The organism is Streptomyces sp. NBC_00988 (assembly GCF_045162645.1).
Taxonomy (GTDB): domain Bacteria; phylum Actinomycetota; class Actinomycetes; order Streptomycetales; family Streptomycetaceae; genus Streptomyces.
Window position 1 is genome coordinate 690,219 of sequence record NZ_CP108730.1, and the last position, 54,733, is coordinate 744,951.

General features: G+C 69.9%; 56 protein-coding genes and 6 pseudogenes (1 of these 62 running past the window's edge). 30 read left to right on the plus strand and 32 right to left on the minus strand.

Annotated elements, in window-relative coordinates; all coding sequences use genetic code 11:
* Together OG496_RS03155 and OG496_RS03160 are read right to left on the minus strand one after the other, a co-directional pair.
* Positions 1 to 907: the 5' portion of a 4-hydroxybenzoate 3-monooxygenase gene (locus OG496_RS03155; RefSeq protein ID WP_405969457.1), read on the minus strand. It extends 329 nt beyond the left edge of the window; the window shows 907 of its 1,236 coding nt (coding positions 1-907); it begins with the start codon at positions 905 to 907; the stop codon falls past the left edge of the window.
* A 57-nt stretch (positions 908 to 964) separates the two neighbouring features.
* On the minus strand, positions 965 to 1,387 hold the full coding sequence (locus tag OG496_RS03160; protein WP_405969458.1) for a hypothetical protein: 423 nt from the start codon (positions 1,385 to 1,387) through the stop codon (positions 965 to 967).
* 283 nt (positions 1,388 to 1,670) lie between these two features.
* Here OG496_RS03160 and OG496_RS03165 point away from each other — a divergent pair, with 283 nt between their 5' ends.
* Together OG496_RS03165 and OG496_RS03170 are read left to right on the plus strand one after the other, a co-directional pair.
* Positions 1,671 to 3,866, plus strand: a complete 2,196-nt coding sequence (locus tag OG496_RS03165; protein ID WP_405969459.1) for an MMPL family transporter — start codon at positions 1,671 to 1,673, stop codon at positions 3,864 to 3,866.
* A gap of 159 nt (positions 3,867 to 4,025) precedes the next feature.
* Complete coding sequence (locus OG496_RS03170) at positions 4,026 to 4,406, plus strand: SsgA family sporulation/cell division regulator (protein WP_405969460.1); 381 nt, start codon at positions 4,026 to 4,028, stop codon at positions 4,404 to 4,406.
* Positions 4,407 to 4,429: 23 nt separating this feature from the next.
* Here OG496_RS03170 and OG496_RS03175 read toward each other — a convergent pair whose 3' ends face one another.
* Complete coding sequence (locus tag OG496_RS03175) at positions 4,430 to 5,206, minus strand: maleylpyruvate isomerase N-terminal domain-containing protein (protein ID WP_405969461.1); 777 nt, start codon at positions 5,204 to 5,206, stop codon at positions 4,430 to 4,432.
* A gap of 75 nt (positions 5,207 to 5,281) precedes the next feature.
* Positions 5,282 to 5,644, minus strand: a complete 363-nt coding sequence (locus OG496_RS03180; protein ID WP_405969462.1) for an STAS domain-containing protein — start codon at positions 5,642 to 5,644, stop codon at positions 5,282 to 5,284.
* Positions 5,645 to 5,828: 184 nt separating this feature from the next.
* Here OG496_RS03180 and OG496_RS03185 point away from each other — a divergent pair, with 184 nt between their 5' ends.
* A complete protein-coding gene (locus OG496_RS03185) occupies positions 5,829 to 6,308 on the plus strand; it encodes an ATP-binding protein (protein WP_405969463.1) in 480 nt (159 codons plus the stop codon).
* A gap of 30 nt (positions 6,309 to 6,338) precedes the next feature.
* Here the strand turns inward: OG496_RS03185 and OG496_RS03190 are convergent, their stop codons facing one another.
* Complete coding sequence (locus tag OG496_RS03190; RefSeq protein WP_405969464.1) at positions 6,339 to 7,082, minus strand: class I SAM-dependent methyltransferase; 744 nt, start codon at positions 7,080 to 7,082, stop codon at positions 6,339 to 6,341.
* A gap of 326 nt (positions 7,083 to 7,408) precedes the next feature.
* On the opposite strand from OG496_RS03190, the gene OG496_RS03195 reads away from it, so the two are divergent.
* Complete coding sequence (locus OG496_RS03195) at positions 7,409 to 8,485, plus strand: hypothetical protein (protein ID WP_405969465.1); 1,077 nt, start codon at positions 7,409 to 7,411, stop codon at positions 8,483 to 8,485.
* Between the two features lie 15 nt (positions 8,486 to 8,500).
* Here OG496_RS03195 and OG496_RS03200 read toward each other — a convergent pair whose 3' ends face one another.
* On the minus strand, positions 8,501 to 9,397 hold the full coding sequence (locus tag OG496_RS03200) for an alpha/beta fold hydrolase (RefSeq protein WP_405969466.1): 897 nt from the start codon (positions 9,395 to 9,397) through the stop codon (positions 8,501 to 8,503).
* 242 nt (positions 9,398 to 9,639) lie between these two features.
* On the opposite strand from OG496_RS03200, the gene OG496_RS03205 reads away from it, so the two are divergent.
* The 4 genes from OG496_RS03205 (at position 9,640) to OG496_RS03220 (ending at position 13,396) form a co-directional block, all read left to right on the plus strand.
* Positions 9,640 to 10,467, plus strand: a complete 828-nt coding sequence (locus tag OG496_RS03205) for an alpha/beta fold hydrolase (protein ID WP_405969467.1) — start codon at positions 9,640 to 9,642, stop codon at positions 10,465 to 10,467.
* Between the two features lie 116 nt (positions 10,468 to 10,583).
* Complete coding sequence (locus OG496_RS03210) at positions 10,584 to 10,763, plus strand: hypothetical protein (RefSeq protein ID WP_366492775.1); 180 nt, start codon at positions 10,584 to 10,586, stop codon at positions 10,761 to 10,763.
* 160 nt (positions 10,764 to 10,923) lie between these two features.
* Positions 10,924 to 12,726 (plus strand): thiamine pyrophosphate-requiring protein, encoded by a 1,803-nt coding sequence (locus OG496_RS03215; protein ID WP_405969468.1) that lies wholly within the window; start codon positions 10,924 to 10,926, stop codon positions 12,724 to 12,726.
* 97 nt (positions 12,727 to 12,823) lie between these two features.
* Positions 12,824 to 13,396 (plus strand): Dps family protein, encoded by a 573-nt coding sequence (locus OG496_RS03220; RefSeq protein WP_405969469.1) that lies wholly within the window; start codon positions 12,824 to 12,826, stop codon positions 13,394 to 13,396.
* A gap of 138 nt (positions 13,397 to 13,534) precedes the next feature.
* Here OG496_RS03220 and OG496_RS03225 read toward each other — a convergent pair whose 3' ends face one another.
* Positions 13,535 to 14,020, minus strand: a complete 486-nt coding sequence (locus OG496_RS03225; protein ID WP_366492772.1) for a MarR family transcriptional regulator — start codon at positions 14,018 to 14,020, stop codon at positions 13,535 to 13,537.
* 159 nt (positions 14,021 to 14,179) lie between these two features.
* On the opposite strand from OG496_RS03225, the gene OG496_RS03230 reads away from it, so the two are divergent.
* On the plus strand, positions 14,180 to 15,331 hold the full coding sequence (locus OG496_RS03230; RefSeq protein WP_405976554.1) for a PP2C family protein-serine/threonine phosphatase: 1,152 nt from the start codon (positions 14,180 to 14,182) through the stop codon (positions 15,329 to 15,331).
* 58 nt (positions 15,332 to 15,389) lie between these two features.
* Positions 15,390 to 16,583 carry a PP2C family protein-serine/threonine phosphatase gene (locus OG496_RS03235; RefSeq protein WP_405969470.1) on the plus strand — a complete coding sequence of 398 codons (1,194 nt, stop codon included), beginning with the start codon at positions 15,390 to 15,392 and terminating at the stop codon, positions 16,581 to 16,583.
* On the opposite strand, the gene OG496_RS03240 is transcribed toward OG496_RS03235, so the two are convergent.
* The 7 genes from OG496_RS03240 to OG496_RS03270 form a co-directional block, all read right to left on the minus strand.
* On the minus strand, positions 16,584 to 17,072 hold the full coding sequence (locus tag OG496_RS03240) for a MarR family winged helix-turn-helix transcriptional regulator (protein WP_405969471.1): 489 nt from the start codon (positions 17,070 to 17,072) through the stop codon (positions 16,584 to 16,586). It lies immediately after the preceding gene.
* 112 nt (positions 17,073 to 17,184) lie between these two features.
* The gene (locus OG496_RS03245; RefSeq protein WP_405969472.1) at positions 17,185 to 17,811 is read right to left on the minus strand and encodes a PAS and ANTAR domain-containing protein; all 627 of its coding nucleotides are present in this window, start codon (positions 17,809 to 17,811) and stop codon (positions 17,185 to 17,187) included.
* Between the two features lie 55 nt (positions 17,812 to 17,866).
* Positions 17,867 to 18,316, minus strand: coding sequence for a response regulator (locus OG496_RS03250; RefSeq protein ID WP_328685793.1), 450 nt, complete (start codon positions 18,314 to 18,316; stop codon positions 17,867 to 17,869).
* Positions 18,313 to 19,935: an ATP-binding protein gene (locus OG496_RS03255; RefSeq protein WP_405969473.1), complete on the minus strand. Its 1,623-nt coding sequence runs from the start codon at positions 19,933 to 19,935 to the stop codon at positions 18,313 to 18,315. Before OG496_RS03255 ends, OG496_RS03250 begins: the two co-directional genes overlap by 4 nt.
* Before the next feature lie 70 nt (positions 19,936 to 20,005).
* Positions 20,006 to 21,232: a PP2C family protein-serine/threonine phosphatase gene (locus OG496_RS03260; protein WP_405969474.1), complete on the minus strand. Its 1,227-nt coding sequence runs from the start codon at positions 21,230 to 21,232 to the stop codon at positions 20,006 to 20,008.
* Between the two features lie 372 nt (positions 21,233 to 21,604).
* Positions 21,605 to 22,402, minus strand: coding sequence for a SigB/SigF/SigG family RNA polymerase sigma factor (locus OG496_RS03265; RefSeq protein ID WP_366492764.1), 798 nt, complete (start codon positions 22,400 to 22,402; stop codon positions 21,605 to 21,607).
* A 579-nt stretch (positions 22,403 to 22,981) separates the two neighbouring features.
* On the minus strand, positions 22,982 to 23,341 hold the full coding sequence (locus OG496_RS03270; RefSeq protein ID WP_366492763.1) for a winged helix-turn-helix domain-containing protein: 360 nt from the start codon (positions 23,339 to 23,341) through the stop codon (positions 22,982 to 22,984).
* Between the two features lie 200 nt (positions 23,342 to 23,541).
* On the opposite strand from OG496_RS03270, the gene OG496_RS03275 reads away from it, so the two are divergent.
* Entirely contained in the window at positions 23,542 to 24,264 is a 723-nt protein-coding gene (locus tag OG496_RS03275; RefSeq protein WP_405969475.1) for an ANTAR domain-containing protein, read from the plus strand.
* Positions 24,265 to 24,317: 53 nt separating this feature from the next.
* Here OG496_RS03275 and OG496_RS03280 read toward each other — a convergent pair whose 3' ends face one another.
* From OG496_RS03280 to OG496_RS03290, 3 genes and pseudogenes are all read right to left on the minus strand, one after another.
* The gene (locus OG496_RS03280; protein WP_366492762.1) at positions 24,318 to 25,346 is read right to left on the minus strand and encodes a Ppx/GppA family phosphatase; all 1,029 of its coding nucleotides are present in this window, start codon (positions 25,344 to 25,346) and stop codon (positions 24,318 to 24,320) included.
* Between the two features lie 146 nt (positions 25,347 to 25,492).
* Positions 25,493 to 25,681 (minus strand): annotated as a pseudogene (locus tag OG496_RS03285) (ATP-dependent DNA ligase); the annotation flags it as partial.
* Positions 25,681 to 26,028 carry a DUF6479 family protein gene (locus OG496_RS03290; protein WP_405969476.1) on the minus strand — a complete coding sequence of 116 codons (348 nt, stop codon included), beginning with the start codon at positions 26,026 to 26,028 and terminating at the stop codon, positions 25,681 to 25,683. The gene OG496_RS03290 and the pseudogene OG496_RS03285, both read right to left, overlap by 1 nt.
* Positions 26,029 to 26,172: 144 nt before the next feature.
* Between OG496_RS03290 and OG496_RS03295 the strand changes: the two genes are divergently transcribed.
* The 6 genes and pseudogenes from OG496_RS03295 to OG496_RS03320 all read left to right on the plus strand — a co-directional run bounded on the left by OG496_RS03295 (position 26,173) and on the right by OG496_RS03320 (position 30,544).
* Positions 26,173 to 26,757, plus strand: a complete 585-nt coding sequence (locus tag OG496_RS03295; protein WP_405969477.1) for a carboxymuconolactone decarboxylase family protein — start codon at positions 26,173 to 26,175, stop codon at positions 26,755 to 26,757.
* 11 nt (positions 26,758 to 26,768) lie between these two features.
* Positions 26,769 to 27,635: an RNA polymerase sigma-70 factor gene (locus OG496_RS03300; protein WP_405976555.1), complete on the plus strand. Its 867-nt coding sequence runs from the start codon at positions 26,769 to 26,771 to the stop codon at positions 27,633 to 27,635.
* Positions 27,636 to 28,017: 382 nt separating this feature from the next.
* Complete coding sequence (locus OG496_RS03305; protein ID WP_405969478.1) at positions 28,018 to 28,683, plus strand: hypothetical protein; 666 nt, start codon at positions 28,018 to 28,020, stop codon at positions 28,681 to 28,683.
* Positions 28,683 to 29,027 (plus strand): annotated as a pseudogene (locus tag OG496_RS03310) (serine/threonine protein kinase); the annotation flags it as partial. The gene OG496_RS03305 and the pseudogene OG496_RS03310, both read left to right, overlap by 1 nt.
* Positions 29,028 to 29,101: 74 nt before the next feature.
* Complete coding sequence (locus OG496_RS03315) at positions 29,102 to 29,908, plus strand: aminoglycoside phosphotransferase family protein (protein ID WP_405969479.1); 807 nt, start codon at positions 29,102 to 29,104, stop codon at positions 29,906 to 29,908.
* Between the two features lie 90 nt (positions 29,909 to 29,998).
* Positions 29,999 to 30,544 (plus strand): hypothetical protein, encoded by a 546-nt coding sequence (locus OG496_RS03320; RefSeq protein ID WP_405969480.1) that lies wholly within the window; start codon positions 29,999 to 30,001, stop codon positions 30,542 to 30,544.
* Between the two features lie 19 nt (positions 30,545 to 30,563).
* Here OG496_RS03320 and OG496_RS03325 read toward each other — a convergent pair whose 3' ends face one another.
* From OG496_RS03325 to OG496_RS03335, 3 genes are all read right to left on the minus strand, one after another.
* On the minus strand, positions 30,564 to 31,466 hold the full coding sequence (locus OG496_RS03325) for a helix-turn-helix transcriptional regulator (RefSeq protein ID WP_405969481.1): 903 nt from the start codon (positions 31,464 to 31,466) through the stop codon (positions 30,564 to 30,566).
* Between the two features lie 102 nt (positions 31,467 to 31,568).
* Positions 31,569 to 32,516, minus strand: a complete 948-nt coding sequence (locus OG496_RS03330) for an alpha/beta hydrolase (protein WP_405969482.1) — start codon at positions 32,514 to 32,516, stop codon at positions 31,569 to 31,571.
* A gap of 44 nt (positions 32,517 to 32,560) precedes the next feature.
* The gene (locus OG496_RS03335) at positions 32,561 to 33,028 is read right to left on the minus strand and encodes a cupin domain-containing protein (protein WP_366492747.1); all 468 of its coding nucleotides are present in this window, start codon (positions 33,026 to 33,028) and stop codon (positions 32,561 to 32,563) included.
* A 195-nt stretch (positions 33,029 to 33,223) separates the two neighbouring features.
* Between OG496_RS03335 and OG496_RS03340 the strand changes: the two genes are divergently transcribed.
* Positions 33,224 to 33,886 (plus strand): TMEM175 family protein, encoded by a 663-nt coding sequence (locus tag OG496_RS03340; RefSeq protein WP_405969483.1) that lies wholly within the window; start codon positions 33,224 to 33,226, stop codon positions 33,884 to 33,886.
* Positions 33,887 to 33,946: 60 nt separating this feature from the next.
* Here OG496_RS03340 and OG496_RS03345 read toward each other — a convergent pair whose 3' ends face one another.
* Together OG496_RS03345 and OG496_RS03350 are read right to left on the minus strand one after the other, a co-directional pair.
* Entirely contained in the window at positions 33,947 to 35,146 is a 1,200-nt protein-coding gene (locus OG496_RS03345) for an alpha/beta hydrolase (protein WP_405969484.1), read from the minus strand.
* A 63-nt stretch (positions 35,147 to 35,209) separates the two neighbouring features.
* Positions 35,210 to 37,900, minus strand: coding sequence for a LuxR C-terminal-related transcriptional regulator (locus tag OG496_RS03350; protein ID WP_405969485.1), 2,691 nt, complete (start codon positions 37,898 to 37,900; stop codon positions 35,210 to 35,212).
* A 165-nt stretch (positions 37,901 to 38,065) separates the two neighbouring features.
* On the opposite strand from OG496_RS03350, the gene OG496_RS03355 reads away from it, so the two are divergent.
* Positions 38,066 to 38,779, plus strand: a complete 714-nt coding sequence (locus OG496_RS03355) for a hypothetical protein (protein ID WP_405969486.1) — start codon at positions 38,066 to 38,068, stop codon at positions 38,777 to 38,779.
* Positions 38,780 to 38,822: 43 nt separating this feature from the next.
* Here OG496_RS03355 and OG496_RS03360 read toward each other — a convergent pair whose 3' ends face one another.
* From OG496_RS03360 to OG496_RS03375, 4 genes are all read right to left on the minus strand, one after another.
* Positions 38,823 to 39,584, minus strand: coding sequence for an SDR family NAD(P)-dependent oxidoreductase (locus tag OG496_RS03360; protein WP_405969487.1), 762 nt, complete (start codon positions 39,582 to 39,584; stop codon positions 38,823 to 38,825).
* 56 nt (positions 39,585 to 39,640) lie between these two features.
* A complete protein-coding gene (locus OG496_RS03365; RefSeq protein WP_405969488.1) occupies positions 39,641 to 40,696 on the minus strand; it encodes an MBL fold metallo-hydrolase in 1,056 nt (351 codons plus the stop codon).
* A gap of 90 nt (positions 40,697 to 40,786) precedes the next feature.
* The gene (locus OG496_RS03370; protein WP_405969489.1) at positions 40,787 to 41,467 is read right to left on the minus strand and encodes an SDR family NAD(P)-dependent oxidoreductase; all 681 of its coding nucleotides are present in this window, start codon (positions 41,465 to 41,467) and stop codon (positions 40,787 to 40,789) included.
* A gap of 312 nt (positions 41,468 to 41,779) precedes the next feature.
* Positions 41,780 to 42,442, minus strand: a complete 663-nt coding sequence (locus OG496_RS03375) for a ScbR family autoregulator-binding transcription factor (RefSeq protein ID WP_366492739.1) — start codon at positions 42,440 to 42,442, stop codon at positions 41,780 to 41,782.
* 109 nt (positions 42,443 to 42,551) lie between these two features.
* Here OG496_RS03375 and OG496_RS03380 point away from each other — a divergent pair, with 109 nt between their 5' ends.
* Positions 42,552 to 43,508 (plus strand): ScbA/BarX family gamma-butyrolactone biosynthesis protein, encoded by a 957-nt coding sequence (locus tag OG496_RS03380; protein ID WP_405969490.1) that lies wholly within the window; start codon positions 42,552 to 42,554, stop codon positions 43,506 to 43,508.
* A gap of 540 nt (positions 43,509 to 44,048) precedes the next feature.
* Here OG496_RS03380 and OG496_RS03385 read toward each other — a convergent pair.
* A pseudogene (locus tag OG496_RS03385) lies at positions 44,049 to 45,052 on the minus strand (IS5 family transposase).
* A gap of 418 nt (positions 45,053 to 45,470) precedes the next feature.
* Between OG496_RS03385 and OG496_RS03390 the strand changes: the two are divergent.
* The 3 genes from OG496_RS03390 (at position 45,471) to OG496_RS03400 (ending at position 46,254) form a co-directional block, all read left to right on the plus strand.
* Complete coding sequence (locus OG496_RS03390) at positions 45,471 to 45,635, plus strand: hypothetical protein (RefSeq protein ID WP_405969491.1); 165 nt, start codon at positions 45,471 to 45,473, stop codon at positions 45,633 to 45,635.
* 103 nt (positions 45,636 to 45,738) lie between these two features.
* The gene (locus OG496_RS03395; RefSeq protein WP_405969492.1) at positions 45,739 to 45,927 is read left to right on the plus strand and encodes a hypothetical protein; all 189 of its coding nucleotides are present in this window, start codon (positions 45,739 to 45,741) and stop codon (positions 45,925 to 45,927) included.
* Positions 45,928 to 46,176: 249 nt separating this feature from the next.
* Entirely contained in the window at positions 46,177 to 46,254 is a 78-nt protein-coding gene (locus OG496_RS03400) for a hypothetical protein (protein WP_405976556.1), read from the plus strand.
* Here the strand turns inward: OG496_RS03400 and OG496_RS03405 are convergent.
* Positions 46,223 to 46,621: a hypothetical protein gene (locus OG496_RS03405; RefSeq protein WP_405969493.1), complete on the minus strand. Its 399-nt coding sequence runs from the start codon at positions 46,619 to 46,621 to the stop codon at positions 46,223 to 46,225. The two genes, OG496_RS03400 and OG496_RS03405, sit on opposite strands and share 32 nt — an antisense overlap.
* A 361-nt stretch (positions 46,622 to 46,982) precedes the next feature.
* On the opposite strand from OG496_RS03405, the gene OG496_RS03410 reads away from it, so the two are divergent.
* The gene (locus OG496_RS03410) at positions 46,983 to 48,005 is read left to right on the plus strand and encodes a DNA-directed RNA polymerase subunit alpha (RefSeq protein WP_033280953.1); all 1,023 of its coding nucleotides are present in this window, start codon (positions 46,983 to 46,985) and stop codon (positions 48,003 to 48,005) included.
* 135 nt (positions 48,006 to 48,140) lie between these two features.
* On the opposite strand, the gene OG496_RS03415 is transcribed toward OG496_RS03410, so the two are convergent.
* Both OG496_RS03415 and OG496_RS03420 read right to left on the minus strand, forming a co-directional pair.
* The gene (locus OG496_RS03415; protein ID WP_405969494.1) at positions 48,141 to 48,725 is read right to left on the minus strand and encodes a hypothetical protein; all 585 of its coding nucleotides are present in this window, start codon (positions 48,723 to 48,725) and stop codon (positions 48,141 to 48,143) included.
* A 118-nt stretch (positions 48,726 to 48,843) separates the two neighbouring features.
* Positions 48,844 to 49,416 carry an RICIN domain-containing protein gene (locus tag OG496_RS03420; protein ID WP_405969495.1) on the minus strand — a complete coding sequence of 191 codons (573 nt, stop codon included), beginning with the start codon at positions 49,414 to 49,416 and terminating at the stop codon, positions 48,844 to 48,846.
* A 693-nt stretch (positions 49,417 to 50,109) separates the two neighbouring features.
* Here OG496_RS03420 and OG496_RS03425 point away from each other — a divergent pair.
* Positions 50,110 to 50,511 (plus strand): annotated as a pseudogene (locus tag OG496_RS03425) (carbohydrate binding domain-containing protein); the annotation flags it as partial.
* Here the strand turns inward: OG496_RS03425 and OG496_RS03430 are convergent.
* Entirely contained in the window at positions 50,486 to 50,905 is a 420-nt protein-coding gene (locus OG496_RS03430) for an amino acid permease (RefSeq protein ID WP_405969496.1), read from the minus strand. The pseudogene OG496_RS03425 and the gene OG496_RS03430 sit on opposite strands and share 26 nt — an antisense overlap.
* Positions 50,906 to 50,941: 36 nt before the next feature.
* Positions 50,942 to 51,172 (minus strand): hypothetical protein, encoded by a 231-nt coding sequence (locus OG496_RS03435; RefSeq protein WP_405969497.1) that lies wholly within the window; start codon positions 51,170 to 51,172, stop codon positions 50,942 to 50,944.
* 581 nt (positions 51,173 to 51,753) lie between these two features.
* On the opposite strand from OG496_RS03435, the gene OG496_RS03440 reads away from it, so the two are divergent.
* The 5 genes and pseudogenes from OG496_RS03440 to OG496_RS03460 all read left to right on the plus strand — a co-directional run.
* Positions 51,754 to 52,128, plus strand: coding sequence for a hypothetical protein (locus OG496_RS03440; RefSeq protein WP_366492730.1), 375 nt, complete (start codon positions 51,754 to 51,756; stop codon positions 52,126 to 52,128).
* 208 nt (positions 52,129 to 52,336) lie between these two features.
* Positions 52,337 to 52,696, plus strand: a complete 360-nt coding sequence (locus tag OG496_RS03445) for an ArsR/SmtB family transcription factor (protein WP_405969498.1) — start codon at positions 52,337 to 52,339, stop codon at positions 52,694 to 52,696.
* 179 nt (positions 52,697 to 52,875) lie between these two features.
* Complete coding sequence (locus OG496_RS03450; protein WP_405969499.1) at positions 52,876 to 53,604, plus strand: DUF4142 domain-containing protein; 729 nt, start codon at positions 52,876 to 52,878, stop codon at positions 53,602 to 53,604.
* Positions 53,605 to 53,909: 305 nt separating this feature from the next.
* Positions 53,910 to 54,572 (plus strand): annotated as a pseudogene (locus OG496_RS03455) (oleate hydratase); the annotation flags it as partial.
* Between the two features lie 58 nt (positions 54,573 to 54,630).
* Positions 54,631 to 54,732, plus strand: a pseudogene (locus OG496_RS03460) (FAD-binding protein); the annotation flags it as partial.
* Between the last annotated feature and the right edge of the window lies 1 nt (position 54,733).

Genomic DNA, 54,733 nt, shown 5'->3' on the forward strand with positions numbered 1-54,733 from the left:
TCGGCGAGACGATGTGCGCCGCGTCGCCGACGAGGAAGAGACGGCCGTACTGCATCGGGTCGTGGACCAGGCTGCGGAGCCGGAAGGTCTCGCGGTCGGTGATCGGGCCGGAGAGGAGGGCCGGGTCGCCGAGCCGGGTGCGCAGCGCGTCCCAGACGCGGGCGTCGGGCCACGCGTCGGGGTGGTCGTCCGGCGGGCACTGGAGGTAGTAGCGGCTGGCGTACGGGCCGCGCGGGAAGTGCGCGGCGAAGCCCTGCGGGCTGACGGCCAGGAGCGGGTGGGCGGGCGGCGGCGCGTCGGCCATGACCGTCAGCCATCCGATCCCGTGATCGAAGGCGTACGGCGTGAGGGCCCCGTCGGGGACGGCGCTGCGGCTGATGCCGTGGTCGCCGTCACAGCCCGCGACGTAGGAGCAGGTGATCGTACGGAGGCCACCGTCCTCGGTGCGGTAGCGGACGGTGGGGTGGTCGCCGGTCAGGTCGTCCAGGGAGACGTCCGCGGCCTCGAAACGCAGGTCGCCGCCGTCCTCCAAGTACGCGGCGGTGAGCTTCTGGACCAGCATCTGCTGGGGGCAGAGCCGAGCCGTAGGGCCCTCGGAGCCGTCGTAGTCGTTCACCAGATGCGTCTCGCCGTCGACCCGGAGCTCCAGGATGCCGTCGTGCGGGACGCCGCCCAGTACGCGGTCGGCCAGCCCCCAGGAGTCGAACATCCGGACGGCGCGGGTCTCAACGATGCCGGCGCGCTGGCGCTGTGCCACGTACTCGCGGGTCTGCCGTTCCAGGACGACACAGTCGATCCCGCTGCGCCGCAACAGGTTCGCGACGGTGAGCCCGGCCGGGCCCGCGCCGATCACCACCACGGTCGTGGATTCCGGAGACTCGCTCAACTCCCGTGTGCTGTCAGCCACTTGGCCACCTCCGGAATCACCCTACCGACCACCGGGGCCCGGCCGACCGGTGGATGGTCACTTCACCTCGATCGTCACCTTCCAGGTCTCGACGAGCAGGGGGCAGAGGTTGCCGGGGTCGGGGACGCAGTGGCGTTGCGCGGAGATGGTGGCGGCGCCGGCGGATGCGGAGTGGAAGACGGCCGTGGCGTCTCCGGACGGGTACGTGGCGTCGGAAGCGTGGGCGAGCACCGCGGAGTTACCGGATTCCGGAGCGGTCCAGGTGTAGGTGAGTCCGCGCTCGCGGGAGTGGGTGAGCCGGATCTCCACATCGCCACCCGAACTCGCGGGCACCGTCCGGCCGTTGTCCGTGTTCGTGAGGACGACGCGTCCCGCCAGGTGCGCGTGCGGCGTCCGACCCTGAGCGGTCGCCGATGCCGCGACGGCCACGAGGACCAGCCCCGCGGCTCCAAAAGCCGTGGACCACTTCGTTGCTCCCATGATTTCCTCTCCTCGCACCCGCCGGACCGGCGGTCTCCGAAAGCGGCGAGCGTGCCGCCCAGCGGCACAACGTGGTGGAGGAGGACGGGTCACAGACAACCACCCGTTCGTGCGGACCTGTGCCGAGACAATGCGTGTGCTATGAATCTTCACGCGTGACCGATATGACAAGACGATAGACAACCGTTCGACCGGCCCCACGGGTGAGGACCGGTCGGGGTCGCCGATGCCGGGGTCCGCTCCCCGGGCTGCGGTGATCTTCCTTCCCAGGAGGACCTCCCGCATGTTTCGACGTATAGGCACCGGGGTCGTCAGACATCCCGTCTGGACCATCGTGGCCTGGCTGATCGCTGCCGTGGCGATTGTCGCCACCGCGCCCGGCCTGCCCTCCAACAGTGACGAGAGCAGTTTCCTGCCCAAGAGTTACGAGTCCATCAAAGCCGCGGATCTGCAGGTGAAGGCGTTCCCCAGCGCCTTCACGCCGTCCGCGATCGCGCTGTACCAGCGCACCGACGGCGGCAAACTGACCGCCGCCGACAAGAAGGATGTCGCCCGGATCACGACCGAGCTGGGCAAGAAGCACATCGACCAGGTGCAGAAGGTGGTCCCCGGCCCGCCGTCCAAGGACGGCAGGTACACCATGACCCTGGTCCAGATGGACAGCAAGAACGCCGGTCAGCCGGTGCAGGCGGACGCCGCGAAGGTGTTGCGCGACGACGTCAAGCAGCTGGCCAAGGGCACGGACCTCGACGTGAAGCTCGGCGGTTCCGCCGCGCAGGCCCTCGACCAGCAGGATTCCTCGAAGCGCGGCGAGGCGCTGATCGGCATCGGGACCTTCCTCATCATCCTGGTGACCCTGCTGATCATCTTCCGGGCGCCGATCCTCGCCTTCCTTCCCCTGGTCCTGATCGGGGTGGTGGCGTCCATCGCCAACGGGCTGATCGCGTACGCCACGAAGCTGTTCGGTCTCCAGGCCAACAGTTCCGTCTCGTCGATCCTGATCGTCGTGCTGTTCGGCGTGGGCACGGACTACTTCCTGTTCCTGATGTTCCGGTACCGAGAACGGCTGCGGGCGGGTGACGAGCCGAAGCAGGCCATGGTGAACGCGGTCGCCCGGGTCGGCGAGGCCATCGCCTCGGCCGCCGGCGCGGTCATCATCGCGTTCCTCGCGCTGGTGCTGTCCACGCTGGGCTTCCTCAAGCAGATGGGTCCGGCGCTGGCCATCTCGGTCACCGTCACCCTGATCGCGGGCCTGACCCTGATCCCGGCCGTGGTGTCGCTGATCGGGCCGAAGGTCTTCTGGCCCTCCAAGTCCTGGCAACAGGAGCCGCAGAACGCCCGGTTCGCCGCCCTCGGCCGCGGTGTGCAGCGCCGGCCCGCGCTGACGGCCGCGCTCTCCGGGCTCGTCCTCGTCGCGCTGTCGCTGGGCACCCTCGGCTACAAGGCCACCTTCGACCTGGCCTCGGGTTCCATGCCCAAGACCAAGGAGTCGATGGTCGTCCAGGACGAGATGCAGAAGGCGTACTCGGCGGGCGCAGCCGCCCCCACCGACGTCTACCTCTCCAGCACCGACGGCAGGCCGCTCGACAAGTCCGCCTTCACCGCCTACGCCGAGAAGCTCGGGGCCGTCGACGGTGTGGCGAACGCCCGTATGAGCCAGGTCAACAAGGACGGCACCACGGCGGACTTCACCGTCACGCTGAAGTACGAGGCGTCCACGGAGAAGGCGATCGACGCCGTGGGCCGGGTGCGGGACGTCGCGCACTCCTCCGCGCCCGACGGCACCGAGGCCCTGGTCGGCGGCATGTCCTCGATCTACAAGGACATCAACAGCGCGGTCAACCACGACTACCGGACCGTGTTCCCCGTCGCCGCCCTGCTGATCATGCTGATCCTGGGACTGCTCCTGCGCAGTGTGGTCGCGCCGTGGTACCTCATCGCCTCGGTGGGTCTCGGCTTCGGCGCCACCCTCGGCGCGACCGTCTGGATCTTCCAGGACGCGCAGGGACACCCGGGGCTGATGTTCATGCTCCCGGTGATCATGTATCTCTTCGTGGTCGCCATCGGCACGGACTACAACATCCTCATGATCGCCCGGCTCCGCGAGGAGGCCCGCGAGGGCCGCGATCCGCGCGAGGCGGCGAGCATGGCGCTACGGCACGCGGGACCGACCGTGGCCGCGGCCGGTTTCATCCTCGCGGCGACCTTCGCCACGATGATGCTGGCCGGCAACGCGCTGCTCACGGAGATGGGGTTCGCGGTCTCCTTCGGCATCGCCGTCGCCGCCTTCGTGATGGCGATGTTCTTCACGCCGAGCCTCACCGCCCTGATCGGCCACGCCGCGTGGTGGCCGGGGCACGCCGACCGCGCCCAGGAAACCCCGGGCGGCACGGGCACCGGTTCCGACACCTCCGGTCCGGCCTCCGCCACAGGGGACCAGGACTCGGTCAGCCACGGTCCGGCGGGCCGTCGCAACTAGCAACTAGCAACTAGCAACTAGCAACAATGCGGGGCCTGTTCGCCGATCCGTACGACCGGCGAACAGGCCCCGCACCCACATCAGCGGTCGGCGGGCCTGGGTGAGCAGCAACCCACCCTGGACGGCGGCGAGCAACGCGAGGGCGAGGCGGGCGGGCTCGTGGTGCTGGCCGACGACGAAGGGACCATCGTCGCCGCGGAGTTGGTGTACCGACCGGACGACTGCCTGGCAGTGCGTCTGGTGTTGCTCGGGCCCGACGGCATGGAGGCCACCTGGACCTTCGCCTGGGAACTGCTCGCGCTGGGCCTGAGGTTCTCGGCAGGCGACGGGGACATCACCGTACGGCCCGCGCCGGGGCCGATCGCGGGCGTCGAGGTGGCCCTCGTGCCACCGTCCGTCGCACGCGTGTGGCTGCCCGCAGAGAAGGCCGCGGGCTTTGTGCGGAAGGTGCGGAAGGTGCGGAAAGGAGTCGGCCGCGACCTCAGCGGTATCACCCCGGCGCTCGACCTCGAACTGGCCGCGATCGCGAGCGGTGCGTAGGAGACAGCCCGCGTCGGCACGTCCTACGCGCTCGGGTCCCAGGCCAGGAGCAGGTCGAAGAGACGTGGGTCGCCGTCCACCTTCAGGGAGTTCACCGGGATGCGGGCGTACAGGGCCAGGACCAGCTCGCCGGCCGTGCCCCGGAGGGTGGCGCCGGCCGCGTCCTCACCGGTGCCGGTGGCGGGCGCCGGGAGTTCGGTGACCCGGGCGCCGTCGGCGGAGAGCGCGAGGTGCCAGGAACGGCCCTCCGTGGCGTGGTACTCGACGGCGGCGGGCTCGTGCGGCCAGGGGTCCGTCCCGGCGCAGCAGGTGGACAGGAACTCGTCGACGCCGTCGAGTGCCGCCTCGTCCGACAGCGGCTCCGGGGCACCGAAAGTGATCTGGGCGTCGTAGGCGTGCACCGTGGCCTCCTGGACCTGGTGCCGGGCCACGGCGCCGGAGGTCTGCGGAGACTGCGATCCGCCCCACCATGTCCAGCAGCCGCGATCCGGGCCGAACTCCCGCAGCGCGCCGAGCAGTTGCTCCGTGGACTCGGCCGACCAGGCCAGCAGCGCGGCGCGCTCCTGCGGCCCTTCCGGGACAGTCACGTCGCGGCGGGCGTCGGCGGGCCCCGCGGCGACGGTTCCGGCCCAGCGGCGCTGCACCCCGCCCAGGTGCTGCACGAGGTCCCGCAGCGTCCACTCCGGACAGGTCGGCACCTGTGCGTCGAGGCTCGGCGCGGAGGCGACCGCGGCCCGGAACGCGACCGACCGCTCGTCGATCAGCCGCAGCAGGACCGGGAACTCCAAGATCTCTGTCACGCGGACTGTCTATCACCGTGCCTCGACGACCCGACAGCGAATTTCACGGCCGCTCGACGACCGACTCTCCAACGGTCAGCTGTCGAGGGCCTGTTGGACCGTCGGATGGCACTCGATGAATCCGTCGATGCCGACGAGCTGGATGATGCGCAGCACGGGTGGGGCGGCCCCGGCCAGCCGCAGCCGGCCGCCCGCTTCGGCGAGAGCTGTCTGCACGGCGATGAGAATGTTGATGCCGCTGGAGTCCATGAAGGTGACGTGGCGCAGGTCGATGACAACGCGCGGTGCGGCGCCCTCCGGCAGCTCCAGCGCCTTCCTCAGTGAGCCGCCTGTCTCCTGGTCGATCTCTCCGGCGACAGTCACCACCAAGGTGCCGTCGACGACGTCGGTCCTGACCGACAACCGCCCCGGCCGGCCCGCGTGTTCGGTGTCCACCATCTGTCCTCATACACAAGTCGGTGAGCGCTACGGATCAGGACTTTCATCCGAAGTGCTGCCCCGCATCGTACGGTTGATGCTTGTGTCCGGTGGAGCTGTCCGACGGAGCCGGCGGAGATTGACGGAGTGCGCGTTGCTTCACGGGGTATGCGCCGGGCACGCGGAAGGCGGTGAGACGATCCGGATGGAACAGGATTCACCGGAGGACGACGACACAGCGCCGCAGGCCCGGGCCCTGCGGTCCACCGTGGCGCTGGACGGGGACGGCTCGTGCATCGCCGAGGCCCGCCGGCTGGCCGCGACGTTCCTCGCCCGGGCCCAGGCCGAATACGGACTGCCGGTGTCGGACCGTGCCATGGATCTCACGCAGCTGGTCGTCAGCGAGTTGGTCACCAACGCCCGTAAGTACGCGCCCGGCCCGGTGCTGATGGATCTACGGATCGTCGATGCCCTGGTCGAGGTGGAGGTGTGGGACTCCGACCCGGTGCTCCCGGTCGCCCGTGCCGCCGACGCCCAACGGGTGGGGCAGCACGGCCTGGAGATCGTACGGGCGGTGGCACGGGGCTTCGAGGCGCAGCGCGAACCCGTCGGCAAACGCATCACCGCCCGCATCCCTCTGACGGATGCCCCGGACGGCGAGGCGGGTGGGACACAGGTGCCGTAAGTGCCGTATCGCACCGCCGAGTTGAGGCGGTTATGGTGTCGGCGGCACGCGGTAGACGGAGACGTGATCGTGCGACTCGGCGGTGAACTCGGCGCCGGACCAGTCCCCGTGCCTGCTCTCCAGCTCGAACCCGGCCAGCTGGGCCATGAGGTCGAGTTCGGCCGGCCAGATGTAGCGGTGGGGGCTGCGGGACAGCCGCGCCTGCTCGGTCTCGTCGATTCGGAAGTGGTGCGATACGACGTGCTGGCGCAGGGTGTCGTACGTGTCCAGGCCGATGTAGTCGGAGTCGGTCCGCCAGACGGTCGCCGTCTGCCCCGGCGGAAGTCTGCGCAACTCCGGTACCCAGAGCTCGATCACGAACCGTCCACCAGGCGTGAGATGCCGGGCGGCGTTGCGGAAACACTCGACCTGCTCGGCCTGGGTGAGCAGGTTCGAGATCGTGTTGTAGACGAGATAGACCAGGCTGTACGTCCCGGGCGCGGCAGTGGTCGCCATGTCCCCGATGATCACCGGGATCGTCGCTTCGTCGGCCTTGGTGCGCAGTTGCTCCACCATCGGCTCCGACAACTCGACACCGGTGACAGGGACTCCGCGCTCGGCGAGCGGCACGGCGACCCGCCCGGTCCCGATGGCGAACTCCAACGCGGCGCCGTCCCCGGCGAGATGCGCGAGGCGGTCCACGGTCGGCACCAGAGTGCCGGGGTCGAACATGCCGGTGCCGGGGGTGTCGTACCGCTGGGCAACATCAGCGCCCCAAAGCGTCTCCTGTCGCATTCCGTCAACGCTGGCTGTTCGACGATGTGTTGTCCAACGGATTTCCCCGCCGCAGGCCAACTCCGGTGTCTGGGTGGCACATCACTCCTCCCCTCCGCTCTTTACCTGAGGGCGCCCCGAAGCCGGCACGACGACGTGATCGCCATCGGCAGAGGGTGTTCGAGGCGATCGGGGTCCTGGACGACCCGTGTGCCGTACGGCGTTGGACAACTCGTGCGACCGGGGCGCGTGTCACGGTCCATGTCCGTAACTACCTTGTCTGTCCAGCCAGTTGAAGGGCGGCCCGGTCGGCGACCGCGGTGATGCCGCATTGCATACTGACGCCCATGCGAACGACGGAGCACACACTCAGACGCGCATGGCACACCGTAGCGGCGGGCTCCGACCTGCTCGACGACGCCATGTTCCCGCCCATCGGCACATCGCGGGACCAGTACAAGGAGCGTGTGGGCAATCCCGGTGGCCTCTTCCTCGTCCTGGACGAAGACGGCACCGTGCGCGGTTACGGCAATGCCCACTCGGAGGTCTTCGCCACCCAGGACCTCGATCAGGTGCTGTACTTCGTCGCGGAGCATGCGGTCCATGATCTCGCCGAGCACATCGTGGCCCACTCCCCCGGCGACGGGCCCGCCGTCAATCTGGTCAGCGGGCAGGCCGAGTTGCTGGACCGGATCAACCCCGCGTGGGGAAGCAGATTTCGCGACGGCGGTATGAGCGACATGGACGGTACGCGGACGGCGCTGCCGTGTGGAGGTGACCCGCTGGAGCGCTTCGCCTGGGTCGCCCGTGAATGGCGCGACCAGGACCCCTACACCTGCCTCGCCTTCTTCCGGGGCGAGGACGTCAGCGCCGAACAGATCGCCCTGCTCCACGGAGCCGACCCGGAACAGGTCACCACCGGGACACGCCTGTCGGATCTGCGCGACAGGGACGAACTCGGTCGCGACCACTGGGAGACGGCCTGGGAGACCTTCTCCTTCGGGGAGGCGGGCGGTTGGGCGTTTCTGATGTACAACGACACACCGTCCGGCATCCGGGCCGACAGCGCCGCTCTCGCCCGACTCGGAGTCACGGAGACCGTGGAGTTGACCGCCACCTCCGCGAAGGCCATCTACAGCATCGACTACACGCGTGACGGCCGCCGCGTCGACGACGGCTGGGGCATGCTGGAGTTGATCTGGTACAAGCGGGGCCGAGCCCCCTACTACCGGGGCGGCCAACTCGACTTCCTCAACCGGGCGTTGCGCCACGCCGAAATGGACCACCCAGAGCTGCTCCACGACTTCGAGTTGTACTTCCACGCTCTGGAGGTCTCACTCGGCCTGCAACTCCCCCGGCAGGACATCCGGGAGGGAACCGTCCGAGCCGCGCAGTGGGCACGCGGCGACGCGGGCCGGGGGTAGGACCTGTGCCGGCGCTCAGGTTGTCACCGTCTCGACGTGGTGGATGAACTCGCTGATGTGGTTGGCGAGTTCGGGCCACAGCTCCTGCGGAAGGCCGTGGCCCATTCCCCCCAGGATCAGCAGTTCGGCGCCCGGGACGGCCGCGGCCGTGGCGCGACCGCCGCTCACGTCGCACACGATGTCGTCGGCGCCGTGCACCACCAGTGTGGGCACCCGCAGAGACCGCAGCCGTTCGGTACGGTCGCCCGTGGCCACCACCGCGAGCCCTTGGCGCTGGATGCCGAGGGCGTCGTAGCCCCGGTCGAAGACGCGTCCGGCCCGCTCGGCCGCGGCGGTCGCGTCGAACGGAAAGCCCGGCGACGCGGCGAGCCGCAGGGCGCGCACCTGCCACTCGACGAAGGCCTCCCGGTCCTGCGGCGGTGCTCCCAGTCCGGCGAACACGGAGAAGTCGGCCTCCCCGACGCCGGGCTCGCCGGTCGTGGACATCATCGAGACGAGCGAGCGGACCCGCTCCGGGTACTCGATCGCGATCATCTGGGCGATCATCCCGCCCATCGAGGAGCCGACGAGGTGGACGCCGGCGAGGCCGAGCGCGTCGAGCAGGCCCACGGTGTCGGCCGCCAGGTCGGAGAGTGTGTAGGACGCCGTGGAGAGGTCGCCGGCCAGGGCCGCCGGGAAGTCCGGGACGGGTGCGTCGGGGAAGTGGGTCGAGCGCCCGGCGTCGCGGGTGTCGAACCGGATCACGTGCAGCCCCCGGTCGACCAGCGCCTGGCAGAATCCCTCCGGCCAATTGATCATCTGGGCGCCCGCTCCCATGATCAGCAGGACCGGCGGTGCCCCGGGGTCACCGAAACGTTCGTAGGCGATCTCGATTCCGGACGGGCCGACGTTCCGTGCTGTCAGTTCTGGCATGGCCGAAACGGTAGCCATCGCACGGGCGCGAGAGATCGAACCACGGTCTGACGTTTTTCGCCCGACCCCCGGGTTACGGTGGAAGCGGCCGGGGAATTCGCTCGACACGCGGAAGTGTCCGGCCTCCCCTAGAGTGTTGTGGTCGACGTTCTCATTCCGGTCGCCTCTCGCCGCTGACCCTTTGCCGTCGATTCTCCGTGTGACGTACTCAAACAGTTCGATCATTTCGGGAGGAACACGCCATGCCCTTCGCCACCAGCACGGACGGCACGCAGATCTTCTACAAGGACTGGGGATCGGGTCAGCCGGTCGTCTTCTCCCACGGCTGGCCGCTGACCGCCGACGCGTGGGATCCCCAGCTGAAGGTGATGGCCGACAACGGCTTCCGTGCCGTGGCCCACGACCGGCGTGGCGGCGGGCGTTCCGGTCAGCCCTGGGACGGCAACAATCTCGACACGTACGCCGACGATCTGGCGTCGGTCATCGAAGCCCTGGATCTCCGTGACGTGATCCTGGTCGGGCACTCGACCGGCGGCGGTGAGGTCACCCGCTACATCGGCCGGCACGGCACCGGCCGGGTCGCCAAGGCCGTCCTGGTCGGGGCGATCCCGCCGCTCATGCTCAAGACGGACGCTAATCCGGAAGGCCTGCCGATCGAGGTCTTCGACGAGATCCGCAACGGCGTGGAGACAGACCGTTCGCAGTTCTACAAAGATCTCAGTGCCCCGTTCTACGGCGCCAACCGGGACGACTCGACCGTCACCCAGGGAACCCGTGACGAGTTCTGGCTCTGGAGCATGACCGTGGGAATCAAGGGCGCTTATGACTGCGTCAAGGCATTCTCCGAGACCGATCTCACCGAAGACCTCAAGAAGATCGACGTCCCGACGTTGATCGTGCACGGCGACGACGACCAGATCGTTCCCATCGTGGCTTCCGGCGACAAATCGTCGAAGCTCGTCAAGGACGCGATCTACAAGGTCTATCCGGGCGCTCCGCACGGCCTGGCGATGGTGCCGAAATTCGCCGGGCGGTTCAACGCCGATCTCCTCGAATTCGCCCGCAGTTGATCGCACGGTCCTGGTGTCGAGTCCACCCGGCGGAGTTTGAGTCCGTGCCCGGCGGGGACCCGAACGGTTGGCTCAAGGGACCGCACATTCCACACAGAGAGAGAAGTTGAAGCGCTGTGACCGCGCGCACCGTCAAGAAGGAAGACCTGCGTCTGCCGCCCGAGACCGGTTGGGCGAAGGCCCGTCGCCGTAGCGGCAAGGCCGTACGCACCTGCGTCCCACCCGTCGACGACAACAGCGTGACACCGCCTCCGCAGACACTCACCGAGGGCAACATCGTCAGAGGCGACGACTGACGAGTCGGAGGGACAGGGACCGGACAACGGGCCGGGGGCCGAAGGCTTCCGGCCCTCGGCATGTCGTCGGGGCGACTTCCGGGGTACCCGAAGGTCCGTACCGATCCGGGGCACCCGTAGCCCGTACCGGACGAACACCCCCACCGGAAGGACCCCGCCCATGTCCACCAAGGTCTCCGACCACCTCCTCCAGCGCTTGCGCGAGTGGGACGTCACGCACGTCTTCGCCTACCCGGGCGACGGCATCAACGGACTGCTCGCCGCCTGGGGCCGCGCGGACGACACCCCCCGCTTCGTCCAGGCACGGCACGAGGAGATGGCCGCGTTCGAGGCCGTCGGCTACGCCAAGTTCTCCGGCAAGGTCGGTGTCTGCGTCGCCACTTCGGGGCCCGGCGCCATCCATCTCCTCAACGGCCTCTACGACGCGAAGCTCGACCACGTGCCCGTCGTCGCGATCGTCGGGCAGACCAACCGCAGTGCCATGGGCGGCAGTTACCAGCAGGAGGTCGATCTGCTGAGCCTCTACAAGGACGTCGCCTCCGACTTCTGCGAGATGGTCACCGTCCCGGAGCAGTTGCCGAACGTCCTCGACCGGGCGCTGCGCACCGCCATGGCGCGCCGCACGGTGACCGCCGTGATCATCCCGGCCGACGTCCAGGACCTCCCCTACGCCCCGCCCGAGCACGCCTTCAAGATGGTGCCGTCCAGTCTGGGCATGCCGCACTCCACGGTGGTGCCGGACGACGACGATCTGCGGCGGGCCGCCGATGTCCTCAACTCCGGTGGAAAGACGGCCGTGTTGATCGGGCAGGGCGCTCGGGGTGCCCGTGCGGAGGTCAAGGCGGTCGCCGACCGGCTCGGTGCCGGGGTCGCCAAAGCCCTGCTCGGCAAGGACGCGTTGGACGACGATCTGCCCTATGTCACGGGCGCGATCGGCCTGTTGGGCACACAGCCGTCGTACGAGATGATGCGGGAGTGCGACTCGCTGCTGGTGATCGGGTCGTCGTTCCCCTACGCGCAGTTCCTGCCGAAGTTCGGGAAGGCGCGGGGTGTGCAGATCGACATCGATCCGCACATGGTGGGGCTGCGCTATCCCTTCGAGGTCAATCTCGTCGGTGACGCCGCCGCGACACTGCGCCGGCTGCTCCCGTTGCTGGAGCAGATGGAGGATCCGGCGTGGCGGGTCAAGATCGAGGCCAATGTGGCCCGCTGGTGGGAGGTCATGGAGCGGCGGGCCGCCGTCGAGGCCGATCCGGTCAACCCGGAGCACGTCGTGCACGCGCTCAACGGGCTGCTGCCGGACGACGTGATCCTGTCCGCCGACTCCGGTTCGGCCGCCAACTGGTACGCCCGGCACCTGAAGTTGAGCGGTGCGATGCGCGGCTCGCTGTCGGGGACGCTCGCCACGATGGGTGCGGGGGTGCCGTATGCCATCGGTGCGAAGTTCGCGCACGGTGACCGGCCGGCCATCGCGCTCGTCGGGGACGGGGCGATGCAGATGAACGGCATGGCCGAGCTGATCACCGTCGCCAAGTACTGGCAGGAATGGGCTGATCCGCGGCTGATCGTCGCCGTGCTGAACAACCGGGATCTGAATCAGGTGACTTGGGAGATGCGGGCCATGGAAGGCGCCCCGCAGTTCCTGCCCTCGCAGTCGATCCCGGACGTCGCCTACGCCGACTTCGCCCGCTCCCTGGGCCTGACCGGCATCCGGGTGGAGAAGCCGGAGGAGGTGACCGGCGCCTGGGAGAGCGCGCTCGCGGCCGACCGGCCGTGCGTGCTGGACTTCGTGACCGACCCCGCCGTACCGCCGATCCCGCCGCACTCCACCCTGGAGCAGATCGAGGCCGCCGCGTCCTCCGTCCTCAAGGGCGACAGTGATCGCGCCGCCGTGCTCAGGCAGGGGTTCAAGGCGAAGATCCAGGATCTCCTGCCCGGTGGAGGGCACCGGGGCCATTCGTGACGTATCGCTCAGGGACGGGATGCCTGACCGCGCTGCTCACGGGCACCCGTGAGCAGGTAAGGAACCGCACGCCCTACCGAATGACCTGAGGTGAACCATGACCAGGGAGATCAAGGACCTGACCCCGAAGTACACCGTTCCCGGTGTCCAGCGCGAGGCCGCCGGCCGGCTGATCGGTGTGCTGCGGCTGCGGCTCCACTCGCTGAACGATCTCCACCTGACGTTGAAGCACGTGCACTGGAACGTCGTCGGGCCGCACTTCATCGCCGTGCACGAGATGATCGACCCGCAGGTCGACCGGGTGCGCGAGATGGCCGACGACGTGGCCGAGCGCATCGCCGCACTCGGCGGAGTCGCACCGGGCTCCCCGGGCGCGCTGGTCGCCGAGCGCACCTGGGACGACTACTCCATCGGCCGGGCCGACGCCATCGCCCACCTCGGCGCGCTCGACCTCGTCTACACGGGGTTGATCGAGGACGTCCGGGCCGGGATCAAGGAGGCGGGCGAGATCGACCCCGCCACCGAGGACCTGCTGATCGAGCAGCTGCGCGACCTGGAGCAGTTCCAGTGGTTCGTGCGGGCACACCTGGAGAGCGCGGGCGGCACGCTCGCCACCGGTGACGCGCGCTCCGAGGAAGAGGCGGCGGCCAAGGGCGCCGAACTCGGCTGAGGACGAGGACACCCGCAGACACTTGCCGTTTGACAACTATGGCCATGAGGCAAGAAAGTAGCGGGTGTCGTCGCAGCAGGGGGAAGGATCTGGGATGTCCCGGTCGGCGGAGGCCACTCCGTGCACCGGGCGGCCCGGTCAGGCGGTGCGGCTGCCGGAGGAGTCGCCGTGGTCGTGTATCTGCGCCTCGGCAACCGCGCAGAACGCCTCAAGGCCGGTGAGGAGCGCGCTACGCCCGGCGGCCGGCATCTGTTCCAGCACCGCCCCGAGTGCCTCCTCGCGCCGGGCCCGCAGGTCCGACAGGAAGGACCGCCCCAGGCTGCTGAGGTACAGGCGCACCTCGCGCCGGTCCGTGGGGCTCACCTCGCGGTCGACGAAGCCGGCGGCCTGCAGACGGTCGCACAGCCGGCTGGTCGACGGCGGGGTCGACGCGAGGTGGTCGGCGAGGGTGCGCAGGTTGATGCCCTCGTGGTGTTCCAGGATGAACAGGACCCGCAGCTGCGAGGCGGAAGCGGGCGCCGTCGAGGCGCGCCCCCACAGGACCTCCAGCAGTTCCGCGGCCGTAGAGGTGACGCGCGCGACCTCGTCGGGTTCGGGGCGGGGGTGGAAGGACGTCACGGTCACACTCTCGCAGGCACAGGGACGGGCCCCAGCCTACTAGGCACGCGCAACGAACACGGATGGACGGGACGACACGCGACGCCGGGGCCGTACGGCCCACCGTAGGGGGGCGACGCGTACCTCGGGCGAGAGATTGGCATACCTACGATCGTGAACAGATTCATGGCTGTCGAGCGGGCGCTGCGCACGGCGGCTCCCCACGAACTGCCCGATGTCGTCGGGGAGTTGCTGGGTCGGCACTACGCGGCGGACTCCGTGGACCTGCTCATGGCCGACTACGGCCTGACCGTGCTGCAGCCCGTGACCGAGCTCCCGCACACCCTGCCACCGGTCTCCGTGCACAACACCCCGGCGGGCCGGGCCTTCGGCGCCCAGGAACCGTTCGTGGAGGGCAACCTCGGCGACGGCAGCGTGCGCGTGCATCTTCCGATCAGCGTGCGCGGGGACCGTCTCGGCGTGCTCTCGGTGACGCTGCCCGGCGGTGACCACGCGCGCGAGTGCCTGCCCGAACTGACCGAGCTGGCCGAGGTGTTGGGGCACGAGGTGCTGGTCGCCGAGCGCGACACCGACCTGTACCTGCGGGCCCGGCGCAAGGACCGGCTCACGCTGGCGGCGGAGATGCAGTGGCAGCTGCTGCCCGGCCGCTCGTGCTCCCGCTCCGAGTTCGATCTGGGCGCGCAGCTGGAACCCGCGTACGCGATCCACGGCGACAACTTCGACTGGTCCGCCACGGCCGACCACCTCACGCTCTACGTCTCGAACGGCATGGGCGAGGGCATAGAGGCATCCCTCCTGACGAACCTGGCGGTCAACGCCCTGCGCAACGCACGCCGGGCCGGCATCCCCCTCGCCGACCAGGCGGCCCTCGCGGACCAGGCCGTGTACGCCCACTACCAGGGCCGTAGCCACATGTCCGTATTGATGTTCGACTTCGAACTCACCACCGGGCGGGCCCGGGTGGTGGACGCCGGATCGCCGCAGACGCTGCGGCTGCGCGAGGGGGTGGTGGAGCGGATCGCCTTCGACGCGCAGTTGCCGCTGGGCATGTTCGAGGAGACCGACTACGTCGAGCAGGACTTCCGGATCGAGCCCGGGGACCGGCTCCTCTTCGTCAGCGACGGGGTGTACGCCGTCGCCTCGCCCAAGGGTGAGGCGTACGGGGACGCGGCGCTGGCGCGGGCGATCCAGCACACGAGGCTGCTGCCCGCCGCCGAGGTGCCGCGGGCCGTGCTGCGCGAGCTGACCGGCCATCGCGGTACGCCCACTCCGGACGACGACGCCTTGGTGGTGTGCCTGGACTGGCGGGGGCGGTGACCGGCGTACCCCCCTACTCGCGGGCGTGACGCTAGTGTGAAGACACTGAGCCGGAAGGGTGAACGCCGTGAGCACCTCTGAGTCGCTCCCCTCTGTGGAGAGCGAGTTGCGGCTGGCCCCGCCCAACGCTCTGGTGGAGACGGCCCGCCGCCTGCTCGGTGACCGGGCCGGAGCCCGGGACGTCACCCTCCTCCTCGCCGACTACGGCCTGCGCGTGCTGCGTCCGGTCGCCCCGCTGCCGGGCACCGGCGAACCGCTCTCCGCCTACGACGGCCCGGCGGGACGGGCGTTCACCGTGCAGACGCCCGTCGTCGAACCGGCCGAGGACGCGACGGCCGCCGTGTACGTGCCGGTCACCGTGCGCGGCGACCGGCTCGGGGTTCTCTCCGCCCGCCTGCCCGCCCTTGGTGCCGACACCGCCGGGGTGCGCGGGCTCGCCGAGTTCGCGACCGCGCTGGGCCACGAGATCGCCACGGCGGAGCGCGACACCGACCTGTACCTCCTGGCCCGCCGCACCCGGCGCCTCACACTGGCCGCCGAGATGCAGTGGCAGCTTCTTCCGGGGCGCGGCTGCGGGCGCCCGGAGTTCGTGATCGGCGCCCATCTGGAGCCCGCGTACACCGTCGGCGGCGACAACTTCGACTGGAGCACCGACGGCAGCCGACTCACCGTGACGGTCACCGACGGCATGGGCCGCGGCATCGACGCCTCCCTGCTCACCAGCGTGACGGTGGGCGCCCTGCGCAACGCCCGCCGGGCCGGCGTGAGCCTCTCCGACCAGGCGCGCCTTGCCGACCAGGCCGTCTACGCCCAGTTCGGCGGCAAGGTGTACGCCTCGACCCTGCTGCTCCGCTTCGACCTCGCGACGGGCACCGTCCAGGCCGTCGACGCGGGCTCGCCCCGGCTCTACCGCCGCCGCGGCGACGCGGTGAAGCAGATCGAACTGGAGGCACAGCTCCCCCTCGGCATGTTCGAGGAGACGGCCTACGAGGAGCAGATCTTCTCCGTTCGGCCCGGTGACCGGCTCGTGGCGGTGAGCACCGGCGTCCACGGGGCCCGTTCCCCGGAGGGCACCCCGTTCGGCGAGGACGCGCTGCGCCGGGCCCTGGACGCGGCGCCGACGCAGGCTCCGCAGGAGGTCGCGCGCTCGGTGGTGGCGAGCCTGGTCGAGCACTTCGGCAGCACGGACCTGACCGCCGACGCGGCCGTGGTCTGCCTGGACTGGAACGGGCGCGGCGCCGCGACGCCGTGATCATCCGCCCGCACCGGGCGCCCGAACCCGTTGCGCCTCGACGAACGCCCGCAGTCCGTGCTCCAGGGCCGCGCGGTCGTCCGGTTCCATGCCTCGTACGACTTCGGACAGCGCCCGGGACCTGAGGTCGGCCACCTCGGCGAGCACGTCGCGGCCGTGTGCGGTGAGCCGCAGTTGTATTTCCCTGCGGTTGTGCGGTGCGGCCTCCCTGAGCAGCAGTCCGGCCGCCTCCAGCCGGTCGCACAGTCTGCTCACCGTGGGCAGGCCGGCGTCGAGCCGTTCCGCCAGCATGGTCAGGTTGGCGCCCGGTGTGGCCTCCAGGGCGTGCAGGGCGCGCAGTTGATGCGGGGAGAGCCGTACGGACGCCTCGGCGGCGGCCGTGGTCCACAGTTCGGCCAGGCCGTCCACGGCATCGGCGATCCGGCCCGCGAGGACGTCCGTGTCGTCCGCCTGCGCCGGTTTCCGGTCCGCCTCCCCGTGCGCTGCCACGAGTTCGACCCCTCAGAGAAGTCGGCAGTGTGGTGATTCGCCGCTCATGGGGTTGGCCTACCCGAGATTCCGGCACCCAAGCGGTCCCGTCTCCGGGAGCGGGGACGACCGCTCAGTCGCGGTCGGGGTAGAGCACGGACGAGATCCGCTGGTGCAGGTCGTGCTGGGGTCGGCCGGGTGCCGTGGGCGCGGCCTCGCGCACGGACTGTGCCAGCGTGCGGAGTTTGACGTTGGCGTACTGGGAGTGGCGGCGCAGGACGCGCATCGCGATGTCCGCGTCGATGCCGTAGAGCGCCATGAGCACACCCCGCGCGAGGTCGATGTCCTCCTGCGAGACGCGGGCCCGCTCGATGTCGGAGTCGGCGGTGCGCCGTGCCTCCTGCCGTACGGACTTCGTGACGTCGACGGCGAACCCGCGCAGCACGACCACCTCGCCGTCGTCGCCGGTGCGGCCGTCGCCGACCAGGACGACGCCGCGTTCCTCGTCCGGTGTGCCGACCACGCGGAGGTAGCAGCTGAAGGGGAGGCCGGTGGTCCTGCCGTGTTCCAGGGCGCTGTCGAGCCCGGCCTGGTCCTCGCTGTGAACGTGGCCGCGCAGCAGCTTGGCGGTGGGCGTGACGGCGTCGGCCTCGTAGCCGAGCAGCCGGAACATCTCGTCCGACCACCACCAGGTGTCCTCCGGCAGCCGGTGCAGGAACACCCCGGTGATCTCGTCGGCCCGGTCGTCCTCCGACACCATGGCCCTCACCAACTCGACGCCCGTTTCATCACCTCGTACCAAAGACCCTAGTCCCTCAGCCGAAGCGGTGGGGCAGCCGGACGACCTGCACGAAGAAGTCGTCGATCTGCCGGACCGCGGCGATGAACTGGTCGAGGTCGACCGGCTTGGTGACATAGGCGTTGGCGTGCAGTTTGTAGCTGCGCAGGATGTCCTCCTCGGCCGACGACGTGGTCAGGACGACGACGGGGATGTGCGCCAGCTCCGGGTCGGACTTGATCTTCTCCAGGACCTGGCGGCCGTCGTACTTCGGCAGGTTGAGGTCGAGGAGGATCAGGTCGGGCCGCGGGGCGTCGGTGTGCTCGCCGCGCTTGTAGAGGAAGTCGAGTGCCTCCTCGCCGTCCCGGACCACGTGCAGGGTGTTGCCGATCTTGTTGTCCTCGAAGGCTTCCCGGGTCATCAGTTCGTCGCCCGGATCGTCCTCCACGAGGAGGACGTCGATCGGAGTCGCGTCAGGGAGGGTCATGTGAGGGCCTTCTCGTCGTCAGTTGCTTCAGGGGTTTCGATGGTGTCAGCGGTTTCCTCGGCGGACGGGAGCGTGAAGCAGAAGCGGGTGCCCTCGCCGACCCTGGATTCGATCCAGATCCGGCCGCCGTGGTGCTCGACGATCTTCTTGCAGAGGGCGAGTCCGATGCCGGTGCCGCCGTAGGCGTCGCGGCTGTGCAGCCGCTGGAAGATGACGAAGACCTTGTCGGTGAACTCCTCGGGGATGCCGATGCCGTTGTCGGCGACGCACAGGCGCCACATGCCGGGGTTCTCGGGGTCGGGATCGCAGGTGACGGTCACGTGCGGGGCGCGGTCCGCGTGGCGGAACTTCAGGGCGTTGCCCAGGAGGTTCTGCCAGAGCATCGTCAGCAGCGTCGGGTCGCCGACGATATCGGGCAGGGTCTCCGGCCGGTCGATCCGGGCCTCCGACTCCTCCACGGCCGCCGCGAGATTCCGCAACCCCTTGTCCAGCGTCTGGTCGAGGCCGACCAGCTCCCGGGTGTCGTCGAGGCGCCCGACGCGGGAGAAGGTGAGCAGGTCGTTGATGAGGACCTGCATACGTTTGGCACCGTCGACGGCGAAGTCGATGTACTGCAGGCCGCGGTCGTCGAGCTTGTCCCCGTACCGTTTCTCCAGGAGCTGGCAGAACGAGGCGACCTTGCGCAGCGGCTCCTGGAGATCGTGCGAGGCGACATACGCGAACTGCTCCAACTCGGCGTTGGACCGGCGCAGTTCGACGGCCTGGGCGTCCAGCTCGGCGGCCTGACGGCCCAGTGCCTCCTCCTGGTCGCGGGAGGCGTCGAGTTCGGCCACGATCCGTCTGCGCATGCCCTCGACGGCTCCGGCCACCGCCGTGAGGTCGGCCGGGCCGTCCCCGGTGATGCGGTGCGCGAAGTCGCCGCCCGCGACCTGTTCCGACGCCTTGCTCAGCGCCTCAAGGGGACGCGTCACCAGCAGTCGTACGAGTACGGCGAGGGCGGCGCCGGTCAGCAGGAAGGCGGCGACCATGCCGCTCAGGACGGTGTCGCGGACCGTCCGCTGGTGGGCGAGGTGGGCACGGCCCTCCTTCACGGCCTTCGCGAGGTCGGCGTTCTGCTTCGCCCAGAGAGTGCGCAGGTGGTCGAACTCGTGCTTGCCGCTGTCCACGGTGGTCTGGTCGACGGCGTGCGGCCGGCCGGGGGTGACGGCGGCGGCGAGGGGCTCGGCGTAGTCCTTCCGCCAGGCGGCCGCACCGCGCTCCACCGCACGGAGATCGGCGAGGAGTTCGGGCCGGTCACGGAGTTGCGCGCGCAGCCGGGCGGCCGAACGGGCCTCGTCCTGCTTGCCGCTGCTGTACGGGGTGAGGAACTGCCGGTCGGCGGCGATCGCGTAGCCGCGGATACCGGTCTCCTGGTTGACCAGGGCGGCCTGCAGTCGGTAGGCCTCGGTCTGGGAGGGCTGGACCCGTTGCAGCAGATCGTCGGTGACCCGGGCCGTCTGGCTCAGCAGGTTGGCGCCGATCGCGGTGCCGATCACCACCAGCAACACCATGAGCGACAGCGCCAGGAAGAACCATCCCTGCACCGTCAGCCGGCGCCCGATCCCTGTTCGGCCCGTCATGTCCCTCACCGTTCGTCTCTCCTGGTCCCGACATCCTCTCGTCCCACCTGCTCGTTTCCGGCGCGGTGAATCACGTCCAGTGCAGGTGCATCACGGCCACGTCGTCGGCCAGGCCGCCCTGTGCCTCGGCCAGGCTCTCGGCGCAGGCGATGAGTTCGTCGACGAACGGCTCCGGTGCCAAGGCGGCCCTCTCCCGTGCGAGCCGTAGCAGCCCGTCCTCCCCCAGCCGCTCCGAGCCTCGCCCGACATGCCCCTCGAACAGCCCGTCAGTGAACAGGACCACGGCGGCGTCCGTCGGGACGGCCAGTTCCTCGACCGGCCAGTCCGCGAGGCCCGGGAGAACGCCCAGCGCCGGGCCACCGGCGACCTCCACCCACTCCACCCGGCCGCCGTCCCGCATCAGCAGCCCGTGGTGACCGGCCCGCACCACGCGGGCCGTACGCTCGCCGGGTGCGGCGGCGAGGCTGACGAGGGTGGCGAAGACCTCGCTCCGGGCGCGCTCGGCGACCAGGAGTTCCTCCAGGCAGGCCACCTGTTCGGCGCCCGTGACACCGCTGAGGACCAGCGTGCGCCAGGCGATGCGCAGGGCCACACCGAGTGCGGCCTCGTCGGGCCCGTGCCCGGACACGTCACCGACGACCGCGTGGACCGTGCCGTCGACGCTCTGCACGATGTCGTAGAAGTCGCCTCCGAGCAGCGCCTGCGCGCGCCCGGGACGGTAGCGGGCCACCGCTTCGACGCCCTCGCCGCGCAGCAGGGGGCGGGGCAGCAGTCCTCGTTCCAGGCGGGCGTTCTCCTGGGCCTGCATGCGGCTGGCCTGCAGGGCGACGGCCGCCCGCTCGGCCTGCTTGCGCTGGATCGCGTAGCGCACGGCCCGGCCGAAAAGGCCCGGCTCGACCCGGCCCTTGACCAGGTAGTCCTGCGCGCCGGCGGCGACGGCGGCCAGTCCGGTCTCCTCCTCGGCGAGGCCGGTGAGGACCACGACAGCCGCCCGCTCAGCGGCTGCCCGGACCCGGGAGAGCGCCTCAAGTCCCTGGGCGTCCGGCAGGTGCAGGTCGAGCAGAACACAGTCCGGCACGTCGGCCGCGAGCACCTCGGCGGCCTCGGCCATCGACCGCACCCACTGCAGACGTATCTTCAGCGCGCTGTCGGCGACCAGTTCCTCCACCAACAGCGCGTCGCCGGCGTCGTCCTCGACCAGCAGGACGGCGGGCTGCCAGGCCACCCAGGTGTCCGGGCCGACCCCTGCGCCACCCACCGACAGCAGGTCGTCGGCCCGCGGCTGTGGCACCACCATGGCCCTGCCCTCCCCACCGAACGGTCTCCGGCGACCATAGTTGCCGTCAGACAACAGTCGAGAGCATACCGGTACGCCGGGACGCCCCGTACGCACTCGCCCCGACGGCAAGCGGAATGGCTCAACAGGCCCTGCGTTCCGCGTTGTTGAGGGTACGACGGCCACCTGGGAGGCGGCGAGGAACCCCCTCCCTCACCGGCCTGTGTCCACGCGAACACAGAGGGCGGTCGTTGTTTGAACCGGCCCCAGCCCGGTAGTCCGAAGAGGGCGGCAGGCTGCCCAACCGCTCCCGGGAGGGTTCGGCAGTGAGCCCGCCACCGGCCGCCCCGGGAGCGATCCCGCGGGGCGGCCGGCCTCCCCTTCCCGGCGCGGCTAGGAAGCGTCGGCCAATACGCGTTCGCGCACCGTGGCACAGGAGTTGGTGATCAGCCGGGAGACGTGCATCTGGGAGACGCCGAGCTGTTCCGCTATGCGGCTCTGGGTCATGCCGCGGAAGAAACGGAGGTAGAGGATGGTGCGTTCGCGTTCGGGGAGTGTCCGCAGGGCGGGCTTGACCGCCTCGCGGTCGACGGCCAGGTCGAATCCGGCGTCCCACTCCCCCAGCAGGCCGACGAGCGTCATCCCCGCGTCCTCGCCCGGCGTCTCGGCGTCCAGCGAGAGCGCGGTGAAGCTGTCCAGCGCCTCCAGACCGGCCTGTACGTCCTCCTCGCTCAGCTGCGCGTACTCGGCGATCTCGGCGACACTCGGACGCCGGTCCGGTCCCGTCGCGGACAGGTCCCGCAGGGCGACGCGCACCTTGTTGCGGAGTTCCTGGACGCGCCGGGGCACGTGCAGGGCCCACATATGGTCGCGGAAGTGACGCTTGATCTCGCCGGTGACGGTCGGCACGGCGTAACTCTCGAAGGCGTGGCCGCGGTCGGGGTCGTAGCCGTCGACGGCCTTGACGAGACCGAGTGCCGCGACCTGGCGCAGGTCCTCGTAGGGCTCGCCCTTTCCCCGATAGCGGCCGGCGATGCGTTCGGACATCGGGAGCCAGACCCGGACGAGTTCGTCGCGCAGGGCGACCCGTTCAGGTCCGGCGGGCAGGTGCGAGAGGCGGGCGAAGGCGGCGGCGGTGCGGGGAGCGTCGTCGTGCGGATGACGCTTCCGAGTGACGGTGACTGTGTCCATGGTGGTGCTCACAACTCCCTCAAGGGGTTGCCGAAGGTCGGTCCCCATGGGAGCGGGCACGCACCGAACAGGCGGAACACACCCGCGATCCGGCATACGCCGGCTCCCACGGACGTGCCTCCTGTCCGAAGCACTCACCGTGCGCCTTCCCCCGCAAAAACCCCTGAAACAATTGCCCGAAGGCAATGACTCCCGGCCGCAAAACCGTGGCGAAAGGTGATCAATCACATGGGCGGATGAGGGGACGTGTCGGCCCCATCCGCACCGAGGAGTGGAACGACCCGGCGCAGGAACTGGCGGAGGCAGTGATGGAGGGCGAGTCGACCGGCCGGAGCGGCGCATGAGCGACGTATAGACGCGTGGGCGGCGTACGGTCCGACGGGCCACCGCCCCTGTCGCGTCACGGCAGTTGAGGTGTCCGATCGAGCGAGGACGGGAATCGGACGCCGTTCGACCGTCCTGACTCCCCCGACATACAGCACCCAACACCCAACACCCTCATGGTTCACGGTGATTGACGGACCGTCACAGGTTCGTCGATCACCGGCTACTACGCACCCCCCGCCCCAACTCGGCGAGTCACTCGGCGTGTTCGGAGTCCCGCTCGTCGGCCGGTGCCGTGGACGAGTGCTCGCGCCGATCGTCGTGCTGGGCGAGGGTGGAGAGCAGCGCCTCGACGGTCATCCCGGCCTCGGCCGGATGCCGGAGGATGGTTCCCGGCTGGATGCGGTACGCGTTGGTCCGTCCCTCCCGCGTGTGGGTGAGATAACCGTCCTGCTCCAGATCGGAAATGATCTTCTGTACGGCTCTCTCGGTGAGCCTGCATCGCACGGCGATGTCACGGATTCGGGTGCGGTGGTCCTCGGCGATCGCGGCCAGCACTCGGGCATGGCTGGTGAGGAACGTCCATCCTGTGTGCGTCTCGGATACTCCGTCCATGCCCCCAGCATAGGGCCCTGCATTCACGTATCCCGAGACACGAAACAGATTTCGTGTATATCTTGACGCGCTAAATGCGGCGGGCAAGACTTGACCGGGCAGAGAACAGGGCGGATGCCTCGGGAGCGGCTGCCATGCGAGAACACGAACGTAGCGCTCCTCTCCGGAGCGGGGTCCGGACGATATGTGCGGTGTCCCCCATGCCGACGGTGGATCCCCCGTCCTCCGCGGCGGATCCACCGTCGGTCTCCGCCTCCCTGAAGATCGTGACGCGGCCGGCCGGTGTCCGGACTGTCGTCGTGGTCTCCGGGGAGATCGACATCGACACGGAACAAGTGGTGCGGAGCGCCCTGCGGCTGGCACTCGCCCGGTCGTCCGGAGGGCTGGACCTCGATCTGGCCGGAGTCGGATTCTGCGACTGTGCCGGGCTCAACGTCCTGCTGTCCGTCCGCGGGATCGCCCTGACGGACGGCAAGACACTCGGCGTCCGGGCCCTCAGCGCCGGGGTCGAGCGGCTGTTCGCGCTCACCGACACGTCGTCCCTGTTCAGCCCCGTGCCAGGGCCCACGGCCGCCGACGGGGTGGTCGACACCCGGCGTGAACATTCCCCCACGACGCACGACCTGATGGAGGAGAACGGCGTGTCCGACGAGGCCGAGGAACTGCGCGTCGAGGTCGGGCAGCTCAAGCGCGCGATGCAGACCCGGCCGGTCATCGACCTGGCCCGCGGAGTCCTGATGGCTTCCTTCGGCCTCAGCCGCGAGGACGCCTGGAGCGTCCTGGTCGACGTCTCCCAGCGGTCGAACACCAAACTCCATCAACTGGCCGAAGAACTCGTCGACTCGGTCAACGGAGCGCCGCTGCCCGAGCCTCTGCAACAGCGGATCTCGACGGCGGTCGCCGAGATCTCACGCCCGGCGTAGGCCGGCGCGGCGCGGACGAAGACCACCCGCCGATGCGTGTCGGTCGACATTCGCTACCCGCCGGCGGGTCTCGGCTTCGGCACCGGTGCGATCCGCAGGGCGACCGCTCCTGCCGCTTCGGTGTCGTCGCTGCGCCGCGTCATCTCCGTCCACCAGGCCCCGCCGTCCTCGATGTACCGCAGCAGGATTCCTTCGCGGATTCCCCAGGGGCAGACGGTGACGGTCTTGATGCCGGTGAGCTTCATGACCGTGTGCCCGACCACGGCTCCGGCCAGGCTCTGCGCGGCCCGCGGTGCCGAGACGCCGGGGAGCAGGGCCCGGTCGGGGGCGGCGAGGGCGGCCAGCCGGTCGAGGCCCACGCGCAGGTCCGCCCGCGCCAACCGCCGTTCCACAAAGGGACCTTGGCGTCCGGGAGCGGCGCCGCAGAGCCGGGCCAGCTGTTGGAAGGTGCGGGATGTCACGACGGTGGTGCGGGGACCTTCCCAGCGGATCCGTGCGGCCACGTCCCGCAGTTGGTGCCGTACCTCGCGACGCAGCGCCTTCACCGCGCGCTCGGGCGGCGGGTCCTGGCCGTAGAGGAAGTCCCGGGTCAGCCGGCCCGCGCCGAGCGGCAGGGACGCGACGAAGTCGGGCAACCTGCCGCGGCCGAAGGCGACTTCGAAGGAACCGCCGCCGATGTCGAAGAGCGCGAGCGGACCGGCGCGCCAGCCCATCCAGCGGCGGGCGCCGAGGAAGGTCAGCTCGCCCTCGACCTCTCCCGGCAGCGTGCACAGCCGTACGCCGGTCTCGGTGCGCACCGCGCGGAGCACGTCGGGCCGGTTCGGCGCGCCGCGAACCACCGCTGTGGCAAAGGCGAGTGGGCCTGCGGCGCCCCAACTGCGGGCGGTTTCCGCGGCGGCCGACACCGCCTTCACGAGGTGGCGTACGGAGTCCTCGGGGATCTCCCCGTACGGCTGGCCGACGCGCTCGGAGAGCCGTAGCTTCCACTTGGCCGTGTGCACGGGCAGGGGTACGCCGTCCTCCAGGTCCGCCACCACAAGCCGCACCGTGTTCGACCCCACGTCCACCACACTCATTCGCATGAACCGGTGAGTACCCCGAGGCCGATCCGTCAGTCGTCCTGATTGATCTTCGTTTCGAGGCGTTGGTCACTCAGCCGCGCAGGTCGTCCAGTCGCCGCCCGGCCGGGGCGAGGGAACGTCCCCGACTCGCCAGTCCCGCCCAGGGGCGGGCGTCCCCGCAGATGCGGCAGCATCAAGGGGGCGATCGCCCGGTAGTACGCGACGAGGTCGCCCTTCGTGTACTCCTTGCCGTTCCCGTCGGCGGGGAACAGCACCTTGTCGGGCCGGTGGATGTCGAGGCTGCGGCGGCCCGCCCGCACGGTCCGGATGCCGGCCGCGCTCCGGGTGCCGGCCATCAGGAACCGCCGGGCCCCTCGTTCCAGCGCGGACGCTCCTGGTTCTCGCTGCGCCGGCTTCCGGAGTGGTGGAGGTCGTGCGGCAGGAGCCGCTCGCCGTCGGGGGTGCGCGGCATTTCGTCGGGCTCCCGCTGTTCCCGGATCTCCCGGACGGCACCGGATTCCGGCAGTCGGGGCTGCTCGTCCGGCCGCGGCGGCGCCGGTTCCCGCTGCCGTACGTCGATGCCCAATCGGACGGCCCATACCAGCAGCGCGACGATGACGAGTCCACCGGCGAAGGCCACCACCAGGCCCATGGCGGCGCCGGATGCGGCGAGGTCCATGTGTTCGTTCTCGGCGATCATCATGGCGGCCGGGTACCCCCGCGCGAAGGGGCCAAGCACAGTGGCCGACCGGAGCCCCCGGTCCCGGTGTCACATCCGCGGGCCGGCCGGTGTCTTCATGTCGAACAGCCACCCAGGCACACGTGCACCACATACAAGGAGAACACCGTGACGCTTCGCGTTCCCAAGGCCGAGCTTCCCGCCGAGCTGCGCGAGAACATGATCAAGCAACTCGGGACCGTGCCCGAGCCCGTCGAAGTTCTGTGGAACCAGCCCCAACTCGCCGCGGCCAACCAGGAGTTCGCAGCGAAGGTGGGTGCGTGGGACGCGGCCGACCCGAGCCTCAAGACGTTCGCGCACATGGCTGTCGCTGCCCAGGTCGGCTGCAGCTGGTGCCTCGACGTCAACTACTTCCACGCGCTGAACCAGAACCTCGACCTGGCCAAGGCGAGCCAGGTGCCGCGCTGGCGGCAGTCGGAGGTGTTCACACCGCTGGAGCGTGACGTGCTCGCGTACGCGGAGGCCATGACGAACACACCGCCGACCGTCACCGACGAGCTGTCCAAGAGCCTGCTCGACCGGCTCGGCCCGGCCGCGCTCGTCGAACTCACCGTGTTCATCGGCTTCGCCAACATGGCGGCCAGGTGCAACACCGCGCACGGGATCACCTCGCAGGGCTACTCGGACTCGTGCGAGATTCCGCTGGCTTCCCGGACGGGGCACGCCGCCGCCGACGTAGCGTCGACGGCATGACTGCCGACGACGTGACCGAGGACCCGTTCGTCGCCCACCGGGGCCTCCTGTTCACGGTCGCCTACGAGATGCTCGGGTCGGCCGCCGACGCGGAGGACGTGCTGCAGGAGTCCTGGCTGCGGTGGGCCGACGTCGACCGGTCACAGGTGCGGGACCCGCGGTCGTACCTGATCCGGCTTGTCACCCGGCAGGCGCTCAACCGGCTGCGCACGGTGTCGCGCCGACGTGAGGAGTACGTGGGCGAGTGGCTGCCGGAACCCTTGTTGACCAGTCCCGATGTCGCCGAGGACGTCGAGCTCGCGGAGAACGTCTCGATCGCGATGCTGACCGTGCTGGAGACGCTCGGGCCCACCGAGCGGGCGGTGTTCGTGCTGCGCGAGGTCTTCGAGCTGCCGTACGGCGAGATCGCCGAGGTCATCGGGAAGTCCGCAGCCACGGTGAGGCAGGTCGCGCGGCGGGCCCGGGAGCACGTGGCGGCCCGACGGCCCCGGGTGCGGGTGAGCCGGTCGGAGCAACAGGCCGTCGTGGAACGGTTCTTGCTCGCCCTGCGGACCGGGCAGTTGCAGGAACTGATGGAGGTGATGGCACCGGACGTGGTGCTGGTGACCGACGGTGGCGGGGTCGTTCCCGCCGCGCTCGCTCCCATCCACGGCGTCGAGTCGGTGGCGCCGATCCTCGCCCGCGCGCACGAGTTGGTGGCCGCGCTCGACACCACGGTCGTGTGGCTCAACGGCGAGCCGGCGGGCCGGATCGAGTTCGACGGCGAACCGTCCGCGATCAGTGTCGTGGTGGAGGACGGCCGGGTCACCCGGATCTACGTGGTGCGCAATCCGCGGAAGCTGACGCAGTTGGACGAACCGACCGAACTCGTCAGGTGAATCTGCCGCCGCTCCGAACTGCCCTCTGCACAGGGTGAGTTGAGGCGCCCGGGCACTACGCTCGACTCGTCTGTACGCATCCTGTGCGCAGCCGGAAACAGCCGCGGCGGGCGGGGAACCGTCCTGTGACCGTGCGCATCGGTACTGGCATGGGGTCGGCCGCACGGCAGGCCGTGGAGGGGGCGACGTCGTGGCGTATGCCAGAGCACTGCGTGTCGGCGGGGTGGCGGCGGTCTGCGGAGCCCTGGTGGTGGGGTGCACTGGGGGTGGCGGCGGTTCCGCGTCGCCGCCGACGACATCGCCCGGGACGGCCCGGAGCAGTACGGCCGACTCGCGGCCCACGGCGTCGGCCACCCCTGGGACGGATCCGAGCAGGGAACCGATGACCGCGGCGCAGGCTCGGGCGCTGATCCAACAGGTCATCTCCGGCCCGGAGTTGTTCGGGACCGGGGTGGTGCGGGCCACGCCGTACGAGAGTGATCCGGGGCAGTGGGCGGTGTTGGGTGACGACTGTCTGTGGCGGCTGCGCCCGTTACCCGGCGACGCGTTGGCCACGCTGACCCGGCACTTCGAGGTGCCCGCGTCCAGTGCGAAGGGGGCCGTCCGGCTGTCGGCCACGGTCACCGTGCACCGCACGGCGTTGGACGCGTCGTGGGAGCAGGCCAGGATGCTGGAGGAGGACCTCGACTGCGCCGAACAGACCCAGCGGCCCGGTGAACGCCTTACCGGGCTGCAGTCGTTGTCGTTCGCGCGCGGCGAGGGCGGCAACACCAGCGGCGACGATCTGCTGCTGGAGACGGGACAGTGCATCAGCGACACGCACGGGGGTCCGTACCCGTACTGGTGGCAACAGGCCGTGCTGGGTTCGGTGGTGAGCGGTACGTCCGTGTGCGGTGGGCGCGGCCGTAGCGAGGAAGAGCTCAACTCCCTTGTGGCGGAGGTGCTTCCGAGGATGCTGCTGAGGGTGGAACAGGAGATCGGACGCTCCGGCGGGTCGGCGTCCGGTGAGCCGAGTCCATCCGGGTCGGGCACGAAGGGCGGGTCGTGATGGAGCGGCTGCTTCCCACCGATCCGTCGCGGCTCGGCGGATACCGGCTGTTGGGGCGTCTGGGCGCGGGCGGCATGGGCGTGGTCTACCTGGCGCGCGGTGAGGCCGGGGAACTCGCCGCGGTGAAGGTGATCCAGCCCGAGTTCGCCCAACAGGCGGAGTTCCGGGCCCGGTTCCGGCGTGAGGCGGACTCCGCGCGCGGGGTGGACAGCCCGTGGGTGGTGCCGGTGCTGGGCACGGACACGGAGGGCCCGGCGCCCTGGCTGGCGACCGCGTTCGTGCCGGGGCCGTCGCTGGCCGAGGCCGTGGCGGAGTGCGGACCGCTGCCGGCGCGGGTGGTGCGACGATGAGGAGGCTCGTGGAACGCTTCAGCGTCTGAGGACACCAGAGAGTTCCTGGGCCGAGATGGGACCGATGAATGGAGCAGTCGCACCCGCCCGCCGAAGTCGGCGAAGTCCCTTTGTCCGGAGGCCGCATCACCCCCGGCGTCGTACGCGTCGGCGACACGGTCCGCCGCCCCACCACGCGAGCCTCGCCCTTCGTCGCGCGACTCCTCGGTCACCTCGAACAGCACGGCTTCACTGGAGCGCCCCGCCACCTCGGCCTCGACGAAGCCGGACGCGACACGTTCAGCTACCTGCCCGGCAATGTGCCTCGGCGCTTCCAGTACTGGACCGACGCACAGGTCGCCGCGGCCGGGGCCCTGCTCCGCTCTCTCCACGACGCCACCCGCGGCAGCGCGCTCGCCGAGCCGTGCACCGTCGTCTGTCATCACGACCCCGGGCCGAACAACACCGTGTTCCGCGACGGCCTGCCCTACGCCTTCATCGACTTCGACACCGCCGCTCCCGGCGATCCTCTCGAAGACGTCGGTTACGCAGCCTGGACCTGGTGCGTCTCCTCCCGGGCCACTGCTCAGCCCGCGGCGGTGCAGGCAGCCCAGGTGCGGGTCCTCGCCGATGCCTACGGCCTCGACGCGTCCGATCGCGCCAAACTCGTCAACGCAATGCTCAACCGGCAGATCCTGAACGCGAGTTGGTGGCGGGCACGGCTCAGCGGACCCGAACGCCGTTCAGTCGAGGACGAGTTGATCGGCGCCCGCGTCGCCTGGTCCGAGCGGGAGTACGCCCACACCTCCGCCCATCGGCCCGCGTTCGAGAGCGCACTGCAAGCGCCCTCCCCCGCCCACCGGAAGAATCCGGACTCCACCACCCCGTGGCCGTAAAACCCGATAAACCCCCGCCCCCGACCGCACCGGCCATCTACTGTACGAACACGCGGAGTTACCCACCGCAGTCACCCGAGGAGGATTCCTGTGTCATCGCCCTGCGACCCCTCGCACGCTCCTGTCGGTGATGTCGGTGCGGCGATCATGATGATCGACTCCCGGCTGAAGACCGTTCATGACGGGAAGAGTGCGACCGATCCCGAACAGCGGGCGTTGATGGACCAGTTCATCGCGACGCTGGGGGCCAAGGGGCTCAATGACATGCTGGACGGCACGTGCACGCTGATCTACATGTTCATGACGTGGCTGCGGAAGGCTCACGAGGAGCACGAGAAGGACGTCATCGAGTACGTGGTGCCCAGCCTCGTGGCCACGATGCAGATGATGCCCAGGAGTGTGCGCCCAGAGGCCATCCCGATGATGGCCGGGCTGGCCATCGCCGCGGGCACCGGGCTGAGCCCGAACCTGTGGCGTGCGCAGTACGGGGACTGGACCAAGGAGGAGATGACTCCGCTGGAGGCCACGGCCTTTCTGCTCGCGGAGCACATCAACCGCATCACCGACGACCAGGATTTCGCCACCCGCCTGATCACCGATGCCCTGTCCGTCGCGGACGGGGACCAAGAGGGCTGACGGGCCGCAGTCTTCGTCCTCAACTCGGGGCGTCGCGCCCCGACATGGCGTGGGCCAGGCCCCGATCCGGCTCCGGACAGGTCGCGCGCAGAGCGTCCAGCTTCTCCGCGTCGGCCGTCCCGACCGCCGCCGTGTACGTGACGATCCTGAGGTCGGTGCCCGCGGCCATCACGACGTCGAGGTCGAGGTCGATGTTCCCCACCCGGGGATGCTCGACGGTCTTGCGGTCGCCGACATTGGTGCGGGCGGTGCCGTTGGACCAGAGGCGGGCGAAGCGCCCGCTGTCGTGCAGCATGCGGTCGATGAAGGCGGCGAGCCGCGCGTCATGGGTATGGGCGGCCGCCGTCAACCGCAGGTCGGCGACCAGGTCCTCCTCCTCGACCGCGTCGCCCGCCCAGGACCGCACCGGCCAGGCCGCGATCGGCTCCCGCCGTCGTCCACCGCTGGACCGGAACATGCCGGCCACGAGGTTGAGTTCGCTCCAGCCGTACGTCCGGGGGTCACCGACCGCCTCGTTCCACATCCCGTTCCAGCTGATGAGGGTCCAGTCGGCGGCGAACACGGCGGTGGGGTTGCCGGACAGCTGGCCCACCAGCCGGTGCACCCTCGCGGGGACGTGCCGGGACACGTTCCCTGCCGGGGGCGGTGCGAGGTGGGCACAGCGGAACAGGTGGTCGCGCTCGGACGGTTCGAGCCGTAGCGCTCTGGCCAGCGCGGTGACGACCTGGGCCGAGGGATTCCGGGCGCGCCCCTGTTCCAGCCGGACCACGTAGTCGACCGACAGGCCGGCCAGCCGGGCCAGTTCCTCCCGGCGCAGCCCGGGGATGCGCCGGTCCCCGCCCGCCTCCAGCCCGCTGTCCTGCGGCGACACGCGCTCGCGCCACCCTCGCAGAGCGATGCCAAAGTGGTTCGTCGTAGCCATGGAACACATTGTTGTTCAACTGGCGCGCCGCACAGGGACGTTCAACCTCCGGACGGCGGAGTCTTTACTCTCCGCCGGTCCGTGCCGTCGTCCCTCGTCCACCTACGACGAGGCCCCGGCCGCCGGCAATGCCTCGTCCGGCTTGTCGGTGTCGGAGTCCTCGGCCCACCGGGCCCGGATGAAGGCTCCGGCAGCGTCGAGCGCGGCGGCGCCCTCGTCGAGCATCGCCGCGAACGCCTGGAAAACGTGCGGGACTTCGGGCCAGACCTGGAGTTCTACGTGGACGTCGTACTCGGCGGCGCGCGCGGCCAGCCGTACAGCGTCGTCCAGGAGGATCTCGTACGAGCCGACCTGGATGAACAGGGGCGCCAGGCCGGTCAGATCGGCGAAGACGGGGCTGACGTGCGGGGTGGTCGGGTCCGTGGTGCCGAGGTAGTCGCGGGCGCGGGTGCGCAGGCCTTCCGGGGTCAGTGAGGCGTCGACCGCCGCCTTGCTCACCGCGCTGTCGCCGGACACGCTCAGGTCGGCCCACGGGGAGAAGACCGCGGCCGAGGAGGGCTGGGGCAGGCCCGCGTCCTTGACGGCGACCAGTGTCGCGGCGACGAGACCGCCGCCCGCGGACTCCCCGACGAAGGCGATGGCCGTACTGGGAGTTCCGTCGTCGAGCAGGGCCCGGTACACGGCCAGGGCGTCGTCGATCGCCGCGGGGAAGGGGTGTTCGGGGGCCAGCCGGTAGTCGACGCAGACGGCGCGGGCACCGGTGCGCCGGGAGACCTCGGCGGCCAGACCCGCGGCGTCGGCCGCCGAGCCGATGACGTACGCGCCGCCGTGCAGATACAGCAGGACGCTCGCCGGGTCGTTCCCCGGCGTCTCGACGGTGACGACCGGTACACCGCCCAGTTCTCCCTCGGTGGTCGAGACGTCGGGCGGCAACGGGATGGACGTCATCATGTCGTGGAAGAGGGCGCGCTGTTGGGCCACGTCCCCTCCGAGGTCGAGCGGGCCGTGCCGCAGCATCTCGTCGAGGGCCTGGCGCTGTTGCCGGGACATGGCTGTGCCTTTCGTGGTTCCGGTCGGTGCGGTGGAGCTGTGGGTCAGCGCGGCGGGCCGACGATGATCTGGCCGTACATGTCGGCGGCCTCGGCCATGATGTCCCGCGAGATCTCGAAGCCCTCGGGGCGCGGGGTCGTGAGGTCACGTCCCGCGTGCCGGAACATGCCCTCGATGCCACCGGGCGTGCAGATCATCAGCAGGTCGGCCGTGTCGGAGGTGATCCGGTAGCCGTGCGGCACGTTCCGCGGCAGGAAGACGATGCCGCCCTCCGACAGCTCCATCTCCTCGTCGTCGCACCACAGCAGCGCACTCCCCTTGATGAGCATGAAGACCTCGTCCTCACGGGTGTGCTTGTGGTACGGCGGTGCCTCGCCCTTGGCGACGGAGAACCGTCCCACCGTCAACTGTCCGCCGGTGGCCGCGGCATCGAGGAGTACGGCGAACTCGCCGCCGTCGAGCCATTCGAGTCTCTGCTGCTGCTCGGGCTGTGCGAGGTAGGCCATGGTCATGCGGCTGTCCGTTCTGCGCGATCAGCTGTCTGAGGTGTCTCCGGTCGGGGCCGTGCCCTGTCCGTCCGATGATCCTCTTCTCCGCGCGGCGGTCGCCAGCCGTGTGGGTAGGACCAGCAGTACCACTCCCCTGGCCCGGCGCTCGGTGCCGGGCGCGTCCGGGACGCCCTCCGGCTTGTGGCATTCTCTGCTGCCATGGATGTCTCGACTGATCAAGAACTGCCGTCCGAGGACGAGGACATGGAGGCCCGGGCGGTCTCCGGCGAGCGGCTCACGTTCTTCGGGGACGCGGTGGTCGCCATCGCGCTCACGCTGCTGGCTCTGGAACTTCCGGTACCGGAGGGCTCGACCAACTCCGAGCTGTGGCACTCGGCCACGTCACACCGCGAGAGCTATCTGGCGTTCATGATCAGTTTCGTGGTGATCGCCGCGCACTGGCGCTCCCACCACCGGGTGTTCCGCTACGTCACGGCGACCAACAGCCGGTTGACGGCCCTCACCATGTACTGGCTGCTCATGCTGGTCGTCACCCCGTTCGCGACCGATGTGATCGGCGGCCACGGAGCGTTCCAGGCGCGGTTCGTCTTCTACGCCGTCGTGCAGTTCCTGGCCTGTCTCCTGTTCATACTGATGGTCCGCGAGGTCCCCCGCGACGGCCTCCAGCGCCCCGGCACCCCGCCCGAGCTCTTCACCCGGGCCATCCGCCGCCTCGGCATGGTGGCACTGGGCTTCCTGGTGTCGATCCCGGTCTCGCTCTTCACCCACTGGGCCTACCTCTGCTGGATCGTGGTCCCGGTCGCCGACTCGGTCGTCGACGCACGCAGAAGCCGTAACGGGCAGCAGGCTTCGGAGGATTGAGCCGGGGGCTCGCCGACGACAACGACGCCAGTGGTCGGGTGAGAGGTCGTCGCCGGGTTCCTACGACACCGGCTTTCCGGTAGCACTGTCCGCCCTGTCCAGCCGCGCGGACAGGAACTCTCCGGCCCGGTCCAGCGCTACGGCCGCTTCGTCGAGGAGCGGCTGATAGGCCTGGAAGACGTGCGGGACCCGAGGCGTGACCTCCAGCGTGACCTCTACGTCCGCGGCGGCAGCCTGCTGGGCGAGGCGTACGGCGTCGTCGAGGAGGACCTCGTGGCTGCCGACCTGGATGATCAGGGGCGGCAGCCCGGACAGGTCCGCGAAGACGGGGCTGATCAGGCCGAGAGCGGCATCCTGTCCCGCCGTGTAGTCGGTGACCCGGGGTTCGAGAAGCTCCCGGCTGAGCAGCGGGTCGGCCTCACGCTTGGTCTCGATGCTCGCCCCGGCCAAAGTGAGGTCGACGTACGGCGACATGACGTAGGCCGCGGCGGGCAGGGGCAGTCCGCGGTCGCGGGCGTTGACCAGGGTGGCGACGACGAGTCCGCCGCCCGCGGACTCCCCGGCGAGGACGATGTCCGAGGGGGCGATGCCGTCCTTCAGGAGGGCTTCGTAGGTCGCCAGGGCGTCGTCCACCGCCGCCGGATACGGGTATTCGGGGGCGAGCCGGTAGTCGACGGAGTAGACCTTGGCGCTGGTCCGCCGGCCCACCTGCGAGGCCAGGCCTGCGGCGCTCGCGGCGTCGCCCAGAACGTAGACGCCGCCGTGGAAGTACAGGACGACGTGCCGGGGTTCGACTCCGTCGACCGTGATCGTGGCGACGGGGACACCGCCCAGCGTGGTCGACGTCATGGTCACGTCGGGGGGCAGGGGCTGCGCCGACGTCAACTCACGGAGCAGGCGCCGCTGTTCGCCGACGTCACTGCCGACGGGAAGGGCCGACTGACGCAGGATCGCGTCGAGAGTGTTCTGCTGCTCGGTGCTCACGGAACGTTCTCCCTTCGGTGGAGGCTGGTCCGGTCGCACGATCGGCCGGACCGAGAGGTCTTGCGGGGGCCGGACTCTGCGTACTTCGAGGAGGTCGAGGCCGAGTGCCTCGACCTCGGCGAGGACGCCGTAGAGCGCCGAGGCGTCCGGCAGCAGCCCGGTGAGCACGGTCTCGGTGCCCTGCTGCTCGGGCGCGAACGCCGGGAACGCCATCAGCAGGGTGGGACCGAGGTGGCCGCAGACCCGGATCTGGTACAGGAGGGGGTCATCACCCATGGCCCCATCGTCGTGGGCGGACAGGTGAGTCCGCGTCGCCGGAATCCGGTGATCGTACGGTCCTCAGCCGCGGCCGTTCGACAGGAGCCGCAGCTCACGACCGCGCTGCACCGCCGCGGACCGGTCGCCGGCGCCGAGCTTGGCGTAGATCCGCCGGATGTGGGTGTTGACGGTGTTCAGCGAGACCGAGAGTTCGCCGGCGATCTCGGGGCGGGTGAGGTTCGTCGGCAGGTAGCGCAGGACGCGCAGTTCGCTCGGGCTGAGGTTCTCGGTGGGTACCGGAGACGGCCGGTCCGGTCCGCCGCCGGCGGTGCCGCGGACGACGTCCAGGATGTCGGAGACCAGCGCGGCGTGCGACGTCCGCAGCGGCAGGGCCTCCAGCAGCTCCCAGGCGCCGGTCATCGCGAAGGGCAGGATCATCCGGTCCGCTTCGGCGAGGTTCAGCGCCTGCTCCACGGCCGTTACCGCCGCTCGCTCGTCGCCGAGGTCGCGGCAGGCGAGCGCGTCCAGGAGGTGGGCCTCGATCGGGGTGAGGAGGGAGTTGACGGAGGCGGTGCCGTCGAGGACCGGCCGGAGTTCGCGGCGGGCGCCGGCGGGGTCCTGCTCGGCGAGGCGGATCACCGCGGCCGCGGTGCGGATCTCGCCGGTGGCGGCCCGCCGTTCGTCGAGGGCGGCGAGGGTGGCCCGGGCCTGGTCGAGCATGCCGAGGCGGGCCTGGGTGGCCGCCGTCCAGCCGATCACCCGGGACCAGAGCCCGTGCTCGCCCCTCATGTGTGACTGCACCTGCTCAGCGGCGGTCAACTCGGCCAAGGTCTCCTGGAGTTGACCCCGCGCCGCCGGAAGCATCGCGGAGACCAGATGCACCAGCAGCCGGACACCGGGCTCGCCCTCGGACTGCGTGGCGCGCCGGGCGCGGTCGAGCCACTGCTGCCCCTGCTCGAACTCGCCCGCGCAGATCAGCGTCCCGGCGAAGGACACCTGCGCGGGCACGATGACCGGCTCGGCGCCCCAGCCGTACCGGTCGGCCAGCGCCAGCGCTTCCTCGCAGCGGCGCCGGACCAGGGTGAAGGAGCGGTTGCCGGAAGCGAATCCGAGGTGGGCGAGGCAGGCCACCTCCAGATAGGGGCGGCCGATGTCGTGGGCGAGCGCGGCGCCCTCCAGAAGGTGCCGCTCGCTGTCGTCGAGCCGGAGCGACCAGGCCTCGGTGACGCCCAGGTTCAGCAGGGCGAGCGCTCGTAGGTCGCCGGCGAGCGCGACCTCGGTGGTGGACTGGCCGGTGGTCGGGGACGGCAGGGCGTCGGCCTGCTCGAACACGGCGTCGAAGTGCCCGCGCAGCCGGGCCAGCAGCAGGTCCAGGGACGCGATCGCCATCCGCAGCCGAGGCCTGCGGTCGGGCGCCGTCGTCCCGGCGTACGACCGGGCGATGTCGAGGTGCGCCTGGGCCTCGTCCAGGCGGTGCTGGTGCAGGTCGGCGTTGGCGTGCACGAGGGCCAGCTCAGGGCGTTCCTCGCCGGTGCCGGCGGGGAAGGCGTGCAGCAGCGCGACGACAGTTCCGGCCTGTCCGTCCAGGGTGAGGCTGACAGTGTGATCGGCGAGCAGGTGAGCTGCCTCGGCCCACTCTCCGGCGGCCTGCAGATGCCGGACGGCGTCGCCGGCCTGGGCGTGTCCGGCGAACCACCGCGCGGCCAGCCGGTGCAGCTCCGGGATGTTCCCGGGGAGCGTCCGGCGCAGTTCCAGCCGGAGCAGATCGCCGAACATGTGGTGGTAGCGGAACCAGGTCCGGCCGGGATCGAGCGCCACGACGAACGCGTTGGCGTCCTCCAGATCCAGCAGGATGCGCTCCGACCCGGTCGCGTCCGTGAGCAGATCGGCCAGCTCGCCGTTGACGCGGTCGAGCAGGGAGGTACGCAGCAACAGCCGCTGCACGTGCGGTGGTTGGCGCTCCAGCATCTCGGCCAGCAGGTACTCGGCGACCGTACGGTGGCTGCCGGAGAACTCGGCGACGAACCGCTCGGGATCCGGGTGCCCGGCCAGCGAGAGCACGGCGAGCCGCAGCCCGGCAGCCCAGCCCTCGGTCCGCTGATGCAGCTTGTCTGCCACCGAGTCGGGCAGCACGATCTTGGTGGCGGCCAGGAGTTCGCGGGTCTCGGCCTCGGTGAAGCGGAGCTGCGCGGCGCGGATCTCGGCGAGTTCGCCGGCCAGCCGCAGCTTGTGCAGGCGCAGCGACGGGTCACGGCGGGTGGCCACGATCGCGTGGACGCCCTGGGGAAGGCTCGTCAGCAGTGTCCCCAACTGCTCGACGGCCGCGGCGGATCCGAGCTCGTGGAGGTCGTCGATGACGAGGAAGAAGGGTTTCCGGGATGCCGTGATCTCGGCCAGCACCTTGTCCCTGACCGCACCGCCGTCGGAGCCGGGCGTCACGGCCGACGGCTCCCCCACATCTTCGGTACCGGCCGCGGCGCGGACCGCCTCCAGCAGAGCGAGCCAGAACAACTGCCCGTCCCGCTGCCCCGGCCGCACGGACACGAACGCGATACGACGATCCTGGTCAGGCCGGTCCGCCCATGTGCGCAGCAACGACGTCTTCCCGCTGCCGGCGGGCGCGGAGACGAGTGTCACCTGCTTCTCGGCGGCACGGTCGAGGGCGGCGACGAGGTCGCGGCGGTCGATGAGCCCGGGTCGGCCTCGACCTGCTGAGCGGCCCGAACCCGCTGTGGCCCGCAGGTAGGGGGTCGCGCGATGTCCGTCAGCCACGCGGTCAGAGTAGCCGATGCGCATCACGTCATCCCGGCGGCGAACTGTCGCCTGCACGGCGGTGATCCTGGGCATGCGCTGGGGCCGTATCCAGTAGAAGATCAAGGGCTTCGACTGCCGGCAACTGGTGGCAGCACGCAAACGCGTTCGCATAGCCTCGCGGACATGTCAGATGTGTTTGCGGGCGTCCGTCTGCTCGGCCCGCCGGAGACCGACGGCGAGTACATCGCGCTGGGCGAGCACGAGTTGCTGCACCTGCACGAGTACACACGGATCTACGCCGTGCCCGGCCTCTACGAGCATGTCGTCCAGGAGCTGCTCCAGTGCCGGTCACCACAGGTCGCGGCGGCGGGCTTCCTGCGCGCGGCCGAGCGCCTCGGGTTGGAGCCGGGCTCGCTGACGGTCCTCGACGTCGGCTCCGGCACGGGCTTGGTCGGCGAACTCGTGCGTGGCGGGGGCGTAGCTCAGGTTGTCGGGGTCGACGCGCTGCCGGCGGCGCGCGAGGCGAGTCTGCGCGACCGGCCGGGCGTCTACGCCGACTACGTGGTCGGCGACTTCCTGCACCCCGACGCACTCCGCGAGGCTCTATGGCCGTACGCGCTAGGGGGGTTGGTGTCAGCAGGGGCGTTCGGCGGCACGCACGCCACACCGCGGGCGCTTGAAAACGCACTCGCGGTTCTGCCACCCGGCGCTCCTGTGTCCTTCACGATCGACGAGCGGTGGATGGACGCATCGGATCCGGACGGGTTCGGTGCCGCGGTCGAGCGGCTGATGGCCGACGGGCGTCTCACGGTGCTGGAACGGACTCGGTTCCAGCACCGCGTGACGACGACCGGCGAGCCGATCTTCTACGAGCTCGTCGTGGGCCGGACAGGGTGAACAGGGTGAGGTGAACGGCCGTACCGGACCGGCGAGTTGTCGGTCACCAGACCTTCATGCCGCCGTCGACGACGAGGTCGACGCCGGTCACGTAGGCGCTCTCGTCGGATGCGAAGAACAGGGCCGCGTTCGCCACGTCCTCGGGTCGGCCCACTCGGCCCAGGAGGGTTCGGCCGAGCATCTGGCGGGAGAAGTCGTCGTTCTCCAACTGCTCGCGGGTGGCCCGGCTTTCGATCAGACCGGGTGAGATCGAGTTGACGCGGATGCCGAACTCGGCTCCCTCCATGGCCAGTTGGCGGGTCATACCGATGATCGCGGCCTTGTTCGTCGTATGGGACAGGGACGGGAGGCCCTTGAAGCCGAGGGAACCGTTCAGGGAGGCCATGTTCACCACCACGCCCTGGCTCGCCTTGAGTTGGGGCCATGCGGCCCGGGTGAGGTAGAGGACCAGGTCGACCTCGTCCCGGCGCGCATCGTCCCAGTCCTTGTCGGAGACGTCTTCGAGCCAGCCGAAGTGGGCCCTGGCGGCAAGGTTGAACAGGACGTCGATCCGGCCGAATCGATCCACCGCGAAGTCGACGAGCCTGACGGATTCGGCGGGATCGTCGAGACGGCACGGCTGCAGCGACACCATCTCGCCGCCCTCGGCGCGCACCAACGCGACGGTCTCTTCCGCCACTTCGACCGTGACGTCGCACCCGACGACCCGGGCACCCTCCCGGGCGAACGCCAGGGCGGTGGCACGCCCCATGCTCCCGCCCGTGCCGGTGACGACGCAGACTTTCCCGGCCAGTCGGCCCGGCATCTCAGTGCCCCTTCTGGTGTGTGGCGCGGTGTTCAGGCTGGTGTGTTGGGCTGTGCTCAGGCATGGACCTGCGAGCCCTGGCCGAGGTCGAGGCGGAGCGATTCGAGGATGATGAACGTCGTGCTGGCCGTGTAGACGTCGGCGGCGGCGAGGACACCGGTGTACTTCTTGATCACCGGGTCGGCGGCGTAGGCGACTTGAGCGGCCTGGTACTCCTTGACCGCGGCCCAGGCGTTGTCCCCGTACCTGGCGAAGTACGGCGTGGGGTCGACCGCCGTCAGCGCCTTCTTGACGTTGTCGACGATGTCGTTCACGTACTGCTGGTAGACGACCATGTCCTGGCGGGTGCCGAGCCGTCCCATGTGACCGCCGATGTAGTGCTTCCACGGGTACGTCATGGCCTTCGCCGGGGCGGCTATCGAGGCGGGGACGTCCTCGTTCAGGTTGAAGCTGTCGAAGGGGACCCAGCCGGGCAGGTTGACGTCGACCAGCATGAGCGTGTCGTGGTCCGGCAGATGGATGTAGATGTTGTCGGGCGAGTGGTTGGTGCCGTGCCAGGCCAGGTTGATGCGCTCGCCGCCCACGCGCAGCGTGTACCGGTTCTCGAACGTCACGTCCGGCAGCGGCCGCGTCGGGTCGTTGTCGCGGGCCAGCAGCCGCCTGTTCTCGGCGTGCCCGATCCGCACCACGTGCCGGCCGAACAACGACGAGGCGCCGAGGTGGTCGGCGTGGTGGTGGGAGTAGATCAGGTGGGTCACTCTGTTCGAGACGCCGTTGGCGGCGGCGATCTCGTCGATGGCCCGCTGGAGGTTGTGCCCGATGGTGGGAGGCGCGTCGAACAGCACGACGCCCTCACGGGTCGTCAGGAACGCCGCCTGGTACGTGCCGTCGGTCACCCAGTACAGATTCCGCTCCACCCGACCGACGTAGTAGCCCTGCGAGTTGACGGCGGGGCCGAGTGCGGACGGCGGGATCGGCGCGTAGTCGGGCAGCGTGGGAGTGGCGGCGGACGCCTGGCCGGCGAATGTGCCGTCGGCGAACGCGGCGACCGTGGGTACGGCCGCCAGGACCGCGCTGCGGGCGAGGAACGATCGGCGGTTCGTCGAGGACATGGTGGTTCCCTTCGAGTGGGGGTGATGTGCATGGGATGGAAATGGACGCGTACGGGGGCGGGGGCGTACAGGGTGTGTTACCTGTCCGGGTTACGCGCCGTAGGCCGGCACGATCGCTCCGCTGATGTCCGCAGCCAGGTCGCCGGCGAGGAAGGCGATGACGTTCGCGATCGCCTCCGGCGGGACGGCGTGGGCCAGCGCCTCCGGAGGGAGCAGCGCCCGGTTCCTGGCCGTGTCGAGGAGTTGCGGCGCCACGGCGTTCACGCGGATGCCGTCCGGGCGCAGTTCCAGGTCGAGGATGCGGACGAGGTGGTTGAGCGCCGCCTTGCCGAGGCTGTAGGCGGCCATACCGGCGGTCGGCTCGCTCGCCGGCCGGGCCGACACGTGCACGATGGCGCCCCCGCCGCGTCGGCGCATGTACGGCGCCACGGCCTGGCTCAGCCACAGCGCGGCGCCGAGGTTGACGTCCAGCATGACCCGCAGGTCCTCGGGGGTCGCGGCGAGCGCGTCTCCCGGGCGGAAGGCGCCGAGGGTGTTCACCAGTACCTCGGGAGGTCCGGATTCGGTGGCGATACGGTCGATGACGTTCCGGGCCACGGCCGGGTCAGTGGTGTCGCCCACCTCGCGCCGGATGCCGTCGGGCAGTTGCTCCAGCGCCTTCTCCGTACGGTCGACCGCCGTCACGCCGAACCCGGCGTCCGCGAGTACCAGCGCGGTGGCGAGACCCAGGCCACCGCCCGCACCGACCACCACCGCCACACGCTCACTCATGAGACCGCCTCCTTGCCTGGCGTTGCCGAAGTCCCTGCACCCCAGGTTTGTCGTAGGGCAGGTGAGCGGTCCTCACCGGATTCCGGTGATCTGTTGGAGGCGAGGGCAGGGCACGCCGGCGGAGGGGCGTGGAGAGAGGGTGCGATGACGGGCGCGGTCCGGCCGGGCTGATCGGCTGCTGCTGCGCCTTGAACTCGCACAGCTCTCACAGAGCGAACTCGCGCCGACGGTAAGGGTGTTGAGCGGTTGGCCGTGCACTTCGGGAGCAGCATCGCCTCAGTCAGGCAACGCCCGGTCGGATTGCGCGCTCCTTCAATTCACACTCGGCGCAGGCCACCCCCGAGTAGCCGCCAACAACTTCCTCGCCCCTTCCAGGCACTTCACGGGATCCACCGGCGCCGCCTGCAATCCCGGCAGCAGCATCATCCACAGGTCGCTCACCGCTTCCTCGATGTTGCGGCGGTCGTCCAGTGCGTCGGAGACGGTGTGCACCCCGAAGAAGCTGGAGACGAGGACGCGTGCGGCGCGCTCGGCGTCGACGCCGGGGGCGAGTTCCCCCGCCTGCGCGGCGGCGGTCAACATGTGGGCGGCCGCGTCGATCCACCCCACGAAGGGCCGGGGCAGGGAAACGGGGATGGTTCTGCGCTCGCTCCAGAGCCTGTTGCCGGCGCGGACGATCACGTTGTCACGGAATTCCCGGGCCACGGCGAAGCTCAGGCCCACCAACCGGTCGAGTACCGGACCCTCCTGTGATTCCCAACGCTCCACATATCGAGGCCATTCGGCGAAATGGGCTTCCAGGACACCCCGGGCCAGCCCTTCCTTGCTGCCGAAATGGAAATAGATCGCCCCGCTGGTGTACCCGCTCGTACGCGCCACGTCGCTGATGCTCGCACCGACGTACCCATGCTGTTCGAACAGCACCGCGGCCGTCGCCAGAACAGCCCGTCGGGTGGCTTCCGCACGTTCCTGCATATTCTCGGTCGTCCCTGTCCTGCGTGCCGGATCGTCTTTTCCGGTGAATCTAGCCGACAGGCAGCCGTTTCCCGCACCGATGCCAGGGAACCATAGCTTCTATTATTTTATGACTGAATCACCATCTCTCGCGCGTCCCGATGCCGACCCGGAAGAGCTGGCGCTGAGCTGGGACAGCTGCGTGTCCAGGACCCTCGTACACCGGAACGCGGTCGCCGAAGTCCTGCTCACCGACGCCCGAGCGCTGCCCGACGGCCGTTACCTCCTCGCCGCGCAGTGGCCGCGCTCGTATGCCTCATCCGCCGCGTCCGGTATCGGCTCCGGTTCTTGTTCCGGCGAACGGCACGATCCGATGCTGGCCGCCGAGACCATCCGCCAGGTCGGCCTGTACATCTGCCAGCGCTTCCTCGGCGCCCCGAGCACGAGCAGGCCCGTCATCAGAAGCGTCGGCTTCCAGCTGGACAACAGCGCTGAGCCAGTTGTCGGTTACGGCGCCACCGACGTCCTGTGCCGGGCCGAGGTGCACGACGTACGCCACGTCGACGACGTCCCCTGGCCGGTCGCGCTGAACGTGCGGATCCAATTCTCCGCCGCCGGGCGGGAGTTCGGCTCGGCCTTCGGACGCGTCCGTGTCCTGTCGGAGGAGGAGTACGAGATGGTCCGCGGCCCGAACGCCGCCGCCGACCCCATTCGGGACAACGTGCACGCGCGCCCCTCGCCCATCGAGGTGTCGGTCCCTTCCCCCGGCGACGTGATGCTGGTCCGCGCCCCCTCCGGAACCTTGCTGGTGGCACCGGCCGACCTGCGCCACCCCCGGTTCTTCGACCACCCGAGCGACCACGTACCCGGCATGGTCCTCCTGGAGGCGGCCCGCCAGGCGGCCTGCCTGGCAGGAGCCTCCCCAGGCCGACTGAACGGCTGCCACATGCAAGCCCTGCGCTTCACCGAGTGGAACGCACCCGTCCATGTCGAGTGCGCGCCGGCCGAGGACGGCTGGGCCTTCCAGATCACACAGAACGGCGATACGACCGCGTCCGGCACGCTGTCGTTCGCGACGAAGGGGTAACTCACCCTCAGGGTCGCGACTTGACGTTCACTCTGTCCAACAGACCTGCGCTTCCTCACCCGTTGACAACCTGCGATGGACGCCCGTTCGTTCGAAGGACGGGCGCCCGTAGCGAACAGCACGCTGCGACGCAGCTCCCGCCGACGAGGCGCTCTGGAACCCGTCGAACGGTGCCGGGCGCCTCTTCCTACGGCAGCTCGACGTCCTTGAGGCAGAGCCGGCACCCACCCCTCGTCGGCCGAGACCAACCGGGACGGCGCGTTCGCCGACACCGTCGCCTCGACCGTGGCCGCGACGGCGGTGCTGCTCGGCTCGGTCCTCCTTCTGCTGCGCATCTCCGTCGGGCCCATTACGCCCGGCGCCGGTTCAACAGCCGCGCAGTTCAAGGACGTTACATCGGGGACTGGTCCAACGTCCGCGCATCCCAAGACCAGTGAGCCAGTCGCCGATCCGACACCCCCAAGCCCCGGATTGACTACACCGAACACCGATCCGACTCCGGCACACCCCAACACCCCTAGGGCCTGTGTGATGTCGTGATCAAGCGGTTGCTTGCAGCAGGTCGTTGATCCAGATCATCGAGGCGCGGAGGTGGAGGCCGGCGAGATAGCTCTCGGGCGTCTTGTCGTATCGAGTCGCGATGCCCCGCCAGGCCTTCAGCTTGTTGATCAGGCGCTCGACGGTGTTCCGTTCCTTGTAGAGATCGGCGTCGTGACCTGTGGGCCGGCCGCCCCGGCTGCCTTTCCTCTTCCGGTTGGCGGCCTGGTCCTTCTTCTCCGGGATGACGGCCTTGATGCTGCGTTTGCGCAGGTAGGAGCGGTTGGCGCGGGATGAGTAGGCCTTGTCCGCGGCGACAGCCCCGGGCCGGGTTCGGGGACGGCCGACCGGCAGACGGACCCGCACCTTCTGCAGCACGGGGGCGAATTGCGGGCTGTCAGCAGCCTGTCCCGCGGTCAGGACGAACGACAAGGGACGGCACTTGCGGTCCGCAGCGAGATGAATCTTGCTCGTCAGCCCGCCTCGGGACCTGCCGAGCAGGGCTTCCTTCAGACGGAGCTTGCGCCGTCGCCTGAGGTGCCGCAGTTCTTCCCGGCCGGGGGCGTCGCGTCCGTCCTGTCCGTTCTGTTCCGGCGGGCCGCCCCCTTTTGCCGGGCCCGTTCCTGGTCGGCGGCGGCTTCCTCGAGGGCGTCCATGACTTCCTTGCCGATGCGCATCCCGGCGGCGTCGTGGTGGGCACGGACGGTGGTGGAGTCCACGCTGACCAGGGACAAGTCGGCCTGCTCCTGGCGGGCGGCCTCAGCGATCATGCCTTCCAGTAATGCGGTGAAGACGCCGGCGTCCCTCCAGACGCGGAAGCGGCCGTAGACCGTCGGCCATGGGCCGAACTCGCCCGGCATCTCCCGCCACTGGCTGCTGGTGCGGAACCGCCAGATCACCCCCTCGAACTGCTTACGCAGCCGCTCAGGGTACGGACCGTAATCGCCTATCGGCAGGAACGGTTCGATCAACTGCCACTGCTCGTCGCTGAGTTGCCTGCGCGTCACGAACGCCTTCCTACCGGATCCGCGTTCCAGACGGATCCAGATCGGCACGATTGATCACGACATCACACAGGCCCTAGGACCACGGCAAGATGACCGCCGCACCCGCCACCCATCAGCCCCTCACCCCGGCGCCAGCACTGCCGGTGGCTCATGCTGTGGGCCGCCGTCGCCGCCCTCGGGATCGACAGCGCCCTCGCGCTCGCCGGGCCGACGGCCATCGGCCGTATCACCCAGGCCGGTGCCGTGACCGGTTGGTGCGCGGCCGTACTGTCGGCCCGTCTAGTGCAGCCCGTCGCCGCCAGGCTGCGCGAGGACGCCGTCACGGCCGCGCTCGCCCTGCCCGTGGACGTCGACGAGGCGGGCGGCACCAGCGATCTGGTCCCCGGGTCTCCGGTGACGTGGACCGGGGTCCCAGGTGGTGTCCGGAGCGCTGGGCGACTTCGTCGCGGCGGCGCCGGCGGTCGCCGCGCCCCTCGTCGGACTGGCCGCCCTGGACTGGCGGTTCGCGCTCGCAGCACTCCTCGCGGTGCCACTCCAGGCGTACGCCCTGCGCTGGTATCTGCGCACCTCGCAACCGCACTAAGCAACGGGCCGCACCGCCGACGGACGCCGCGCTGCCCCCGCTGCGGGCGCTGCGCCTCGGCCCGAGCCGGCACGCCCGGGTGGAAGCGGCCTCGGCGGAGGCGATGACGTACGAACTGCGGGCCACGCACGCGGCGACGAGGTTCTACGGCCGGCTCAACGACGCCGAACTCCTCGGCCTGAGCGCGGTGTTGGTAGCGGCGTACGCCCTGGTGCACGCGGGGCCAACCGACGTGGGCGCCGCGACCACGGCCGCGCTGTTCCCCGTGGGCTTTTCGACCCCGTCAACATGATGCTCGGCAGCTTCGACAGTGTGCAGCAGGCGGCCAGCCTCGCCAGGATCGTCGGCGTCACGCTCGGCGGGCCCGCACCGGCCGAACGCTCGCAGGGCCCAATCGGCCGTCCAGGAACGGCACTTGTGGTGCACGACGTCCACCACCGCTACGGGACCGGCCACGACGTGCTGCACGGCGTCCAGCTCGAACTACCCGCCGGGAAGCGGCTAGGCGGTCGTCGGCGCCACGGGGTCGGGCAAGTCCACGTTGGCGAGCCTCGTCGCGGGCCTGCGCCTCCCGTCCTCGGGACGGGTCACCCTCGGCGGAGCCGGATCATGCTGGTGACCCAGGAACACCACCGGTGCCCCGGGACCATCGCGGACAACCTCCGCCTCGCCCGCCGTGACGCCTCGGTGTCGGACCTGGCCGCCGCGCTCGCCGCCGTAGGCGCATCGGGGTGGACACCCTGGTCGGCACCGGAAGCGTCGATCTCACTCCGCGCCAAATACAGCAATTCACCCAGGCCCTCGACCGGGCGGCCCTCGCCGCGGCCGAGGGCCGTACCGCGGTCGTCGTCGCCCACCGTCTGTCCCAGGCGGCCACCGCCGACGTCGTGGTGGTGATGGACGACGGCAGCGTCGTCGAGCGGGGCACCCGACGAGCTGCGGTCGGTGGGCGGGGGGCTACGCCCGTCTGTGGGCCGCCTGGTCACGCGGCACCGGGTGACCGCGCACCATCGCCCGTCCCGCCCGGCTCCGCAGGCCCCCTACGACCCCGCACTGACCGATGCGATCTTGGAGCCGCATATACTCCATGACCACGACATCAGCCGACCCTGACCTCACCTCCCTGCCTGCCCGTCCCGCGCACCCGAGTGCTGGGGACATGGACAAGGCGGAAACGGTTGTGGGTGGAGGCGGCGGGCGGCAGTAAACGGCCCAAAGTCTCCTCGCCGGGTCGGGGAGACGGGCGGTTCGGCCACGGCAGAGACCGTATCGCCCGTGCCGCCCCGTAGGCTTCGTGGTGTCTACGGCGTCACATAGCGGGCGCCAAACCACTGGAGGCAACACCGCATGCTGATCGCTCAGCGCCCCTCGTTGACCGAAGAGGTCGTCGACGAGTTCCGCTCCCGGTTCGTGATCGAGCCGCTGGAGCCGGGCTTCGGCTACACCCTTGGCAACTCCCTGCGCCGTACGCTCCTCTCCTCGATCCCGGGTGCGGCGGTCACGTCCATCCGTATCGACGGAGTGCTGCACGAGTTCACCACCGTGCCGGGCGTCAAGGAGGACGTCACCGACCTGATCCTCAACATCAAGCAGCTCGTCGTCAGCAGTGAGCAGGACGAGCCTGTCGTGATGTACCTGCGCAAGCAGGGCCCGGGTCTGGTCACCGCCGCCGACATCGCGCCCCCGGCCGGTGTCGAGGTGCACAACCCCGACCTCGTCCTCGCCACGCTCAACGGCAAGGGCAAGCTGGAGATGGAGCTGACCGTCGAGCGCGGTCGCGGCTACGTCTCCGCCGTCCAGAACAAGCAGGTCGGTCAGGAGATCGGGCGCATCCCGGTCGACTCGATCTACTCGCCCGTGCTCAAGGTCACGTACAAGGTCGAGGCGACCCGTGTCGAGCAGCGCACCGACTTCGACAAGCTGATCGTCGACGTCGAGACCAAGCAGGCCATGCGTCCCCGTGACGCCATGGCGTCCGCCGGCAAGACCCTGGTGGAGCTGTTCGGTCTGGCGCGTGAGCTCAACATCGACGCCGAGGGCATCGACATGGGCCCGTCCCCGACGGACGCCGCCCTTGCCGCCGACCTCGCCCTGCCGATCGAGGAGCTGGAGCTCACCGTTCGGTCGTACAACTGCCTCAAGCGCGAAGGCGTCCACTCGGTGGGTGAGCTGCTGGCGCGTTCCGAGGCCGACCTGATGGACATCCGCAACTTCGGTGCGAAGTCCATCGACGAGGTCAAGGAGAAGCTGGCCGGCATGGGCCTCGGCCTCAAGGACAGCCCGCCCGGACTGAACCTGTCCGCCGCTGCCGACACCTACGGTGCCGACGACGACGTGGACGCCGGTTTCGTGGAGACCGAGCAGTACTGATGCCGCGCTGCGCCGGCCTTGGTGACACTTCGCGGACGGGGACAGGAAACCTCCACACTGTTCCCGGCCCGGAGGGAAACCTCGGCCGGCTCCGCGCCGGCGCACAGACCCTGGCGAGACTTTCGAAAGTCCCGCTCAGGGCTCGGGGGTCCATTCCACGGGCGGTGGCGTACGGCTGTAGCGGGCTCCCCTGGTGCCGTAGTGAGCGAGATGGAGCGTCTCACCGTCGACCTGGAGTTCCGCCGGCGGAGGGTTGGGAACGGACATCCGCGGATGGGCGTAGGGGTGACCCTCGATGAAGAGGGGCTCCCGGTTGCTGTTGCAGCCGTCCGCCCAGCTCTGGGCCCGCTCGGGCGTCCACGGGTCCTGCAGGGTCCGCGGGGCGGCCGGGTCGTGCCGGTAGCCGTTGAGGCTGCGGACGAGGGCCTCGCTGTAGACACCCTTGACCCGGAAGTTCTCCAGGTCGTCCGCGCGCACGACCATGTTGACGTATCGGCGGCCGTTCCCGCGGTGCCGGCCCACCGCGGGCCAGCGACCCCAGCCGGGGTCCCACGGAACGGGTGGGATCCACAGCAGGGCACCTGTGCGGAAGTGCTTCGTGCCGTGCTGGATGTCGAGGCCGCCCTCGCCGTGCGCGGTCTCCCGCGCCACGTTGGCCACCAGGCACCAGCCCAACAGGCCGTCCGGTGTCTCTTCTTCGCTGCTTCCCCTGTCCGCCACGCCGAGAATTTTCCGGCACGGGACGGGGCACGGGCAAAGCCTTTGTCAGCTGGGCCCCCGAACTGCCAAGAGGCCCTGCCGTTGTGCCGCGGCTGCCGACAGGCTCTTCAGCGACGGCCTAACTCACGGTCCACACCTGGGCCGCTGCCGGGTGTGCGTCGTCACAACTCCATTGCATGAGCTGGCTTCCGGTACTGCTGACCGTGTCGAGGCACAGACTGGTGCCCACATGCCTGAATTTCGCGCCGACCTTCTGGTCGACGATCGCGGCGGTTTCGACCCACTGTTCCGACGCCAGTCCGTCGCAGAGGTATTGGTCGACGGCCTCTCCTGGAACGCTGGTGCCGTTGTTGACTTCGGCGCAGTACCCACTCGCCTGGTTCACCAGGTAGTAGGTGTCCGCCGCGCCGGTCGACACGAACGCCCAGTTCTGGGTGCTGGAGCCGTTGCAGTTGGCCAGCTGGAGTCTGACGTTGAGTACCCCGCCGGGCGCGTCCACGCATTGGGCGTAGGCCATGTTCTTGATCGTGTGATAGCTGCTCGCAGCCGCTGCGGCCGTAACGCGGGCGGATATGCCCGCCGTGGAGTCCGCGGTCGGCGTGGCGGCACTTGCCCCCGTCGCCAACGTGACCATGCCCGCGCAACTCACGAACGTCGCTGCCAGGACCGTGATCCTGTTTCGGATCTTCATCGTCGTGACTCCTCTGACTCGTCGACCGGAAACCCGATGTCGCCTTGTTCGTGGACAGCGTGTTCCGCCGAAAGGGCGCCGTCGCCCTCTGTTCCGCTCAGCGGACCGGCCAAGAGCTGTGCGGCGCTGCCAGACCCACGTGCCCCGGCGTTCGCGGCGCACCGGCTGAACCTCCGGCGCGGGCGTTGCGTATCCATTCCGCGAGGGACAGCCCCGGTCCCCGCCACGGGACGGAAGGAACGCACCGTGCCCACACCGCCCGCCTCCGGCTCACCGGACGACCGCACCGCGCTGGAGCCCATCCTCGTGGTGCGCCCGCGCAGCACCGACGCGCTGGCCCAACTCCTCGACGAGATACGCCAGGACAAGGACTACCGCACCCACACAACCGAGGCCGTACCCGTCCCGCACACCCCGACCGGCGGCGATACAGAGGAACTCCCGCCCGTCCCCGGCGGCATGGCGGAGAAGCTCCCCGCGCCCGGCGGCGACGTCCGGCCGGCGCGCCCCGCAGACCGCCCGCGACTGGGGCCCGGACACCGGCGGGCGGCCTTGGTGATCGCGGTCGCCGCCGCGGCCGTCGCCGGCTTCGGCTGCTCCCTTCTGATCCCCAGCCCTACCGAGGCCACTCCTGCCGCACCCCCGGCAAGCCCCTCCGTCGCCCCAACTTCGGCCGCCCCGAGCGCCGTCGGGGCATCCGACGTCCTGACCAACCCTGGCTTCGAGTCGGGCGGCGTCTCGCCGTGGAACTGCGCCGGCAACCCGGGTTCGGTCGTCGCCGCCCCCGTCCACACGGGCTCCAAAGCCCTTCAGGGCAGGGTGAGTTCGCGCGACACCGCACAGTGCGACCAGACCGTCGTGGTACGGCCGGACACCACCTACTCACTCAGCGGCTGGGTCCGCGGCTCCTACGTCTACCTGGGCGTGAACGGCGGCACCTCCACGTGGACCAATTCGCCCGCCGCCTACAGCCCACTGACCGTCTCCTTCACCACAGGCGCGTCCCAGACCAGCGCGACCATCTACGTGCACGGCTGGTACGCACAGGGCACGTACTACGCCGACGACATCACCCTGAAGGGGCCGGATGGCGGCAGTCACACCTGAAGCGTGGTGCAGAAGACCGTGAACTGGGCGGGCCGGAGCGGGTAGGTGGCGTCGTGCATTCATGAGGCGAGGGCGAGGTTGTACAGACAGCGAAGGTGCCCAGGATGTAGATGCCGGCGCAGGCGAGGGTGCCGTAGACGGTGGCGCGCGGGACGCTGCGGCCCGGCTCGCGGACTCGTCCGGCGACCACCGAGGCGGCCTCCAGGCCGATGTGGCTGAACAGCGCGATCGGCGCGGCGGCCGGGATCGCGCCCATCGCCGACTGGCCACTGGCGTTGAACGGACCGAAGTTGTGCGGGTCGATGAACAGCAGACCGATGGTGGCCATGAAGAGCAGCGGGATGAACTTCCGTACGGTGGTGAACACCTGGAAGGCGCCCATGTTCCGTACGCCGGTGAGGTTGATCGCGGCGGGTACTCAGAGCCCGATCAGCGCGATGCCGATCGAAATCGCCGTCTTGTGACCGGTGTTGACGAACACCTCGACACAGCCGACCCAGGCCAGCACGATCGCGGCGTTCCCCGCCCCGGCGGTGATCCAGTACGACCAGGCGTTGAGGAGTCCGGCGAACTCGCCGAATGCCTCGCGGGCGTAGACGTCCGGTCCGCCGCTCGCCGGCACGCGCTTCGAGAGCGCTCCGAAGGTCACCGCCGGCGCGAGTGCGCCGAGGGAAGTGCGAACACTCCGGTACCGATGATGGTGCCGACCACGAGCGCGGTCGCGCCGGACAGGCCGGGTGCCGCCCTGGGAACCGCCCCTTCACCGCTTCTTGGGGTCCTGGGCACGGTGGTGCTCCTTGTGCGCGTGGCTACGGGGCATCGATCTGTACCTGATCCTTCTCGGCGGCGGTGATCGTGGTCAGTGGCCGAATATCCCCATCCGGGACCATTGGTCCCGGCCGTCAGGTCCCGAACGGCCCCCCGGCGTGACTCGTGGACGGGCCTGCGGGGACGTCCGGTTCGATGTCCACGGGGCCTTGGGGACGGGCAGCGTCGAAACCGGCACCGGACCGGAGAACCGGTGTGGCGCTCGCGCCGGACCAGGCGTCACCTTCCGTACCGGTCAGGCCAGTTGTGGACCATCAACAGGTCCCGTCGTGGCGTTGTTCGGTCGTCGCAGATCAGTCCCGAAGAGACTCTCCTGCGGTGAGAGCCACGTGCGTACGGTCCCGGCACCGGGGCGGATCGGCACCGGTCCGCCGTAGCCGACGGAACACAAGGGGAGGCGCAGTGGCGAATGTGGAAGTGTCGCTGAAGGAAATGACGGCCGGGATCGAGGGGGCGTTGGGGGCCGCGGTCGTCGATTACACCAGCGGGATGGCGCTCGGCACGCTGGGCGGCAGCAAGAGCCTGGACCTGACGGTCGCCGCCGCCGGGAACACGGATGTGATCCGGTCCAAGGTGCGCACCATGGAGCAGTTGGGCCTCAAGGGCCAGATCGAGGACATCCTGATCACGCTGGACAGCCAGTACCACCTGATCCGCCTGGTCACCGGCCGCAACGGCAACGGCCTGTTCCTGTACCTGGTGCTCGACAAGGCCCGCTCGAACCTGGCGATGGCCCGCCACCAACTCAAGCGCGTGGAGGAGGCGATCGAGATCTAGCCCCGTCCCGACGTGCGGGGACTACGCCTGCCCTTGATGTGAAGACTTCTTCAACTCATCACATCAGCATGGTCACAAGGTGCGCTCGTGCAGGGCCAGGGGCGTGAAGGATCGGTTTCCGAGGGCGGGCTTCGGTGTGACGCCGCCCTCGGAAGCCGCCACGTACCGCGAGCCGCACTCCCACCCACCCGGCAAGGAGCGAGCATCCATGCAGGTCCCCCTCTACCAGGTCAAGGCGGACTTCTTCCGCATGCTCGGGCACCCCGTACGCATCAGGGTGCTGGAACTCCTCCAGCACGGGCCGGTGTCCGTACGGGACCTGCTCGCCGACATCGAGATCGAGCCGTCCAGCCTGTCGCAGCAGTTGGCCGTCCTACGCCGCTCCGGCATCGTCGTGTCCATGCGGGAGGGTTCCACGGTCCGCTACGCGCTCGCCGGCGGAGACGTCGCCGAACTCCTGCGCGCCGCGCGCCGTATCCTCACCGAACTCCTCACCGGCCAGAACCAGATCCTCGCCGAACTCCAGCAGGCGGACACCCCGGAGCAGCCGCTGCCCACGGCCCGGTGACGTCCGGGACGCCGTTCGCGACGTCAGCGCGCGCAAGACCGCGGGGAAGGGTTCCGCGCGGCCTTCAGCCGGGATGCCGAACGCCGATCGGCTTTACGAACCCGTTGCGAGCCCGAAAGGTTCCACGGGACCCCGCATCCGTACTCCTGTACGTGCGGTTTCCGAACCGGACAGGAGACATGGTGCTCGTTTCACGCAAAGCGGCGGGAACTCTCTTCGTGGGCGGTGCGCTCAGCCTCACCCTCGGGTCGCTCCTCTACCCCGCCATGCTCGGAATCCAGAAGGTCAGCGGCGCGTCCGAGCGGGTCATCGCCACCCCGGCGACCGGACCGCTGACGGAAGCCGACCGGGATTTCGTGGTCGAGGTGCGCTCCGCCGGACTGTGGGAGTACTCCGTCGGTCAGATGGCGTTGAGGAAGGGCACGACGAAAGCCGTCAGGATCGCAGGGGAGCACCTGATCGACGGGCGTGCCTCGCTGGACGCCTCCTGTCGCAGCGTCGCCGTCCGGTTGGACATCACCCTCCCCAATCGGCCGTCGCCACAACAGCAGGGCTTCGTGGCCACGTTGAACGCGGACAGCGGCAAGCGGTTCGACGCCGACATGGCCACCCTCCTGCGCGCGGCGGACGGCCAGGTCCTCCCCACGATCGCGAGCGTCCGCACCACCACGAGGAACTCACTGGTCCGTGCCCTGGCCGACCAGGCCAACGGCACGGACCTGGACGACCTCACGGACCTGGAGAAGACCGGCGTGGTCGACTTCGGCCAGGTCCTCGTCCAGGAGACCACCGCGCCCGGGCTCCCGGCCCAGGACATGACCCCGCCGCCCCCGGTCGCGACACAGCCGCAGGTCGTTCTCACTCCGCCGGCGAACAGCACCCTCTCGCCGAGTCCGTCGGCCGGCTGACTCCGTCCATCAGGAGTGATCCACAGGTACGGAGCACTACTCGGACCGGCGCACGCCTGGGCGAGGTGGTCACAGTCGGGGCCGGAGCACCCGCCACCCGGCCAGGGGCGATCGGCAGGTGAGCGGGGACCTTCGACCCCTCCCTGCCCCCGAGTTGGCTTGGTGACGTGGCCGCCAGGCTCGCCCCGAGCAGCCCGGCGCCACCCCGCGCCCCACACCGCACAGCCACACCCGGTGTGCGGCGCGCACGGCCCTGAACGCTGTCGGCCGTCGGAACAACCCGGGCGGCAGAACGGAGGGACGTCATGGCAGACGCTCCGCGCTCATCCCCCGCCCACCTCGTCGGCGGCGGCATCGCCTCACTCGCGGCCGCCGCCTTCCTCGTCCGCGACGCGGAATTCCCCGTCGAGCGGATCCACGTCCTGGAGGAACTCCCCGTCGCCGACGGCTCGATGGACGGCAGTGGCGAGCCCGCCGGATATGTCACCCGTGGCGGACGGATGCTGGAGGAGGAGGCCTACACCTGCCTGTGGAACCTCCTGGAGACGATCCCCACCCTGACGGACAAGGCGGTCTCGGTACGCGAGGAGATCACCCAGTGCAACGCCAAGTGGCCCACCGACGCCAAGGCCCGCCTCATCGGCCGCGGCACCGCGATCCTGGACGCCTCCGACTACGGCCTCGACACCCGCGACCGCCTGGAGCCGACCTGCCTGCTGGTGCTCCCCGAAGCCGTCATCGGCGCACGGCGCATCGAGGACTTCTTCTCCCCGCACTTCTTCGCCACCGACTTCTGGACGATGTGGCGCACCACGTTCGCCTTCCAGAACCGCCACAGCGCCATCGAGCTCAAGCGCTGTCTCCTGCGCTTCATGCAGGAGTTCCCCCGCATGCACACCCTCGCCGGCGTGCGCCGCACCCGCCTCAACCAGTTCGACTCGATCATCCGGCCGCTGCGCATCTGGCTGGAGGCCCGTGGCGTGGTCTTCGAGTACGGCGTACGGGTCACCGACGTCGTTCGAGCGGATGAACCGGGTGCTGGAGATCGACACCGACAACCACGTCGCCGTCGTCCAGCCCGGTGTCACCCTGGCCGAACTCGACGGTCGGACCGCCGAGTTCGGGCTGT

What these genes read in the sequence shown, in the direction of transcription:
- OG496_RS03160 (WP_405969458.1), bottom strand. Translation starts at nt 1,387, where the DNA reads ATGGGAGCAACGAAGTGGTCCACGGCTTTTGGAGCCGCGGGGCTGGTC.
- OG496_RS03165 (WP_405969459.1), top strand. Translation starts at nt 1,671, where the DNA reads ATGTTTCGACGTATAGGCACCGGGGTCGTCAGACATCCCGTCTGGACC.
- OG496_RS03180 (WP_405969462.1), bottom strand. Translation starts at nt 5,644, where the DNA reads ATGGTGGACACCGAACACGCGGGCCGGCCGGGGCGGTTGTCGGTCAGG.
- OG496_RS03185 (WP_405969463.1), top strand. Translation starts at nt 5,829, where the DNA reads ATGGAACAGGATTCACCGGAGGACGACGACACAGCGCCGCAGGCCCGG.
- OG496_RS03190 (WP_405969464.1), bottom strand. Translation starts at nt 7,082, where the DNA reads ATGCGACAGGAGACGCTTTGGGGCGCTGATGTTGCCCAGCGGTACGAC.
- OG496_RS03195 (WP_405969465.1), top strand. Translation starts at nt 7,409, where the DNA reads ATGCGAACGACGGAGCACACACTCAGACGCGCATGGCACACCGTAGCG.
- OG496_RS03200 (WP_405969466.1), bottom strand. Translation starts at nt 9,397, where the DNA reads ATGCCAGAACTGACAGCACGGAACGTCGGCCCGTCCGGAATCGAGATC.
- OG496_RS03205 (WP_405969467.1), top strand. Translation starts at nt 9,640, where the DNA reads ATGCCCTTCGCCACCAGCACGGACGGCACGCAGATCTTCTACAAGGAC.
- OG496_RS03215 (WP_405969468.1), top strand. Translation starts at nt 10,924, where the DNA reads ATGTCCACCAAGGTCTCCGACCACCTCCTCCAGCGCTTGCGCGAGTGG.
- OG496_RS03220 (WP_405969469.1), top strand. Translation starts at nt 12,824, where the DNA reads ATGACCAGGGAGATCAAGGACCTGACCCCGAAGTACACCGTTCCCGGT.
- OG496_RS03230 (WP_405976554.1), top strand. Translation starts at nt 14,180, where the DNA reads ATGGCTGTCGAGCGGGCGCTGCGCACGGCGGCTCCCCACGAACTGCCC.
- OG496_RS03245 (WP_405969472.1), bottom strand. Translation starts at nt 17,811, where the DNA reads ATGGTGTCGGAGGACGACCGGGCCGACGAGATCACCGGGGTGTTCCTG.
- OG496_RS03250 (WP_328685793.1), bottom strand. Translation starts at nt 18,316, where the DNA reads ATGACCCTCCCTGACGCGACTCCGATCGACGTCCTCCTCGTGGAGGAC.
- OG496_RS03255 (WP_405969473.1), bottom strand. Translation starts at nt 19,935, where the DNA reads ATGACGGGCCGAACAGGGATCGGGCGCCGGCTGACGGTGCAGGGATGG.
- OG496_RS03260 (WP_405969474.1), bottom strand. Translation starts at nt 21,232, where the DNA reads ATGGTGGTGCCACAGCCGCGGGCCGACGACCTGCTGTCGGTGGGTGGC.
- OG496_RS03265 (WP_366492764.1), bottom strand. Translation starts at nt 22,402, where the DNA reads ATGGACACAGTCACCGTCACTCGGAAGCGTCATCCGCACGACGACGCT.
- OG496_RS03270 (WP_366492763.1), bottom strand. Translation starts at nt 23,341, where the DNA reads ATGGACGGAGTATCCGAGACGCACACAGGATGGACGTTCCTCACCAGC.
- OG496_RS03275 (WP_405969475.1), top strand. Translation starts at nt 23,542, where the DNA reads ATGCCGACGGTGGATCCCCCGTCCTCCGCGGCGGATCCACCGTCGGTC.
- OG496_RS03280 (WP_366492762.1), bottom strand. Translation starts at nt 25,346, where the DNA reads ATGCGAATGAGTGTGGTGGACGTGGGGTCGAACACGGTGCGGCTTGTG.
- OG496_RS03290 (WP_405969476.1), bottom strand. Translation starts at nt 26,028, where the DNA reads ATGATGATCGCCGAGAACGAACACATGGACCTCGCCGCATCCGGCGCC.
- OG496_RS03305 (WP_405969478.1), top strand. Translation starts at nt 28,018, where the DNA reads ATGACCGCGGCGCAGGCTCGGGCGCTGATCCAACAGGTCATCTCCGGC.
- OG496_RS03315 (WP_405969479.1), top strand. Translation starts at nt 29,102, where the DNA reads ATGGAGCAGTCGCACCCGCCCGCCGAAGTCGGCGAAGTCCCTTTGTCC.
- OG496_RS03325 (WP_405969481.1), bottom strand. Translation starts at nt 31,466, where the DNA reads ATGGCTACGACGAACCACTTTGGCATCGCTCTGCGAGGGTGGCGCGAG.
- OG496_RS03330 (WP_405969482.1), bottom strand. Translation starts at nt 32,516, where the DNA reads ATGTCCCGGCAACAGCGCCAGGCCCTCGACGAGATGCTGCGGCACGGC.
- OG496_RS03335 (WP_366492747.1), bottom strand. Translation starts at nt 33,028, where the DNA reads ATGACCATGGCCTACCTCGCACAGCCCGAGCAGCAGCAGAGACTCGAA.
- OG496_RS03340 (WP_405969483.1), top strand. Translation starts at nt 33,224, where the DNA reads ATGGATGTCTCGACTGATCAAGAACTGCCGTCCGAGGACGAGGACATG.
- OG496_RS03345 (WP_405969484.1), bottom strand. Translation starts at nt 35,146, where the DNA reads ATGGGTGATGACCCCCTCCTGTACCAGATCCGGGTCTGCGGCCACCTC.
- OG496_RS03355 (WP_405969486.1), top strand. Translation starts at nt 38,066, where the DNA reads ATGTCAGATGTGTTTGCGGGCGTCCGTCTGCTCGGCCCGCCGGAGACC.
- OG496_RS03360 (WP_405969487.1), bottom strand. Translation starts at nt 39,584, where the DNA reads ATGCCGGGCCGACTGGCCGGGAAAGTCTGCGTCGTCACCGGCACGGGC.
- OG496_RS03365 (WP_405969488.1), bottom strand. Translation starts at nt 40,696, where the DNA reads ATGTCCTCGACGAACCGCCGATCGTTCCTCGCCCGCAGCGCGGTCCTG.
- OG496_RS03370 (WP_405969489.1), bottom strand. Translation starts at nt 41,467, where the DNA reads ATGAGTGAGCGTGTGGCGGTGGTGGTCGGTGCGGGCGGTGGCCTGGGT.
- OG496_RS03375 (WP_366492739.1), bottom strand. Translation starts at nt 42,442, where the DNA reads ATGCAGGAACGTGCGGAAGCCACCCGACGGGCTGTTCTGGCGACGGCC.
- OG496_RS03380 (WP_405969490.1), top strand. Translation starts at nt 42,552, where the DNA reads ATGACTGAATCACCATCTCTCGCGCGTCCCGATGCCGACCCGGAAGAG.
- OG496_RS03395 (WP_405969492.1), top strand. Translation starts at nt 45,739, where the DNA reads ATGACGTACGAACTGCGGGCCACGCACGCGGCGACGAGGTTCTACGGC.
- OG496_RS03410 (WP_033280953.1), top strand. Translation starts at nt 46,983, where the DNA reads ATGCTGATCGCTCAGCGCCCCTCGTTGACCGAAGAGGTCGTCGACGAG.
- OG496_RS03420 (WP_405969495.1), bottom strand. Translation starts at nt 49,416, where the DNA reads ATGAAGATCCGAAACAGGATCACGGTCCTGGCAGCGACGTTCGTGAGT.
- OG496_RS03430 (WP_405969496.1), bottom strand. Translation starts at nt 50,905, where the DNA reads ATGGGCGCCTTCCAGGTGTTCACCACCGTACGGAAGTTCATCCCGCTG.
- OG496_RS03445 (WP_405969498.1), top strand. Translation starts at nt 52,337, where the DNA reads ATGCAGGTCCCCCTCTACCAGGTCAAGGCGGACTTCTTCCGCATGCTC.
- OG496_RS03450 (WP_405969499.1), top strand. Translation starts at nt 52,876, where the DNA reads ATGGTGCTCGTTTCACGCAAAGCGGCGGGAACTCTCTTCGTGGGCGGT.